Raw genomic sequence first — 57,671 nt, 5'->3', positions numbered from 1 at the left:
TGAATTTAAAGAAGACATTAATGCTGTTATTATTACAGGTCCTAATACTGGTGGTAAGACCGTTACCTTAAAAACAGTTGGTTTAATCACGTTAATGGCACAATCTGGTTTGTTAATTCCGACATTAGATGGCGCCATTATAACGATATTTAAGAAAGTATTTTGTGACATTGGTGACGAACAATCTATTGAACAATCGTTATCGACTTTTTCATCACATATGAAAAATATCGTCAACATTATTGATCAAGCGGATAAAGACTCATTAATTTTATTTGATGAATTAGGAGCAGGAACTGATCCGAGTGAAGGTGCAGCATTAGCAATGAGTATTTTAGATTATACGATTGAAAGAGATGCTTTAATCATGGCAACAACACATTATCCTGAACTTAAAGCATATAGCTATAATCGAGAGAAAGTGATGAATGCAAGTGTTGAATTTGACGTTGAAACATTAAGACCAACTTATAAATTATTAATGGGTATACCAGGACGCTCAAACGCATTTGAAATCTCTAAAAAATTAGGGCTAAAAAATGAACTCATCAATCATGCAAAATCACTGATTGGTCAAGATGAAAAAGAAATCAATGTCATGATAGAATCACTTGAGAAAAATGCTAAATCTGTTGAAAATGATCGTATTGAAGTTGAAAAATTAAAACAAGAATCTATAGACTTGCATCAATCATTAACGCAAGAATTACAACGCTTTGAAAACTTCAAAACACAATTGATGGATGAAGCGAGAAATAAAGCCAATCAAGAAGTTAAACAGAAGACTGAAGAAGCGGAAACAATCCTTCAAGAACTAAGAGAAATGAGAGATAATTCAGCTGCAAATGTAAAAGAGCATGAATTGATTGAGCGAAAGAAACGACTTGATAATCAATATACATCGCAATCTCTGAAACAAAATGTTAAGAAAGAACGTCACGATAAGATTGAAAAAGGTGATGACGTTAAAGTATTATCATACGGTCAAAAAGGTGAAGTTATCGATGTGATCAGCGACGAAGAAGTTGTTGTACAGATGGGTATACTAAAAATGAAAATAGAAGTAAAAGATTTAGAAAAACTAGATAAAAAGAAACAACAACCAAGTAAAGTTGTTCCTAGAACGAATCGATCTACAATAAAAATGGATTTAGATTTACGAGGTTATCGATATGAAGATGCTATGTTAGAATTAGACCAATATATCGATCAAGCAGTACTTTCTAATTACGGTACAGTGAACATTATTCATGGTAAAGGTACAGGTGCATTACAAAAAGGTGTAGCTGACCATCTTAAAAAACATCGTTCTGTAGAATCATATCGTACAGGTATGCCTTCAGAAGGTGGATTTGGTGTTACTGTTGTAACATTGAAATAAGGAGGAAACATATTGGATAATTTTGATATGTATAAACTAGCTAAAGTATTACTCGTTATTTCTGCTTTAACATTTATAGCAGGTATTGCATACTTAATATTTTTATAAGGAGGAATTTTCTTGATAAATACAAATGTCGAAAACCACGTTCTTTATATACAATTAAATCATGGTCCGGTAAATGCTTTAAATGAGGCAGTATTAAATAGCATTATTGAAGCAATTGAAACAGAAGGATTCAATGAAGATGTGAAAGTCATCGTTATAAAAGGTAATGAAAAATGTTTCTCTGCAGGTGCAGATATTAAATCATTCCCAGAACTAACTAAACATGAAAGATTAGATTTAGCTTCTACAAGTGCTAAATTATTTAGATTGATTAAGACATGTCATAAGCCAGTTATCAGTTCAATTCATGGTGTTTGTTTAGGCGGTGGATTTGAACTTGCTTTAGCATGTGATATGAGATTAATCACGAAAGATACAAAAGTAGGATTACCTGAAATTAACTTAGGTATATTCCCAGGCTTTGGTGGTGTCAGACGATTATCTGCTATGGTAGGTCAACATAAAGCATTACAAGCTGCGTTAACTGGTGAGAATATCAATTTAGAAGAAGTGAAACATTTATTTAATGTAATAGTTGAAGATAAAGAAGCATTAGAACAAGCTACTGAAAAATTAGCTACTACAATCGCTTCTAAATCTTTAGACTCTATTAAAGTCATCAAGCAAATGTCTAATTTAGATTTATCATTAGAAAGTGATCAAATTGAAGAAAGACATTTCGTTGATATTATTGAAAGCGACAATGCAAAAGAAGGTATTGATGCATTTATAAACAAAAGAAAACCTGAATTTAAGTGATTGCTAATATAGTTCATATCAAGTACAATACACTTTGAGCAAACAACATGCATTGCAAAATAAAGCGTGCTATACTCTCATTATCATAAGTTAACAAGGAGGATTTTTCCAATGGCATTATTAAAAGCAACAGATGCAAATTTCGATGAACAAATCAAAGAAGGCGTTAGTTTAGTGGACTTCTGGGCACCATGGTGTGGACCTTGTAAAATGATCGCGCCAGTATTAGAAGATTTAGCTAAAGACGTTGAAGGTAAAGCTAACATCGTTAAATTAGACGTAGATGAAAACCAAGCAACAGCAGCTAAATACGAAGTTATGAGTATCCCAACTTTAATCGTATTTAAAGATGGAGAAGCTGTAGATAAAGTAGTAGGTTTCCAACCTAAAGAACAACTAGAACAAGTATTATCTAAACATTATTAATCGTTATAACCTATGATTAATCCAAACTGTCTACAAAGCATATGACTTTGTAGGCAGTTTTTGTGTGATGATAGATATTTATATAGAACGTATGTTTTGGTCAATGCAAATTTTATTGATATAATGAATTTAAAAAGGTAGGTGATAAAGGTGGAAGACTACCAAAAGAAAATTAAGCAAAAACTTGAAGTTTTACCAACAGAACCTGGATGTTACATCATGAAAGATAGACAACAAACGGTTATATATGTTGGTAAAGCTAAACGATTAAGAAACAGAGTTCGCAGCTATTTCACAGGTGCACATGATGAAAAGACAACTCGACTCGTGGGTGAGATTAGAGATTTTGAATTTATCGTAACTTCAAGTGAAATAGAATCTTTATTACTTGAACTTAACTTAATTAAAAAACATCAACCACGTTATAATATATTATTAAAAGATGACAAAAGTTATCCATTTATAAAAATTACAAAAGAAAAACACCCTAGACTTATTGTGACGAGAACTGTAAAAAAAGATTCGGGTAAATACTTCGGACCATATCCTAATGCTTATGCCGCACATGAAACGAAGAAATTACTAGATAGAATTTATCCATTGAGAAAATGTGTCACAATGCCAAATAAAGTATGCCTTTATTATCATATTGGCCAATGTTTAGGACCTTGCGTTTATCCAGTCGAACAAAGCGAGTATCAAACGATGATTAAAGAAATTACTGATTTTTTAAATGGTGATGACAAAACAATCGTCAATGACTTAAACGAGAAGATGAATCAAGCGAGTGAAGCTTTGAAGTTTGAAGAAGCGAAAGAATACCGTGACTTAATACAACATATTGAAATGTTAAATTATAAACAGAATATGATGTCAGCAGACATGACAATGAGGGATATATTTGGTTATTCTGTTGATAAAGGGTGGATGTGTATTCAAGTATTCTTTATTAGACAAGGTAAATTAATTGAAAGACAAGCATCTATGATACCTATTATTCAAACTGCTGAAGAAGAATTCTATACATTTATTGGACAATTCTATTCTTTAAATCAACATTTAACGCCTAAGGAAATTCATATTCCGAAAAATTTAGACATTAAAACAGTTGAGTCAGTCGTTGATTCAAAAGTGGTTCAGCCTAAAAGAGGTCAGAAAAAAGAAATGGTGGATCTTGCGATAAAAAATGCGAGCATTTCACTTAAAAATAAATTTGAATTAATTGCGAAAGATGAATCTAGAACGATCAAAGCTATCGAGAACTTAGGAGAGGCAATGGGTATTCAAACACCGATTAGAATCGAAGCATTTGATAATTCTAATATTCAAGGTGTAGATCCAGTGTCTGTTATGATAGCTTTTGTAGATGGTAAGCCAAGTAAAAAGGACTATCGTAAATATAAAATTAAATCCGTAAAAGGTCCAGATGATTACAAGTCGATGCAAGAAGCGGTACGAAGAAGATATACAAGAGTATTAAAAGAAGGATTGCCAATTCCTGATTTAATTATTGTCGATGGTGGTAAAGGACATATGTCTTCAGTGAGAGATGTATTAGAAAATGAACTAGGACTTGATATACCAATTGCAGGTCTAAGTAAAAATGACAAACACCAAACTTCAGAATTATTGTACGGATCACAAGCAGAAATTATACCACTAAAGAAAAATTCTCAAGAATTTTATTTACTTCAACGCATTCAAGATGAAGTGCACCGATTTGCAATTAGTTTCCATAGATCAACACGACAAAAAACATCACTTAAGTCAGCTTTAGATGAAATAGAAGGTATTGGACCAAAACGTAAACAAACATTATTAAAACATTTTGGCTCTATTAAAAAAATGAGAGAATCGAATTTAGAGGATTTTGTTAAAATTGGTGTTCCGAAAAAGGTTGCTCAAAACTTAGTAGATAAGCTTAGTAAATAAATGGTAAAATTACAACAAAAAATCTATATATTTGGGTATGAGAATAATTCTCATGCCCAAATTCATACTTAATGATGTTACAATATACATGTAAATGCTCATCGAATTTTTTTTGGGATGTATGTAATCGTTTTCAGATTATTATATTCTTAATATAACGATAGAGCCATAGATTAAAGTTAGGGGGGACTTCTTTTGGCGTCAAGCGAAAAACAGTTTATTTTACGTCGTATTCATTCATTATTAGGTGTAATTCCTATAGGAATATTCTTAATTCAGCATTTGGTTATTAACCATTTTGCAACGATAAGTCCAGAAGCTTTTAATAAAGCATCAGATTTTATGTGGAATTTACCATTTAAAATTGTATTAGAAGTTGTAGTTATTTATATTCCTATACTATTCCACGCTATTTATGGATTATACATAGCGTTTACAGCTAAAGAAAACGTAGGAAGGCATTCACTATTTAGAAACTGGATGTTCTTATTACAACGTTTAACTGGTATCATATCATTTATTTTCATAGCTGTTCATGTTTACCAAACGCGTATTCAAGCTGCATTAGGACATCACGTTGACTTTGATATGGTTTCAGATATTTTATCTAATCCAATTTCTGTAACGCTATATGTTATTGGTGTATTAAGTGTTATATTCCATTTCTCAAATGGTTTATGGTCATTCTTCATTACTTGGGGAATTACACAATCACCAAAATCACAACGTTTTATGACTTATGTAACTTTATTTGTATTTATCGTAATTAGTATTATTGGCTTAAGAGCTATTTTTGCATTCGTATAGGATTTATACTTTTTAGGGGAGTGACAATTTTTATGGCAAACAACAAAATCATTGTTGTCGGTGGTGGTTTAGCAGGACTAATGGCAACTATTAAAGCTGCTGAACAAGGTGCGCATGTTGATTTATTCTCATTAGTACCTGTTAAACGTTCACACTCTGTTTGTGCTCAAGGTGGTATTAACGGAGCTGTCAATACTAAAGGTGAAGGCGACTCTGTTGACATTCACTTTGATGACACAGTGTATGGTGGAGATTTCCTCGCTAACCAAACACCTGTAAAAAATATGACTGCAGCAGCACCAAGTATCATACATTTATTAGACAGAATGGGTGTAATGTTTAACCGTACACCAGAAGGACTTTTAGATTTCCGTCGATTTGGTGGTACTTTGCATCATAGAACTGCATATGCAGGTGCAACAACTGGACAACAATTACTATATGCATTAGACGAACAAGTTAGAAGTTATGAAGTTAAAGGTTTAGTTACAAAATATGAAGGTTGGGAATTTTTAGGTATTGTTAAAGATGAGGAAGATGCTGCACGTGGTATCATCGCTCAAAACTTAACAGACTCTAAAATCGAATCATTTGGATCAGATGCTGTAATTATGGCAACTGGTGGACCAGGTATCATATTTGGTAAATCTACTAACTCAATGATTAATACAGGTTCAGCAGCTTCTGTTGTTTATCAACAAGGTGCTAAATATGCAAATGGTGAGTTTATTCAAATTCATCCAACTGCAATTCCTGGTGATGATAAATTAAGATTAATGAGTGAATCAGCTCGTGGTGAAGGTGGACGTATTTGGACGTATAAAGACGGTAAACCTTGGTATTTCTTAGAAGAAAAATATCCTGATTACGGTAACTTAGTACCTCGTGATATTGCGACTCGTGAAATATTCGATGTTTGTGTGAACCAAAAACTTGGTATTAACGGTGAAAACATGGTATACCTTGATTTATCACACAAGGATGCACATGAGTTAGATGTTAAGCTTGGTGGTATAATAGAAATATATGAAAAATTCACTGGTGATGACCCTCGTAAAGTCCCAATGAAAATTTTCCCAGCAGTTCATTATTCAATGGGCGGTATCTGGGTAGACTTTGATCAAATGACAAATATTAAAGGTTTATTCGCTGCTGGTGAATGTGACTACTCACAACATGGTGGTAATAGATTAGGTGCAAACTCTTTATTATCTGCTATTTATGGTGGTATGGTTGCAGGACCAAATGCAGTTAAATATGCTAATAATATTGAAAAATCATATACAGAATTAGATGAAGAAATTTTCCAAAAACGTATAAATGAAGAACAAGAAAAATTCGATCATTTATTACAACTTAAAGGTACAGAAAATGCTTATAAGTTACACAAAGAATTAGGAGAAATTATGACAGCCAATGTTACAGTTGTTCGTCATAATGATAAACTTCTAGAAACAGATAAGAAAATTGTTGAGTTGATGGAAAGATATCAAAATATTGATATGGAAGATACATCTACTTGGAGTAACCAAGCTGTATTCTTTACGCGTCAATTATGGAATATGTTAGTGTTAGCAAGAGTTATTACGATTGGTGCATATAATCGTAACGAATCACGTGGTGCACATTACAAACCAGAATTCCCAGACCGTAATGATGAAGAGTGGTTAAAAACAACGATTGCTCAATTTAGAGGACCTAAAGAAGCACCAGAATTTTCATATGAAGAAGTGGATATTAGTCACATTAAACCTCGTAAACGTGATTACTCTAAGAAATCTGAAGGAGGTAAATAATTATGGCAGACACTCAAACAGTTGAAAACAATGCACAAGGTCAAAACCAAGAAAACAAAACGATTTCAATCATTATCAAACGTCAAGAAAATGATAAATCTCAACCTTATGAAGAAAAATTTGAGATTCCTTATAGACCAAATATGAACGTTATTGCAGCTTTAATGGAAATTCAAAGAAATCCGATTAAGTCAAATGGTGAAAAGACGACACCAGTAACTTGGGATATGAACTGTCTTGAAGAAGTTTGTGGTGCATGTTCTATGGTTATTAACGGTAAAGCGCGTCAATCATGTTCAGCTATTATTGATCAATTGGAACAACCAATTAAACTTGAACCAATGAAGACATTCCCAGTTATTCGTGATTTACAAGTTGACCGTTCTCGTATGTTCGATAACTTGAAAAAAGTTAAAGCATGGGTACCAATTGACGGTACGTATGACTTAGGACCAGGACCACGTATGCCTGAGAAGAAACGTCAAACAGCATATGAACTTTCTAAATGTATGACATGTGGTGTATGTTTAGAAGTTTGTCCGAACGTAAACGTGAATAATAATTTCATGGGTGCTCAAGTAATTTCTCAAGTTCGTTTATTCAACTTGCATCCAACTGGAAGCATGACTAAAGATGAACGTATTAAAGCACTTATGTCTGATGGTGGTATACAAGAGTGTGGTAGTTCTCAAAACTGTGTAAATGCTTGTCCAAAAGGTATTCCTTTAACAACATCAATCGCAGCAATGAACAGAGAAGCTACTTTCCAAATGTTTAAATCATTCTTCGGTTCAGATCACGAAGTAAACTAATAAAGATATGAGAGGCTGGGACATAATATTATGTCTTGGCCTCTTATTTTTTTATTTATATAACATAAAGACCAATTCATTAACTGCAAATAAGCGTATGTGTTATTATTATTAATATAAGTTTGATGAGAAAAGAGGTACAAACAACTATGGAAGAAATTACAAAACAGATTGAATATTCGTTAAGACATATAGTAGAAAGAACGAAATTAAAATCAAGAGGGCAGTTAAAGATTTATGATATAACACCGCCTCAATTTATTGCTTTACAATGGCTCAATGAGCATGATCAAATTACAATTGGTGAGTTATCTAAACGTTTATTTTTAGCATATTCTACAACAACAGATATAGTAGATAAACTTGAGAAAAAAGAACTCGTTCAAAGAATTCAATCTGAGAAAGATAAAAGAGTATTCCACGTCAAGTTATTAGAAAAAGGCACGGCACTTATTGACGAAGTTGTTCAAGCGAGACAAATTTATACTGAAGATCTTCTATCTATTATGGAAGATGAAGATAAAATAAAGTTTAATGAAGCGTTAGAAATTATGTTGAAAAGAATGCGAAGTGAAGATGAATGAATAAACCAATTGGCGTAATCGACTCAGGAATTGGTGGTTTAACAGTTGCTAAAGAAATCATGCGACAATTGCCAAATGAGACGATATTTTATTTAGGTGATATAGGAAGGTGTCCTTATGGCCCGAGAACAAGAGAAGAAGTTAAATCATTTACCATTCAATTAGCTAACTTTTTAGTTGAAAAAGATATTAAAATGCTAGTCATCGCATGTAACACAGCTACTGCGGTTGCTTTGAAACCTTTACAAGAAATGTTATCAATACCCGTGATTGGAGTTATTGATCCAGGTTCAAGAACAGCAATTATGACAACTAAAAATAATCGTGTACTTGTTCTTGGTACTGAAGGGACAATTAAATCTGAAGCATATAGACGAAGTATCAAATCTATTAATCCTCAAGTAGAAGTTAAAGGCGTCGCTTGTCCAGGATTCGTTCCTTTAGTTGAACAAATGAGATATAAAGATCCGACGATTACGAGTATTGTTATCCATCAAACGCTTAAACAGTGGCGATATGATGACTCAGATACAGTAATTTTAGGATGTACACATTATCCACTACTATATGATGCGATTCATCAGTATTTTGATGATGGCAAGACAATTATATCTTCAGGTTTAGAAACAGCAAGAGAAGTAAGTGCATTATTGACTTTTAGTAATGAGCATTCATATTATACACCAAATCCGAAACATCAATTTTTTGCAAATGGTGATGTTGAACATATTACGAGAACGATAAAAGAGTGGCTACATATAGAAGATGCTCATGTTGAACGAATAACATTGTAAGGAGAGATAAATATGAAAGATATTATTATTGCATCAAATAACCAAGGAAAGATAAACGACTTTAAAACAATTTTTCCAAAAGCAAATGTTATAGGTATTTCTGAAATTGCACCTGATTTTGATGTAGAAGAAACAGGTACAACATTTGAAGAGAATGCAATTTTGAAAGCAGAAGCGGCCTCAAAACAATTAAATAAAATCGTTATTGCTGATGATAGCGGATTATCTGTAAAAGCTTTAAATGGTGAACCTGGTATTTATTCAGCAAGATATGCAGGCGCACAAAAAAATGATCAAGATAATATAGAAAAATTATTAACAAACTTAAAGGGTATAGAAGATAGGGCAGCAGAATTTGTTTGTGCCATTGCTGTAAGTGAGCCTGGTAAAGAAACTGTTACATATGTAGGTAAAGCACCTGGTGAAATTATAGACGAACCACGAGGGGAAAATGGATTTGGCTATGACCCAATTTTCTTTGTACCATCACAAGACAGAACGATGGCAGAATTAACTGCTGCAGAAAAAAGTGCAATCAGTCACCGTGGTAATGCAATTAAATTAATGAATGAAGACATAGGGGAGCGATTCCAATGAAATGGGTAATTGTTAGCGATAATCATGGCGAACAAGGCATACTTCATGAAATATATGAAAAAAATAAAGACGCAGATTTATTTTTACATTTAGGTGATTCTGAATTTGACTATAACGATACAGAACTAAGTTTGTATCAAAGAGTTAAAGGAAATTGTGATTTCGATCCACAATTTCCAATAGAAGAACAAGGTGAAATAGAAGGTATTGGTTATTTCTATACACATGGTCATAGATATGATATTAAAGCATCTAGAGAAGTATTAAGTGCCCATGCTAAAAATAACCATGCTAAATTTGCATTTTATGGACATAGTCATATAGCTTTATGTGAGTCAATAGATGGCGTTTATTGTATCAATCCAGGAAGCATCTCTCAAACAAGAGGACAGTGGGAAGAAACATATGCCATCATCGAATTCGACGAAGCATTAAATAATGCAACTTTAACATATTTAAATAGAAATAATGAAGAAATAGAAAAATTATCATTAGCACTTTAAATATATATTTTGCAAAACAAAAATGGCAAATAGATTTTATTTATTGAGATATTCTTACGAATATCTCAATTTTATTAAAAATTTAGAATAAACTTTCAATTAAACAAAAATTGTTTTATAATTATGAATGTCGTTAATTTTATGTAAAAACTAATAAGTTATTATACGTAGGAGGGGTAGAAATGGGCAGAACACACGTTACATCAGTTATCAATGATGATGAGTTTTGTATAAATAAAAACGAATATAACGACTTACATAAGAACGAAAACATATATGTATTAACAGCAAATGGACTAGTACATGCGAGTGTTATAGAAATATTTGAAGATAAATCTTTGTGTAAAGCCGAAAAAGCCAATACAGTTAAAGTTAATGACATTGTTATCACCGAATAAAAGTAAAATAAAATAACTAAACGTGTAATAATACTTCGAAAGCGATTTAATAAACCTTTTTCTTTTTAAAAAGTATTGATAAATCAGTATCTATTCGATATAATTATTCTTGTGTTGAAAATGTCCTGGTAGCTCAGCTGGATAGAGCAACGGCCTTCTAAGCCGTCGGTCGGGGGTTCGAATCCCTCCCAGGACGTAAATTACCAATATCCCGTTGTATCTCGTTACTTGTAACGTAGATATGACGGGATTTTTTTGTATATTTAAAATGCTTGTTAAATAGCGTAACTGCGCCAACACTGCACCAAGATGTATAAATTATTTGTGATACTCTTAAGTATCTTAATAAAAGTAAATAAAGATGCAGGTGTCAAATATGTGTCAAAAGTATAATAATCTACAACTTGGATCATCAAGTATTTATGTTGTAGATTATTTCTATAATTTACATAAAGTGGTAAATGAGGTAAATTTATAATATATTATATATGAGAGAGTACTAAAAGAATAAAAGTCCTTATGAATAAGTTTTTTAACAATTACTTTAGAAATATTGAAACGCTATAGGTTTATAATGATATATTCTTTAATAAGAAAGGAAAATCAACGATGAAATTGTGGACTTATATTGGTAAAAATGTATTGGTAACTTTAAAGGATGGTCAAGAATTTATTGGTAAAGTTACAAATTACGATGATGAAGTAGATAACGAATCTGGAGAAGATTCTATACACTTGTCTGTCGGTAAGTCATTATATGATTTTGATGAAAGTGAAATAAAATCTATAAAAATCTTAGATTAGGTACCTGGACAACTAAACATGAAGTTAATGAAGTGAACCAAAAGATTATAATAAATAATAAATAGTATAAAAGTCCAAAAACAAAGCACCTAGCCATTTTCGGCTAAGGTGCTTTGTTATTTCTATATGAGTAACCATTTTATAATCAACAATTGGTAAGTTATTTTAGAGTATTTAATATTTCATCTTTATTTGACCATTTAAGAATTTGAATTCCTTCATAATCAGCTACTTGTTGTGCTTTTTTCGAAATGGTATTTTCTAAATCATTAGCGATAATTAACATTTGAGAATTTAAATTATTTCTATTTGGTCTATTATTCTTAACATCACGATAAGCAAATAGATCACTTGTTATTCTGTTATAATCCAGGTTATTAGAAAAATTCACAAGTTTTTCTGATTTTAATTTTGTTCCTGGTATTATAAAATCAATTGAATATTTTATACCAGTTTCACCAGGGATTGCCACTTTTGCTGAGCCCGTAATTTCCTCATTATAAAAAAAGTCAAAAACTTCTTCATAAAATAAGTTAGATACATTGGATTTAGTTGTTAAAGTCAAATCGTAAATTTTTAATATACCTTGAATTAAATTATGTTTTGATTGTGGAAAGCTGTCACTGTCAACATTTGTTATGATTTCATCATCTTTTAAACTTAAATTAAATTGGTTCAGAATTGAATGAATTAATCTTTTTCGTGTTTTTGTTAAATCAATATCTAACATGTCTAATTCATTAAATGTTTGGCCATCATCTGATAGTCTAATATGATTATCAGGTAATAAATCTGCATATATTCTTATATAGTCATTTAAATGGTTTTTAAATGGAGTAGTTATTTCAGTGGAAGTCTCCAACTTTTTATATTTATAATTTTGTTGTAACCATTCAAAATATGTTTGCATTTTTTGTTCGATGATTTCCATGAAATATCACTCCTTTTATAATAGTTTTGGTGTTATTATAACATCTTTTCTTTTAATATTTGTATAATCAATAAAGAATTCGAGAGAATCTAAAAGTTCATCAATTAGTTCTATATCATCTATTTCATGTAAAGGTATTGCAATGCCACCATTCATATATTCATCAGTAAAAATGTGTATGTGTGGAGTTGGAATTCTTTCATTATTTGGAGGATTTGCATGATCAGATCCATTAACATCAAATCTTACCATACTACATTTATGAGATATACTATTTAGTATAATTGTTAAATTTTCAGAGTTTCTATGTCCTTTCTTATTAATAATTAATTTGAATTTTTCAGACCTATCTATGATATGCGTTAAATTATGTTTTGTTTGTTCGCCTATGCCTGGTAAGTTGACAATATTTTTTTCGAAAACTTTTATTTTCTTTAATAATTTTTCGTAATTTTCTTTATCCATAAAAATCCTCCTTTATATATGTAAAACCTTTATTGATTTAAATTTTATTGTGTATATTTTTGAATATAATTTAGGAAACTGAAAGTGAATAAATATATAGAATGATAGGTGAAGAAATGATAGATGAAATTATCACTAGTTGAATAACAAGTAGTAAAAGGTAGTTTGTAAATTTGATTTTGCACATTTATATTTTGAATTTTCATTAATGTCTATGATTTGAATATATTATATATAAAGATTTGTTTTTATTCAATGTTGAGCTGATTGAAAGTTGTATTCACTTACGACATAATATTGATGTTATAAATAAAGAATTTAAATCTTTAAATAATCCACTAAAAAACAATTGATATTAATTGATATATTTGGTATATTCTGTAAATGGAATGGAGGGTTGCTTATGACATATATAAATTTTTGGAAGCAAACATTCGATTACATGAATAAATCAAGTTTTCGTGATTTGTTAGTATGCATGTTTGTTAACATTATCATTTTAGTGCTTATTATGGCGCTTGGTGTGATTGTGCCAATTACTTGGGAAAATAGTATTGTTAATTTATATTATATTGTTCTTGTCTTAATGATTTTTCCTATGATTGCACTGATTGTTAGAGTAATTAAAAATTATAAATAAATAGTATGAATTGTGAACGAAATGATGAATCTCATCATTTCGTTCTTTTTGTTTATATGAACAAAATAGAAAGTGAAATCAAACATTATAGAACAAAAACGCTAGACTACAATGATATAAAAGTATACAATAAATGTAAGTTTTCAAATTTAAAAAGGGGTGTTTAATTTGAATTTTAGTAATAAAACATTTGTATGGAGGAAAAAACTGTTTGTCGTTTCAATTGTTTCTGTTATGTTGTTCAGCTTATTAACGCTGACAAATCATCATGTAGAAGCAAAAGACAAAGGGGACGTATTAAAGAGCAATAAGATGAAAGTGAAGGTTGATAAGTCATTTCCAAGGGCTATTGAATATACTTTGAAAAATGGTAAGAAGATGGATGGCCAAGTTAAAGAAATTAAGACGATTAAAGTGAATGGTAAATCGGTTCAACCGAAAGTTAAGTATAAAAAACTTAATGCACATGCAGCTCAATATCAATTAATTGCTTCTAATAAAGATAAAAAAATAGATGCTGAATTTACAATTGAGATGAAGGTTAAAGATAACCAATTGCATTTTGATATGAAGGATTATAAAAATAAGTTAGATGGTAAAAGTGATGATACTATAATAAAAGATTTTGAAATACCTAATCATTCATTAGTTTCTGTGAATTCTAAACAGAAAAATGCTAACTTACAAACAACACGTATGTCTACAAATACGATGAAAAGTGGCGATAAAAACTTTAAAGTTAACAAAGATATTGAAGATGATTTTAATTATCCAATGATGTATGGTTTTGTATCAAATGATAAGACGAGTGCAGGTGTTTGGAGTAATTCACAACATTCTGAAGGAACAGGAGAGCTTGATTATACGAGAATAAATGCGACTTCGGAAAAAGTAGATAAAGATAAATATGTCGGTTTATCTAGTTCTAAATGGATATTGCAGCCTGGTCAAAGTTATGAAAATGCTAAAGAACAACAATTAATGCCGAAAACAAAAGTTGTTATAACGGATGATGAAAATGGTGATGGAAAAACAGACTGGCAAGATGGTGCTATTGCATATAGAGCTATCATGAATCATCCGACAGGTTCAGAGTCTGTACCTGATTTAGTTGCACACCGTATCGCAATGAATTTCGGTTCACAAGCACAAAATCCATTTTTAAAATCACTTGATGGTGTTAAAAAAGTTAATTTAAATACAGATGGGTTAGGTCAGTCCATTATATTAAAAGGATATGGTAGTGAAGGTCACGATTCTGGTCATCTTGATTATGATAATATTGGTCAACGTATTGGTGGCGCAGAAGATATGAAGAAATTACTTAAGAACGGTAAGAAATATGGTGCAAAGTTTGGCGTACATATTAATGCGAGTGAAACATATCCAGAGTCTAAAGCATTTAATCCCGACCGTTTAAGAAAAAATGAAGACGGTACGTATAATTATGGTTGGAATTGGTTAGATCAAGGTATTAACATTGATGCAAAATATGACATGTTGCATGGTAGGAAAGACCGATTAAAAGCTTTTAAAGATAAAGTAGGTAAAGATTTAGACTTTATTTATGTAGATGTATGGGGCAATGGTCAATCAGGTGATAACCAAGCTTGGATGTCTCATCAATTAGCAAAAGAAATACAAGATTTAGGTTGGAGAGTAGCTGTTGAATGGGGTCACGGTATGGAATATGATTCAACATTCCAACATTGGGCTGCAGATTTAACTTATGGTGGTTATGAAAACAAAGGGATTAATTCAAAAGTCGCAAGATTTATTCGAAACCACGAGAAAGACTCTTGGGTAGGTAATTACCAAACTTATTCAGGCGCAGCTGATTATCCATTACTAGGTGGATATGATATGAAAGACTTTGAAGGTTGGCAAGGTAGAAACAACTTTGATGAATACATTAATAATATTTTTAAAACAAATTTATCTACTAAATACTTACAGCACTTTGAAGTTACGAAGTGGGTAGATGGCAAGCCAGTCAAAATGACAGCAAATGACCAAACTGTTGAATGGACACCTGAAATGGAAATCCAATTAAAAAATGGTAAAGATAAAGTAGTTATTAAACGTAAATCTAATGATTATGAAAATGATAAAGAAAATTATAGATCTAGAACGATAACGTTAAATGGTCAGAAGATATTAGATGGCAATAAATATTTAATTCCGTGGAACTGGGATGAAAATGGTAAGCAATTAAACAGTAAGAAACAAAAGCTCTATCATTATAATGAAGATGGTGGAGAATCAACTTGGGAATTACCAAAAGGTTGGAACAGTAAGCATTTAAAATTATACCAACTAACAGAGCATGGTCGTCAATATGTTGATAATGTGCGCGTTAAAGATGGAAAAGTTACCTTAACCAATGTTAAAGCAAATACACCATATGTATTGTATAAATCAAAACAACATAAAGAGAAAGTGAAATACGGAGAAGATATGCATATTAAAGATCCAGGATTTAATGCAGAAAATCTTAAAGATTGGAAAATTAAAGGATCTAAAAAAGACGTTTCTATTACGAAATCAAACAGTAGCGACAATATGTTAACGATTAATAATCCGAAGAAAAATGTTGAATTGAAACAAAAATTAACAGATTTGAAACCTGGTAAACAATATGCAGTTTATGTTGGTGTGGATAAACGAAGTGATCAAAAAGCACGAATTAGTGTAGATGCAGATGGTACAACACATCAAAATTATACAACTAAATCTATCGCTAAAAATTATGTTAAAGCTAACGCTCATAATACAACTAAAGAATCTGCAACGAAAGGTAACGACAGTTATTTTCAAAATATGTATGTGCACTTTAAAGCACCTAAAAATGGTAAAGCAACTTTAACGCTTTCTAGAGATAAAGGTGAAGGTGTCACATATTTTGATGACATTCGAATTTTTGAAAATGATCAACAATTATATTCACAAGATAAAGTGTTTAAACAAAATTTTGAAAAAGTACCTCAAGGCATATTCCCGTTTGTCGTATCTGATATTGAAGGCGTAGAAGATAACAGAACACACTTATCCGAAAAACATGCACCATATACACAACGTGGGTGGAACAATAAACGTATAAGTGATGTCATCGATGGTACATGGTCATTAAAAATTAATGGTCAAGTAGAAAAGAATAAACTTGCTTATCAAACGATACCTCAAAACTTTAGATTTGAACCAAATAAGACATATGAAGTTTCATTTGATTATGAAGCAGGATCTGATGACACATATGCTTTTGCTACAGGTAACGACAGTATTGATAATCAAAAATATAAAGAAACACCATTGAAAGGTACTGTAGATAATAAAAAACATCGTCAATTCAAAACGACAATTAAAGGTCATAAAAATGGTCAAACATGGATTGGCATAGCATCAACAGATAAAAAGGCAGACAATAAAGGTGTTAAAAATGAAGGACAAGTGAACTTTGAAGGGACTAAAGATTTCGTATTAGATAATTTAGTCATTAAAGAAGTGAAAGATAAATAAAGTTCATAAGGAGTCTGGGACAGAAATGTTCTAGACTCCTTTTCATATTTTTAGAAATAGAGGTCTGAATATTGCAAGACACACCAAACAAGCAACATAGAAGCTCCGTATGTTGCAAGACACCACAAACAAGCAACATAGGACTCCCGTATGTTGCAAGACACACCAAACAAGCAACATAGAAGCTCCGTATGTTGCAAGATTGACCAAACAAGCTACATAGAAGCTCTGTATGTTGCAAGATTGACCAAACAAGCAACATAGAACCTCCCGCTAATATTGATTTTTCCAAATGAAAAAGACTGGCAAAATTATTGTGCCAGTCTTTTTACAGCTATTACATTTCAATAGGTTCTCGTTCTATTGTATAGTTCCATTGATGCATGTCTGGAAGCTTACCTTGCTGAATAAATGTATAAGTTGTATATAAATGTTGTGTAATTGGTCCGATTTTATTGTTATGAATGGTTAAAACATTGTCTTTATATTTAATTTCACAGACAGGGGTGATAGCATTCAAAGTACTCGTACTAAAGACTTCTGTTAATAATCCATCTTTATATGATTGAAGGACTTCGTCAATACTAATTTGTCTTTCTTCTATTTGATAGCCTAATTCTTTTGCTAATTCAATAATTGATTGTCGTGTTACACCTGGTACTGTAATACCGTCTAATGCTGGCGTAATCAGTGTATGATTGATAACAAAGAAAATATTCATATTATTTAATTCTTCTATATAGGTTCTCTCTCTACCATCTAGCCAAATTACATGGTCGTATCCGAATTGAGCTGCTTTAGATTTTGCAGCGTATGAAGCGGCGTAGTTACCACCAAATTGTGTAAAACCAGCACCACCTGTAACAGATTTAACATATTCATCTTCTACATGTGCTTTTATAAGTTCTGGTGTTTGGCAATTCAGCTTTTTAGGTAGTGGAGATAGGAATGTAATGAGTTCATATGTATCAGATTTACTAACACCTAATTTATTCTCTGATGCAAACATAACTGTTCTAATGTTAACAGGTTGATGTTCATGTAAATCGAATAGTTGACGTTCTTGATTAATAAGGTGTTCGATACCTAAAAGTAGTTCGCTTTTATTTATAGCTGGCATTTCGATTCGATTCAGTGATTGATTGAACTTTTCAAAGTGTTCGAAAGGTTTAAAGATATGAATATCGTCATTGATATGATAGGCGACCATATCTTCAAAAACGGTTTGACCATAATGAAGACTTTGTGCACTTGGAGAAATTGTGATAGGTGCATAATCTTTTATGATAGGAGAAGACCATCCTTTTGATGATTGATACGACATAGTTAACATTTTGTTACCAAAGGTGGATCCACATTCGTCCTTTGTTTGACTACTTGATGATTGATATTCCATATAAATTGCCTCCTATATTTAAGTAAGTAATGTGAAATAGTATATCAGCTATATTGACCTAATTCAATATTTATTTTGAAAATTCTGAAAATAATTTTATGTGTATCTTGTTGGTTATGATGATATACTTTGATTGTGAAAATAATAGGCTAGGAGGTGACGATGATGTTTGTTACGTTAGCATTTTTAATTTTATTTATAATCAGTTATTTAGTGGATTTTAGACAATATAAAAATGTCTTCTTATTAGGATTGTTTATCATCAGTTTAATGAGTACGATATTGATTGAAATCATTGTGCCAACATTAGATTTAAATCTAAATATTAATTACATTATCATAGCGAATATCATTTACTGTTTAATTGTAATTGTGGTTATGCTCTTAGCTTTATTAAATACTAAAAAGCGAATAGCAAATGAAGGTAAAATTGTAACAAACATGATTGTCATTGGTTACGGATCTTTCATCTTAATTAACTTTTTAATCGTTGTTTTTAAACCGTATCTATTAGTAGAATTATGGAACGGGTTGATATTAATTGCTATTTCAAGTTTGTTTTACTACTTAAATTTAATATTTATATTGCATAATTTATACGCTTGGATTGTGAGTGGTATCTCTAAAAGAAAGAAACAAGATTTTATTATCGTACTGGGTGCAGGTATTATAGGTGAGAAAGTAACACCACTTTTAAAAGCGAGATTAGATAAAGCGATTAAATTAAAACGAAAAAGTTTAGATACTAAAATGATTGTAAGTGGTGGTCAAGGTTCGGATGAAGCAATCAGTGAAGCTGAAGCGATGAGACGATATTTAGTGGAACAAGGCATACGTAATGAAGAAATTATAATGGAAGACAAATCAACTAATACAGAAGAAAATTTAGTGTTCTCTATGAAGATAATGAACACTTATAAACAACATGCAATTGCTACGATTGTTTCTAATCATTTTCATATTTTAAGAGCAGCATTTTTATCTAAGAAAGTTAAAATGAACGCAACTGTTACGGGCGGATCATCGAAATCATATTTCTATCCAAATGCATATATTAGAGAATATTTAGCAATCATTTATATGTTTAAAAAGACACATGCACTGACGATGATTATCTTATTGGCAGCAGTTGCTTGCTACACATTATGGGGAATATAAACGAAAAGAAGGTCCCGTAGAGCACTAACTCTACGGGACCTTTAGTATATTATTTATCTGGTGTCCATATCACAATATCTTCACCGGATTGGTTTTGTTGCTCGATATCTTGGAAACCATGATTTAAGAAGAAATCTTTAGATTGATTACGTGCGATACATTTGATTGGTAAATCGAAGCTCTTAGCGTAATCTAATAACTGTTTGCCGTATCCTCTATCTTGATAGTCTCTTAATACTTCTAGCTTCCATAAAATGAGGTAATCATTAAATGCTGGGAAGTAAGTTTTTTCTACTTCATCTTGCTTAAATAAACACATTCTTGCTACTAACTTGTCGCCAACATAAATACCGTAAAATGGTGAATCTGAACTAGCATCGATCATTTTTCCTTTTAATTCTTCAACCATATATAAACCTTCGTTTCCGAAGTTACGAAATTGTTCGAATGCTTCTTCAGTTTTGTAATTAATTTGTAAATGTTCTACTTTAGCCATGATAATCCCCCTTGTTCTTTCCTTAATTATACTTCATTTGAATAAAATTTTAAATTATAAGCCGTTAGATTGTTTTATTTAACTACAATCTTTATACTATTGATAGTAATTAATTTCGAAGGAGAAAGACTCGTATGGACTGTAAGAAGACTGTAATTGATCAACAAAATAGTTTTATAGAGAGATATACAAATCATAATACTGAAATTATAAACTTTTATGGATATAAACCAGGGGACCAATCTGAATTCGAAAGACGCTCGAATTTATCAGATAATGGTAGAGAAGAAGCACTTTCAAAAGTCATATACAATTATATGTCTCAATTGGATTTAACGGATAAACAACTTGAAAACATTGAAAATTTAAAACGTGGTCACAAAGTCATTATTGGTGGTCAACAAGCTGGACTCTTTACCGGTCCTTTATATACATTCCATAAAATCATTTCAATTATCGTTTTAGCTAACGAACAAAGTGAAAAATTAAATACGCCAATTATTCCTGTATTTTGGATAGCAGGTGAAGATCATGATTTTGATGAAGTGAATCATACATATGCGTATGATCGTATTTCAAGACAGTTAAATAAGGTGAAATATAGTACGTTAGAACCACCAGAAAAGAGTGTTTCTCATTATCATTTTGATAAAGCACTGGTTAAAGATGCTTTAAATGACATGTTCAGTTCTATCGGAGAAACTGTTCATTCTAAAGATATTCAATCATTGATTCATAAAGCAATCGAGTCTTCTGAATCATGGAGTGAAATTTTTAAAGTTATCACACATGAAGTGTTTAAAGAATATGGTTTGTTATTAATTGATGCGAATGATCCAGAACTAAGATCATTAGAAGTGCCATTCTTCAAGGAAATCATTGAAAAACATGAAGAAGTAGATTCAGCATTTAGAAATACACAAGACCAATTTGCTGAAGTTATTAAAAAGCGCATGATTTTAACGGATGGTAATGTTCACTTATTCTATGAGCATGACGACAAAAGGCAGCTCATTATGTACGAAGATGAAAAATTCTATTTAAATAAAGATACAGATGTAACCTTTACTAAAGATGAATTACTCAGTCTTGTAGAAGAACACCCTGAACGATTTTCTAATAATGTTGTAACTAGACCTTTAATGGAAGAATATTTATTTAATACTTTAAGTTTCATTGGTGGGCCAAGTGAAATTATTTATTGGGGTGAATTAAAAGGTGTATTCAATTTATTTAATATTGAAATGCCTATTGTTACACCACGTATGCGTATTAGTTATTTAACGCAAGAAGCGAAAAAATGTATCGATAACTATAATTTAGATATAGATACTGTACTAATAGAAGGTATTCAAAACGATAAAGAGAAATTTATTAGAGCAAAAGCTTCTGATGAGGTCTTAAGAGAAATTGAAGAAATGAAAGAAAGCCAATCTCAATTTCATCAAAAACTGATTAAAGAAATTGGAGATGATTATCAAAACAGAAAATTAGTCGAAAAAAATAATCAAATCCATCAGCACCAATATCAATATTTAATAGATAGATATTTATTAAATGTTGAAAGAGAAAATGAAATCAGTATGAGACATTTCGAAATAGTGGAGCATACATTACATCCTCACCACGGATTACAAGAAAGAGTGTGGAATCCTATCCAAGTAATGAATCAATTTGGGATTACTATGTTCAGTCCCTCCACCTATCCACCACTTCGTTACACTTTTAAACATATAACGCTTGAACTATAGTCATAACAAGGATTAACACCCAATTTACGAAATCGTAAATTGGGTGTTTTTTTTACTATTTACACAAATTTTAAGAAATCTTGTATAAATAGTGGAGGATTGTGGGGGAATGTGGTAAATTATAAATAAGGTGAGGTGAGATAAAATGTTCATGGGTGAATACCAACATCAATTGGATACTAAAGGGCGTATGATTGTGCCTTCTAAATTCAGATATGATTTGAACGAACGTTTTATTATCACTAGAGGCCTAGATAAATGTTTGTTTGGCTACACACTTGAAGAGTGGGCGCGCATCGAAGAAAAACTCAAAACCTTACCTATTACAAAAAAAGATGCCCGTAAATTCATGAGAATGTTCTTCTCAGGTGCGATTGAAGTAGAACTAGACAAACAAGGACGTATTAACATCCCTCAAAATTTAAGAAGTTACGCTAATTTAAGTAAAGAATGTACTGTTATTGGTGTTTCTAACCGAATTGAAATATGGGATCGTTCTACGTGGAATGATTTTTATGATGAATCTGAAGACAATTTTGAGGACATTGCGGAAGATCTCATTGACTTTGATTTTTAGGAGTGAATTAAATGTTTCATCACGTATCCGTACTATTGAAAGAAACAGTAGATAAATTAGACATAAAACCAGATGGTACTTACGTTGATTGTACATTAGGTGGAGCTGGTCATAGTTTGTACCTAGTTGAACAATTGAATGACCAAGGCCGACTTATAGCAATCGATCAAGATGAAACAGCAATTGAACATGCTAAAGGTATCTTAAAGGACCATATGCATAAAGTGATTTTTGTACAAAACAACTTTAGAAATTTAGAACATATATTAGAAGAACTACATATTAGTAAAGTAGATGGTGTACTTTATGACCTTGGTGTATCTAGTCCACAACTCGACACGCCAGAACGAGGATTTAGTTACCATTATGATGCTAAATTAGACATGAGAATGGATCAATCACAATCTTTATCAGCTTATGAAGTGGTAAATGAATGGTCATATGAACAACTTGTCAAAATCTTTTTTAGATATGGTGAAGAGAAATTTTCAAAACAAATAGCTAGAAAGATTGAAGCAAGAAGAGAACAAGCACCTATAGAAACGACTTTCGAACTAGTGGATTTAATTAAAGAAGGTATTCCAGCAGCTAAACGTAGAAAGGGTGGACACCCTGCTAAACGTGTCTTCCAAGCGATTAGAATAGCAGTTAATGATGAATTAGGTGCATTTGAAACATCTATTGAAGCGGCAATACAACACGTTAAAGTTGGCGGAAGAATTTCAGTTATTACATTCCATTCTTTAGAAGATCGTTTGTGTAAACAAGTCTTTCAAGAATATGAAAAAGGCCCAGATGTACCAAGGGGATTGCCGGTTATACCGGAAGCGTACAAGCCGAAACTAAAAAGAGTAAACAAAAAACCAATTATTTCTGATGAACAAGAACTTGAGCATAACAATAGAGCGAGAAGTGCAAAGTTAAGAGTTGTGGAAATTTTGAAGTAAACAGAGGAGTGGCAATTGAATGGCAGTAGAAAGAGTATATCCGAATTATAGACCTGATGAGTGGCAAGAGCCACAACTCGAACCACAGAAGAAAAAAGTAAAAAAGACCAAGGTAGTAGGAATATCGAGGATCGAAAAAGTCGTATACATATCATTAATAACTATGATTGCGTTGATAAGTATTTATATGCTATCTTTAAAAATGGATGCGTATAATAACAAGACACAAATCGCAGAATTAGACAGTAAAATTGAACAACAACAAACAACAAACAGTGATTTGAAGACGGAATCAATGAAACAATCGTCATACGAACGCATCTACGAAAAAGCTGAAGACTACGGTCTAAAGTTGAATAATGACAATGTAAAGGTAGTGCGTAGTGATGCCCAAAATTAAAATAAAGAAAAATAAAATAGGAGCAGTCCTCTTAGTAAGTTTTTTCGGACTGCTCTTTTTTATATTGGCCGTAAGATATTCGTATTTAATGATCAGTGGTCACTCAGCTGGTGAAGATTTAGCGTACAGGGCAAGTGAGAAATATTTAAGACAAACAGTCGCTGAACCTGAACGTGGAAAAATTTATGATCGTAATGGTAAAGTGCTTGCCGAAGATACAGATAGTTATAAATTAGTGGCAATATTAGATAAAAAAATGAGCGAAGGTAGCGATAAACCTCGACACGTAAAAGACAAGAAGAAAACAGCTAAAGCATTAGCTAAAATTCTTGATATGGATGAAGATGATATTTTAGATAAACTTAAAACTAAAAATGCCTTTCAAGTTGAGTTTGGTCAAAAAGGTAAAGATTTAACTTATAAACAAAAAACACAAATTGAAAAGCTTAAATTACCAGGATTGACGTTTGAAACGGAGAAAAAAAGATTTTATCCTAATGGTAATTTCGCGTCTCATCTAATAGGTTTAGCAGATAAAGACCCAGATACGAATAAATTAAAAGGTGTATCAGGTGCTGAAAAAGTATTTGATAGCTATTTAAAAGGAAAAACGGGTAAAAACTCTTATAAGCAAGATATATGGGGTATGCTCGTACCGAACAGTGAAGATAGTATTAAAGCGCAAAATGGTGATGATGTACATCTTACACTAGACTCTAATATTCAAGTCTTTGTTGAAAATGCACTCGACGAAATGGTAGATCGCTATGAACCTAAAGATTTATTTGCGGTTGTCATGGATGCGAAAACTGGTGAAATTCTAGGTTACAGTCAGAGACCTACGTTTAATCCTGATACGAAAAAAGACTTCGGGAAAAAATGGGCGAATGATTTATATCAAAATACTTACGAACCAGGTTCAACATTCAAAACATATGGTCTAGCTGCAGCAATTGAAGAAGGTAAATTCGAACCAAACAAGAAATTTAAATCAGGTCATAGAGAAATAGATGGATTTAAAATTTATGATTGGAACGATGATGGTTGGGGAAATATCCCTATGACAACTGGATTTACATATTCAGCGAATACATTAATGATGAAACTTCAAGACTTAGTCGGTGCTGATAAAGCAAAGGCATATTATGAGAAATTTGGTTTCGGTAAAAAGACAGGTGGCTTATTTGATAGTGAAGCGCCAGGGAATATTGCATTTGATAACGAACTTCAAAGAAAGACATCTTCATTTGGTCAGTCTACTACAGTAACGCCAATCCAAATGTTACAAGCTGAAACTGCTATTATAAATCAAGGTAATATGCTTGAACCTTATTATGTAAAATCGATTCAAAACAAAGAAAGTAACGAAACGATTAAAAAAGGCGAGAAAAAAGTAGTTGGTAATCCAATATCTAAAGATACAGCCAAGAAGACAATGACAGAATTAGATAAAGTAGTAAATAGTAAAGAAAGTCATGCTACAAACTATAAGATAGATGGTTACCGAGTTGCAGGTAAAACAGGTACAGCTCAAGTGCCAGATACTAAAAACGGTGGTTATGTTGATGGTGCAAATCCTTATTTCGTAAGCTTTATGGGCTATGCGCCTGCTAAAGATCCTGAAGTGGTTGTTTATGCTGGTATGTCACTTGCACAAAAACGTGACCTAGAGGCGTATGAGTATGGTGTATCAAGAGGTTTCAATCCAATTATGGAAAATACATTGAAATATTTAGATGTAGAAGAAACTGAAGGTAAAGCTAAGACAAATGAATCAGATGTACCAGATGTTGTTAATATGAGTACACAAAAAGCAACAGATGCAATAAAAGGTAAAAAACTTGAGCCAATTGTAATTGGTAAAGGTGATAAAATTAAAAAACAAATACCGCTTAAAGGTAAAAATGTCCAAGATAAAGAAAGAATTTTACTCGTTACTGACGGTGAAATGACGATGCCTGATACTGAAAATTGGACTAAACGAGACTTATTAAAATTACAAGAAGCGACAGGTATTGAAGTAGAATCAGAAGGTTCTGGTTATGTTTCTGAGCAATCTGTCAGTCAGAACCAAACAATTAAATCTGGTACTAAAGTTAAGTTTACACTTTCTAACAATCATCCGAATGGTGATGATTCAATAGGACAAGTTCCAGATGATGAAGAAACATCTAAAGATGAAAGCAAAAATAAAGATGATCAAAAAGATAGTAAAGAAGAAAAAACATCTAGTGAATCATAAATCACGGGATGATAGATAATATACAAAAGAAAAGGTGAACAATTATGAATTTTACGCTACCTGTCATTGCGTTTTTATTGACTTTGATACTTGTACCCGTTTTAATTCCAACACTTAAAAAATTAAAATTTGGGCAAAGTATTCGAGAAGAAGGACCTAAGAGTCATATGAAGAAAACAGGAACACCAACTATGGGTGGATTAACGTTCTTATTATCAACAATCGTTGTAACAATCATTGCGTTATTCTATGTTGAGCAAGTAGGTCCGCTCATCCTGTTATTATTTGTAACACTAGGTTTTGGACTTATTGGTTTTATAGACGATTATATTATTGTCGTTAAGAAAAATAACCAAGGTTTAACAAGTAAACAAAAATTCTTAGCTCAAATTGCGATAGCCGTTATATTCTATATCGTAAGTGTTATATTACCAAACTATGAATTTGAAACAGCTATCAACATTCCGTTTACAGATTGGTCATTACCATTGTCTGTTTTCTACATTATATTCATAGTATTTTGGCAAGTTGGATTCAGTAATGCTGTTAACTTAACAGATGGATTAGATGGTCTATCAACTGGTTTATCCATCATTGCATTTGGTTTTTACGCGGCACTATCATTTATTCTTGATAAACCAGAAATTGGGTTATTCTGTTTAGTGATGCTTGCAAGTTTATTTGGATTTTTAATTTACAACAAGTACCCAGCAAAAGTGTTCATGGGAGATACTGGAAGCTTAGCGCTTGGTGGTATTTTCGCAACGATTTCAATCATGCTTAACCAAGAAATAACATTATTATTAATCGGTTTAGTATTTGTAATTGAAACATTATCAGTTATGTTACAAGTAACGTCATTCAAGCTTACAGGAAAAAGAATATTTAAAATGAGCCCATTGCATCACCATTTCGAATTAGTTGGTTGGAGTGAATGGAAAATAGTATTAGTATTCTGGGCTACAGGTATCGTTACTGGTGCAATTGGTTTATGGATAGGGGTAATGTAATATGAAAGCATATGATGCATTAAAAGAGAAACCTGTTCTTATTTTAGGTTTAGCAAAAAGTGGATATGAAAGTGCAAAGTTATGCCATAAATTAGGTGCTGAGGTAACAGTTAATGATGGTAAAGATTTATCATCTGATCCGCATGCACTTGAATTAGAGCAACAAGGGATACGTGTGATTAGTGGTGAACATCCATTGTCATTACTCGATAATAAGCCTTTAATCGTAAAAAACCCTGGTATACCTTACAATATTCCATTATTGCAAGAAGCAATGAATCAAGGATTGGATATCATAACAGAAGTTGAATTAAGTTATTACATTTCAGAAGCACCTATTATCGGTATTACCGGTACAAATGGTAAAACTACCGTAACTTCTTTAATAGGTGATATGTTTGGTAATAGTAAAGTGAATGGTCAAGTTTCCGGTAATATTGGTGTAGTTGCATCAAAAGTTGCACAAGAGGTTACGAACGACGATTATCTTATTACTGAACTGTCTTCATTCCAACTTTTAGGAACAATCCATTATCGTCCGCATATCGCGATTGTTACAAATATTTATTCTGCACATTTGGATTATCACGGTAGTTTAGAAGAATACCAGAATGCTAAGAAAAATATTTTTAAGAATCAAACCGAAGACGATTATTTAATTTTTAACTATGAACAAAGACATTTAATTGATACAGATGATATTAAATCTAAAATATTATATTTCTCAACTAATCAAAAAGTAAATGGCATTTATATTGAAGATGATTATGTCGTATATAATGGTATAAGAATTATCAATACGCAAGATATTGTATTACCCGGTAAACATAATTTAGAAAATGTACTTGTAGCTGTATTAGCTTCATTATTATCTGGTGTTGACGTGAAGTCAGTTGTACATACTTTAACAACATTCTCAGGTATTAAACATAGACTTCAATATGTTGGGAATAATAGAGGTAATAAGTATTACAATGACTCTAAAGCGACGAATACTTTAGCGACACGATTTGCTTTAAGTTCATTTAATTCTCCAATCATTTGGTTATGTGGTGGATTAGATAGAGGGAATGACTTTGATGATTTAATACCATATATGGATAATGTCCGTTTGATGGTTACATTTGGCGAAACAAAAGATAAATTAAAAACATTAGGTGCGAGTCAAGGTAAAGAGGTCTTGCAAGCAAATGACGTTAAAGATGCCGTCAATTTGATTCAAGATTATATACAATCTAATGATGTTGTCTTATTATCACCAGCGTGTGCGAGCTGGGATCAATATGATACATTTGAAGCGCGTGGCGACGAATTTATTGAAAGTTTCCAAAAACATTTACCAACATTTTAGAAATTGTGAAAAAAAGGAGTGACAACCGTGAATAAAAGTTCTGATAACAATGATGATATATTGCAATTTGATACGACTACGGAAGATGAACGATTAGAAATTTTAAAGAAAAAAAGAAAACGTAGACGGCAAATTCAATTAGGTGTATTCATAGGTGTTATACTCCTTGTTATCTTGATTTTACTGTACATGTTTACAGACATCAGTAAAGTTGATCAAGTGGACATTAAAGGTGAAGAAATCGTATCTAAAAACGATATCGAAAAAGCTTTAGACATTAAAAAAGATTCTCGAATATACAATATTCCAGTAGGAGATATGAAATCGAAAATCGAAGAAATTGAAGGCGTTAAAAGTGTTGAAATTAAACGTCATTTCCCAAATGATTTAACGGTAAATGTAAAAGAATATGAAACAATTGGCTTAGTTAAAGAGAAAAAACGTTACGTACCGTTATTAGAAAATGGAAAAACAATTAAAAACTTATCAACAGATTTACCAATTGATGTTCCGATTTTGAATGACTTTAGTTCTAAAAAATTAAATAAATTGATTCCTGAATTGAAAAAGGTGAAACCTAAAGTTAAAGCGATGATATCGGAAATTAATTATAAGCCAGGTGAGAACAATCAGAATAGAATCCAACTATTTATGACAGATAATGTAGAAGTTGTTGGAGATATTCAAACTTTTGCGAATAAAATCAACTATTATCCGAGTATTTCTGATAAATTAGAGAGAGACAATTCTGGAGCACTCAAAACACCTGGATTTTTAGATTTACAAGTCGGTGTAACATTCTTACCATATGAAACAGAAGAACAGCAAAAAGAACGTTCAGAAAAAGAAACAAAACAAGATGAAAACAATAAAACTGAACAGAAAAAATTAGACCAAGCATTACAAGATTTATCTAAAGAATTGGATAAATCTGGAGAAGAACCAAAATCAACTGAGAAATCAGAAGAATAAGTAAAAAAATCAATAAATAAACCTATAATTAGTTCACATTAAATCAAGTATCATGTAAACTAATAATAGTTTAAATTTGATTATCATGTGTTAGAGGAGGTGCCTATCGATGGAGGAACATTATTATATTAGTTTAGATATAGGTTCATCGAGTGTAAAAGTAATAGTAGGAGAAAAATTTCATAATGGCATTAACGTGATAGGTACAGGGCAAACTTATACGAATGGTATAAGAAATGGTTGTATAGATGATTTTGATATCGCTAAACAAGCTATTAAAGATACAATCAAAAAAGCAGCAATTGCTTCTGGAATAGATATTAAAGAAGTATTCTTAAAAATGCCTATCGTGAATACAGAGATTTACGACGAAAAATTTGAAATACCTTTTGATGGTACAGAAACTGAAATAAATGGCAGTCATATAGAATCAGTATTAGAGGGCATTAGAGAATTGAATGATGTACCTGAAACTGAAGTCATTGGTGTATTCCCAATGAAATTTATTGTAGATGACTTACATGAGGTTTCTGATCCTAAAGAGATGGTTGCAACGCAATCATTAAAAGTAGAAGCAGGCGTTATCGCAACATCAAAATCATTATTAATCAACATCATTAAATGTGTTGAATCTTGTGGAGTAGATGTATTAGAAGTATTTTCTGATGCTTATAACTATCAATCTATATTATCTCCAACAGAAGTTGAACTTGGTGCTTGCGTCATTGATATTGGTGAAGATTTAACGCAAGTAGGCTTTTATGAAAGAGGCAATTTAGTTGATGCTGATACGATTGAAATGGCAGGTAGAAGCATAACAACAGATATTGCGAAATCATTAAATACTACATATGACAATGCCGAGAAGATTAAACAACAATATGGACATGCATTCTACGACTCTGCATCAGATCAAGATGTCTTTAGTGTTGAACAAATTAACGAAGATGGTCACGCACAATTCACTCAAAAAGAATTAAGTGAAATTATTGAATCAAGAGTAGAAGAAATTTTCTTTGAAATATTTGATTTATTACAAGATATGGGTATTACAAATGTTAACGGTGGATTCATCGTAACAGGTGGTACTTCAAACCTACTTGGTATTAAAGAGTTATTACAAGATATGGTTAATGAAAAAGTACGTGTACATACACCGTCTCAAATGGGTATACGTAAACCTGAGTTTACTTCTAGTATATCTACTATATCTAGTGGAATTAACTTTGATGAGCTACTAGATTATGTTACAATGAATAATTATGACGCTGATAATGTCGAAGAAGAAACATACGAAGAAGAAACTCAAGAAACTAAAGCTAAACCATATGAACAATGGTTTAAAAAGAAATCAAACAAAAACAATGACGCAAAAGCTTCAAATTCTGATCATGACAGAGTCTCCGAAACAGAATATGATTCGGAAAGTCAAGAAGAGAAGCCAAGTGTATTAAAAAAATTAATGAAATCGTTATTTGATTGATGGGTCATAAAGATTAGGAGGATAATAAATGTTAGAATTTGAGCAAGGGTTTAATCATTTAGCTACTTTAAAAGTAATTGGTGTTGGTGGTGGCGGTAATAACGCTGTTAACCGTATGATAGATCATGGAATGAACAATGTAGAATTTATTTCTATTAATACAGATGGTCAAGCTTTAAACTTATCTAAAGCTTCATCTAAAATTCAAATTGGTGAAAAATTAACACGTGGATTAGGTGCAGGTGCAAACCCAGAAATCGGTAAAAAAGCTGCTGAAGAATCACGTGAACAAATAGAAGATGCTATTCAAGGCGCTGACATGGTATTTGTTACTGCTGGTATGGGTGGCGGAACTGGTACAGGTGCTGCACCAGTTGTTGCTAAAATCGCAAAAGAGATGGGTGCATTAACTGTTGGTGTTGTTACACGTCCATTTAGCTTTGAAGGACGTAAACGTCAAACTCAAGCTGCTGCCGGTGTAGAATCTATGAAAGCTGCAGTAGATACATTAATCGTTATTCCTAATGATCGTCTTTTAGATATCGTTGATAAATCAACACCTATGATGGAAGCATTCAAAGAAGCAGATAACGTATTACGTCAAGGTGTACAAGGTATCTCTGACTTAATCGCTGTTTCTGGTGAAGTTAACTTAGACTTTGCTGACGTTAAGACTATTATGTCTAACCAAGGTTCAGCATTAATGGGTATCGGTGTATCTTCTGGTGAAAATAGAGCAATCGAAGCTGCTAAAAAAGCCATTTCTTCACCATTATTAGAAACTTCAATCGTAGGCGCACAAGGTGTCTTAATGAACATTACAGGTGGAGAGTCACTTTCACTATTTGAAGCTCAAGAAGCAGCAGATATTGTTCAAGATGCAGCAGACGAAGATGTTAATATGATCTTTGGTACAGTTATAAACCCAGAATTACAAGACGAATTAGTCGTTACAGTAATTGCTACTGGATTTAATGACAAACCTTCTAATGCTCGTAAACCACAAGGTGGGGGAGCATTTGGTGGAACTACAGAAGAACCTGCTTCTAAAAGAGAAGAAGGAGAATCACTAGGTAGAAAAGCTTCATTTGAAAATAAATCAGCAAATGAATCAACTGATGATAGTGATATTCCAAGTTTCATTCGAAATAGAGAAGATAGACGTTCTAGACGCTCTAGACGATAAATGAACTTAAAAAGTCATCAGGCTAAGTCCTGATGACTTTTTTTGTTAGGAGAGATGAAATGAAAGAGATTTTTAATCAACATAATCATTATTTATCATATGAAGTCGATGATAGAAATGATTTAACAATAGGTATTACAACTCGTCAAGGTGGTTATAGTCCATATCCGGAGAATGCATTTAATATGGCGCGATATATCAATGACGATCCAGATAATATTTCAAAGCATCAGCAAATATTAGCCAATGAAATTAATTTTAGTTGTGACAATTGGGTATTTCCAATTCAAACACATGAGAATAAAGTTCGAGAAGTATCTTCAAAGGATAAAGGTACCAATATCAATGCATTAACTGAAGAACTTCATGGAATAGATGGACTTTATACTTATGAGTCTGACCTATTATTAACGATGTGCTTTGCAGATTGTGTACCAATCTATTTATATGATACGCAAAATGGTTATATTGGTCTTTGTCATGCCGGATGGAGAGGTACGCATTCCCAAATTATTAAAGAGATGATTGAACAATATAACGGAGACGTTTCAAATTTGAGAGTTGTTATAGGACCATCCACATCTGACAGTTACGAAATTAACGAAGACATTTATCAAAAGTTCAAAACATTACCAATAGACTCTGAAGCGTACATTGTACAAAGAGGACAAGATAGATACGCCATAGATTTAAAACAAGCAAATGAACTACTTGCCATACATTATGGTGTTAATCCTGAACATATCGTTAAGACGAATCATTGTACGGCTAGTGAAACGGATTTATTCTTCTCATATAGAGTAGAAAAAGGGCAAACTGGTAGAATGCTTGCATTTATAGGTAGAAAGTAGGTATAGATTTGAAATCAGTAAAAGAAAATTTAGTAGAAATCAATTCACAAATTTGTAACAGTAGTGAAGAATCAGAATTTAATACGGCGCCTCAAGTGATTGTTGTGACAAAATATGTTACAATAGACCGAGCTAAAGAAGCTTATGAAGCAGGCTTGAAAAACTTTGGAGAAAATCGTATTGAAGGATTTTTGGAAAAGAAAAAGCATCTTCCAGATGATGCTATCATGCATTTTATTGGATCATTACAAACAAGAAAAGTAAAAGACATCATTAATAAAATTGATTATTTACATGCATTAGATAGATTAAAATTAGCTAAAGAAATTGAAAAACGTGCTGAACATGTTGTAAAATGCTTTGTTCAAGTGAATGTTTCGGGAGAAGAATCAAAACATGGCATGTCGCCTGATGAAGTTATCCCATTTATTCGAGAGCTTAAGGATTTTAAACATATTGAAATAGTTGGTTTAATGACTATGGCACCATTAACTGAAGACAAAATAAAATTAAGACAATATTTTAACCAACTAAGATTATTGAAAGAGAAAGTACAATCCTTAAACTTATCATATGCACCTTGCACTGAATTATCTATGGGCATGAGCAATGATTTCAATGAAGCAATATTAGAAGGTGCTTCTTATGTAAGAATTGGTACAAAATTAGTTGGCGAATAGGAGTGTAAATTATGGCAATTAAAGATGTATTTAAAGGCTTTTTCGTAGTCGATGAAGAAGAAGAAGTATACGAAGAGCCACAAAGAGAACAAACAAAATCACCACAACAAGAATCATCTATACAAGAACAAAAACCAAAACAACAATCTTTAAAAAGTGTACCAACACAAAAATCAAATACAACTAGATACCAATCACAACGTTCTCGTGATTTCAAAAAACCTGAAAGGAAAGAGGCCATGACTGAGAAACGTACAAATTCATCTCAAACGAATGTCGTTAGTATGAGTGGGAATATGGATTTTGCGCAAAGTTCAAAAATGTGCTTATTTGAACCAAGAGTATTTTCAGATACGCAGGATATCGCCGATGAACTTAAAAATAGACGTACAACATTAGTAAACTTACAACGCATTGACAAAGTATCAGCTAAAAGAATTATAGACTTCTTGAGTGGTACTGTTTATGCGATTGGTGGAGATATAAGACGTGTAGGAACAGACATCTTCTTATGTACACCTGATAATGTGGAAGTAGCTGGATCAATTACTGAGCAACTAGAACAAGTTGAACCTTATCAAGAATAGAGGAATTTAAGATATGGATAGTGGATTATTAAGTACGATATTAGGCTTTGTATTATTCGTCGTTAAAATTTATCAATATGGTATGATCGTTTATTTCCTTACATCATGGTTACCAGGCGTTAGGGAAGGCGCATTTGGACAATTTTTAGGGAAAATATATGAACCATTTTTAGAACCATTTAGAAAAATCATCCCACCATTAGGTATGTTAGACATATCTTCATTAGTGGCGTTTATAACGTTAAGTTTATTCTATGTTGGTTTAGTTAATATATTTAATATGATTGTACCTGTAATGCCAATATTATAATTAAACGATAAATGACAGTAGGGTGAGACGCAATGTCACATCCTATTTTTTATTGAATTAGAGGTGTCAAAATGGATATATATCAACACTTTAGAAAAGAAGAAAAAGAGATTATTGATTTATTTTTAAATAGGTGTGAAGTTGCTGAACGAAATTATCAACCAGTTCTTACAGAATTTCTAGACCCTAGAGAACAATTTATATTACAAACAATAGTGGGTGGGTTCGATGATTTAAATGTACATTACTTTGGTGGGAATGAAGAATCAGAAAGAAAACGTGCAATCGTCGCACCTGATTATTTTGAACCGACTGAAGCGGATTATGAGATGGTTCTTATTGAGCTTACTTATCCTTCAAAATTTGTTAAATTGACGCATCGTAATGTATTAGGTACGATCATGTCGCTTGGGATTGATAGAAATCAACTAGGGGATATTATTGTTAATGACCGTATACAGTTTGTTTTGACAAAGAGATTTGAATCGTATATTATGATGGAATTAACAAAGATTAAAGGTGCTGGAATCAAATTGAGTTCTATTCCATTCCAAAATATGATACAATCAAGTGAGAATTGGCAGACACATGACGCAACTGTAAGTGCATTGAGATTGGATGTAATCATTAAACACCTTACAAATACGAGTAGAACAATTAGTAAGAAATTGATTGAAAGTAAACGTGTTAAAGTCAATCATAGAGAAATCGAACAAGTAGACTTTATAGTCGAAGAAAATGATTTGATCTCTATTAAAGGATATGGACGTGCGAAGATCATTCAAAATAATGGAACTTCAAAAAAAGGCAAGATAAGAATAGCTTATCGAACATTGTTTAAATAGTGCTGAGGAGGAAAACTTATGGCATTTACCCCAGAGGAAATCAAACAAAAAGAATTTAGTAGAGTTCATAAAGGATTAGATGAAACTGAAGTACGTGGATATCTACAAACTTTAAGTGATGAAATTGAAAAATTAAAATCAGATAAAGCGCATTTACAAAGTATTATAGATGATAAAGAAGAGAATATTAGTCGATTCAAAGCAGTCGAAAATACAATCTCTGACGTATTATTACAAGCGCAAAAAACAAGTGAAGAAACGAAACATACTGCTGTATTAAAAGCAGATGCTATTATTAAAGAAGCAGAGGGACGTTCTGATCAAATCGTTAATGATGCACTTCAAAAAGCGCGTCATATCAGTTTCCAAACTGAAGATATGAAACGTCAATCAAAAGTCTTCCGTTCACGTTTCCGTATGTTAGTTGAAGCGCAATTAGATTTATTGAAAAATGAAGATTGGGATTATTTATTGAATTATGATGTCGATCAACAAAAAGTTACTGAAGAAAATATTGACATTTTGAACAAAGAAGAAGAAAATAATCAAGAACAGATAAATAATCAAGCAGTTAAAAGTGAAGAGGACAAGTCTGAAGAATAAACGAATTGAGAAGCGAGTTAGGGATAGTGAGAGCCTAATAAATTCATTTCTTTAGGTATCACCTGTTTGCGAATATGATATATGTTTAATGAGTGAACTCTAAGTTGAGTTAATAAGGGTGGTACCGCGATGTATGTCGTCCCTATTATTTCAGCTTAGGGTTTTTTTTATATTATTTTTATTAAGAAGGAGATTAAGACTTATGGATTACAAAGATACGTTACTTATGCCTAAAACAAGTTTTCCAATGAGAGGTGGTTTACCAAATAAAGAACCACAAATTCAAGAAGAGTGGAAAGAGAAAGATTTATACAATAAAATTTTAGAAAAAAATAAAGGTAATACACCATTTATTCTTCATGATGGTCCTCCATATGCTAATGGTAATTTACACATGGGTCACGCTTTAAATAAAATTTTAAAAGATATCATCGTTAGACAAAAAGCAATGTCTGGATATTATGCACCTTACGTGCCAGGTTGGGATACACATGGTTTACCAATCGAGCAAGCTTTAACAAACAAAGGTGTTAAAAGAAAAGAAATGTCAGTTGCTGAATTCAGAGAAAAATGTAAAGAATTTGCATTAGAACAAATTGAATTACAAAAAGCTGATTTCAGACGTTTAGGTGTAAACGGTGATTGGGATAATCCATATATTACGTTAAAACCTGAGTTTGAAGCGGCACAAATTAGAGTATTCGGTGAAATGGCTGCTAAAGGTTTAATCTATAAAGGTAAAAAACCAGTTTACTGGTCTCCTTCAAGTGAATCGTCATTAGCTGAAGCTGAAATTGAATACCAAGATAAAAAATCACCTTCAATCTATGTAGCATTTAATGTAGTAGATGGTAAAGGTGTTGTAGATGAAGATGCAGCATTTATTATTTGGACAACAACTCCATGGACAATTCCATCAAACTTAGCAATTGCTGTAAATCCTAAATTGAACTACGTACAAGTAAATGTAGAAGGCAAAAAATACGTTGTTGCCCAAGCACTTCTTGATTCAGTTTGTGAAGCATTAGACTGGAATAAAGAAACAATTACAATTGATAAAGAATTCAGTGGAGCTGAATTAGAATATGCAACAGCACAACATCCATTTATCGATCGTACTTCATTATTAATTTTAGGTGACCACGTTACAACTGATGCAGGTACAGGTTGTGTTCATACAGCACCAGGTCACGGTGAAGATGACTATATCGTTGGTCAAAAATATGATCTAGGTGTACTTAGTCCAATTAATGATAAAGGTGTATTCACTGAAGAAGCAGGAGAATTTGAAGGTCTATTCTATGATAAAGCTAATAAAAATATCACAGAAAAATTAGACGAAGTTGGCGCATTATTAAAACTTACATTCTTCAAACACTCATATCCACATGACTGGAGAACTAAAAAACCAGTTATTTTCAGAGCTACTGAACAATGGTTCGCATCAATCAGTAAAGTAAGACAAGATATTTTAGATGCAATTGATGATACGAAGTTTAAAATCGATTGGGGTAAAACACGTCTTTACAATATGATCAGAGATAGAGGAGAATGGGTTATCTCTCGTCAAAGAGTATGGGGTGTACCTCTACCAGTCTTCTACGCTGAAAATGGCGATATTATCATGACTGAAGAAACAATTAATCATGTTGCCAATCTATTCGAACAACACGGTTCAAATATTTGGTTTGAAAGAGAAGCGAAAGACTTATTACCAGAAGGCTTTACGCATGAAGGTAGCCCAAATGGTGAATTCACTAAAGAAACAGATATTATGGACGTATGGTTCGATTCAGGTTCAACTCATAGAGGTGTGTTAGAAACACGTCCAGAATTATCATACCCAGCTGATATTTATTTAGAAGGTAGTGACCAATACAGAGGTTGGTTTAACTCTTCAATCACTACATCAGTAGCAACTAAAGGTATCTCACCATACAAAATGTTACTTTCTCACGGTTTCGTAATGGACGGAGAAGGTAAGAAAATGAGTAAATCATTAGGTAACGTTATCGTTCCTGATAAAATTGTGAAACAAATGGGGGCAGATATCGCAAGATTATGGGTAAGTAGTGTAGACTACTTAGCAGACGTACGTATCTCAAACGATATCTTAAAACAAACTTCAGATGTATATCGTAAAATTAGAAATACATTCCGTTTCTTATTAGGTAATGTGAATGATTTCAATCCAGCAACAGATAGTGTGAAATACGAAGATATGCTTGAAATCGATCAATATATGCACAATAGATTAAATCAATTTATTGGCCGTACATTATCTCACTATGAAGCATTCGACTATCTAGATATTTATCAAGATATTCAAAACTTCATTAACGTAGAATTAAGTAACTTCTACTTAGACTACGGTAAAGATATCCTATATATCGAACAAGTAGATTCATTAAAACGTCGTAGTATGCAAACAGTGCTTTATGAAACATTAGTTAAATTAACTAAAATCTTAGCACCAATCATTCCACATACAGCTGATGAAATTTGGGGACATATTCCACATGTTGAAGAAGAAAGTGTTCATTTAACAAATATGCCAGACCCACATGAAGTTGATACAGAATTAGTGGAAAAATGGTCTAAACTGATGAAATTAAGAGACGATGTTAACAGAGCATTAGAAGTTGCACGTAATGAAAAAGTAATCGGTAAATCATTAGAAGCACACATCACATTATCAAACTCAGAAGACTTTGATACAGTTGAATTCTTAAGTCAATTCCAAGACTTACAACAACTATTCATTGTATCTAAAGTAGATGTCGTTGATGAATTAACAGACGGCGAAGAATATGAATATGTGAAAGTTAAAGTGAAACACGCTGACGGAGAAAAATGTCAACGCTGTTGGAACTATTCAGACGAACTAGGCTCAGTAGGCGAATTAGATAACCTATGCCCACGCTGTCAAACAGTTGTTAAAACTTTAGTATAAAATAATCAATCATAAACGAACTCACGAGATAGAAATCTCGTGAGTTTTTTTATGTAAAAAAGTATGTCTAACAATTTTTATATGAGGCATAATTAAATATGATAAATGTAAAAAAATATATTGAATGGTAAAAATTTACATTGTATAATATCCTTAATTAATCTGAGGTATAAATTTCTTCAATAAAGATAAAGTATAGGCGATAAAAATATAAACCGAAATATAAGAAAGTTATATGAAGGTTAAAATTTAAAATACTATATTTGTATTCAAAAAGGGGAGAAGTTTATGTTAATGAAAATACTTTTATCAACATTGTTATGTACAACACTAACTACACCTTTAATAGGTAAAGTTAATGCAGAAGAAGTGAAACAAGATAAACCTGTTAAATATGTGTTTCATAATGGAGGAAATTCTGGAGTAATTATTAATTTAGATGGTTCAATGACAATACCTGACCCTAACGGAGACCATTGGGATGTTGTAGGTATGCCAGTCGACCTTTATGTGAAGAAAAATGGTGTAGATACTGATGAACTCACACCAAAGTATAAACACATATGGGATCAATGGGCGTACTATGATTTTTATGCATCAAAAGGTCGAACTGCTGATTTATTCGTTGGAGAACATCCTAGACCATTAGATGGGGAAATATTTGTACCTAAATATGATAATACTTCAGATAACACAAAAGTTGATGATAAAATAGATAATCAAAATAATGTAAATGATAAGAATAATGACAAAAAAGATGAACCTAAAAATGATCAAACAGTACCTAATAAAAACACTACTGACAATCAGTCTATGACAGAACAACCAAAACAAGATGTTCCTGCTAAAGTAGAACAACCGGCTAAAGTTGATAAAAATTTTGATACTCATAGTAATGTAGTTGATAAGAAAGATACTGCTGATCAAAATAAGGTCGTTTCAAATAATAAAGCTGTAGCTGATAATCAAAAGTCTGAGCCTCAATCTTCAGATACTTCTAAAAAGGTTGATGGTCAAAAAGAAGATAATAATAAAGATGTAAAGGCTACTGACAATAAAGCTAAGACTGCAGATAATAAATCAGATAAACAACAAAAAGAATTACCTAAGACGGGTGAAAGTGATAGTACGTGGTTACGTAATGGTTTAGTTATTTTATCTGCTTTTATTGTTCTTGGTATTTATAGATTGTCGCGTAAGTATGAAGTGTAATTTAATGAATGAAAGAGATTAAGCAATTGTGGTTGCTTGATCTCTTTTTGTTTTGTTTATTAGTTTCTTATTTATGCGAGAAAATATATGTGATGTGGTGTTTGAATTAGATGTGTAATTTAAAAGATCATATTAACAATTAGGTCGTGTTATGTGGTAAAATAATCAAGATTGGAGTGGAAAGTAGATGCGTAAAGGTTACAATGTACCAATTTGGAGTACTTTTATTATTATATTAATCGCGCTTGATCAACTTACTAAATTTTTAATTGTTAAATCTTTAGAAGTGGGTGAGTCTATAAAGGTTATCAGTAATTTTTTATATATTACATCTCATAGAAACCAAGGTGCTGCTTGGGGGATTTTACAAGGGAAAATGTGGTTATTTTATATCGTAACAATTGTCGTGCTCGTTATTTTATTTATGTTCTTTAAGAACGAAGGATATGGACGACCTGATGTTCAACTTGGACTAAGTTTATTAATTGCAGGGTCAATTGGTAACTTTATAGATCGTTTGTTTAGAGGAGAAGTTGTTGATTTTGTTGATACATATATTTTCAGCTATAATTTCCCGATATTTAATGTAGCAGATGCTGCTTTAACGATAGGTGTCATTGTATTGATAATTGTGATTTTATTTGAGGGCAAGGAGGAAAAAGCTTGAATACATTTGAATTTAAGATAGAGACAGAAAATGAAATTGGTGTAAGAATTGATAAATTATTACCTGATTTGAATCCAGATTGGTCAAGAAATCAAATTCAAGATTGGATTAAATTAGGTTTAGTTGAAGTAAATGGTAAAGTCATTAAAGCAAATTATAAGACGAAGCTTAATGATGTGATTGTTGTGACAGAGAAAGTAATCGAAGAAGTCGATATTGTCGCAGAAGATTTAGGTATTGAGGTTTATTATGAAGACAAAGATGTTGCGGTCGTTTATAAACCTAAAGGTATGGTTGTGCATCCAGCACCTGGCCATTATACAGGTACATTAGTAAACGGATTAATGTATGTGATTAAAGATTTATCTGGTATTAACGGTGAAATTAGACCCGGTATTGTGCATCGTATCGATAAAGATACATCAGGTTTATTGATGATTGCTAAGAACGATATTGCACATAGAGGATTAGTTGAACAGTTAGTTGATAAAACTGTGACAAGAGAATATACAGCACTTGTACATGGTAATATACCTCACGAATTTGGAACAATTGAAGCACCAATCGGTAGAAATCCTAAAGAACGTCAAGAAATGGCGATTGTGGATGATGGTAAAGAAGCTGTGACGCACTTTAATGTAATTGAAAAGTTCGAAAAATATACATTGGTTAAATGTCAATTAGAAACGGGTCGTACGCACCAAATCAGAGTGCATATGAAACATATTGGTTTTCCTTTAGTAGGCGATCCTAAATATGGACCGAAGAAGACATTGAACATTGGTGGACAAGCTTTACATGCTGGATTATTAGGATTTGAACATCCAGTTACTGGTGTATATATTGAAAAAGAAGCACCACTACCAGAATATTTTGAAACATTATTAGAGAAATTAAGAAATCACGAAGATAAAAAATAAGTACAACGTGTAATAATACTTATTTAATTTTATTTAAACTTTGACATCATATGAAAAAAACGATATTATTGTTTTAACAATTAAAGCGTCTTTAACAGACAGTCCAGAGAGGCTGAGAAGACATAATATGAGCGTGTAGACCATCTTTGTATGGTACTAGTGTATACTCATGTCTTCTAAAGACGTGAGTATTTTTTTGTGGAAGGAGATTGAATATGGCTGAGAGGTTAATCATGGATGCTGCTGCTGTAAACAGAGCATTAACAAGAATGTCACATGAAATACTTGAAAAGAACAAAGGTACTAAAGATATTGTCTTGTTAGGCGTAAAGACAAGAGGTGTATTTCTTGCGAACAGAATTGAGCAGAAAATCCAAGACATCGAACAAGTTCAAGTACCAACTGGAGAAATTGATGTGACACATTATCGTGACGACGTTCAGAATCAGCAAGGTACGATTAAAGTGAAATCATTTAATATCGATGTAGATATTAACGATAAGCATGTCATTATTGTAGATGATGTCCTTTATACAGGTAGAACTGTTAGAGCTTCATTAGATGCTATATTAGATCACGCAAGACCACGAAAAATAAGTTTAGCAACTTTAGTCGATAGAGGTCATAGAGAGCTTCCGATTAGAGCAGATTATGTAGGTAAGAACGTTCCAACATCATCTAATGAATCAGTTGTCGTTGAACTAGAAGAGTTCGACCAACAAACAGCAGTAAAATTAAATTAAATAAATCCTTTTAAATCAGTACGAGAGACTGGCAAAGGAGCTTATATGGTTACAGGAGATAACTATACCTTTATAGGTATCACTGTATACATAGATCCCTTTGCATATCTTGTGAAGGGATCTTTTTTTGAATAGGAGAATGGAAATGTCACATAATGAAGAAATGTTTAAACGAACAGTAGAACCCATACTAGATGTTAATGATAAACCTAAAGCATCACAATGGTTCTTCTTAAGCTCACAGCATTTATTTGCAATGTTCGGAGCAACGGTACTTGTACCATTTCTAACAGGTTTACCTGTTTCAGCAGCACTCATTGCATCAGGCTTAGGAACGCTACTTTATATACTGATAACGAAAGGAAAGATACCAGCTTATCTCGGTTCGAGCTTTGCATTCATAACACCGATTATTGTCGGACTCAAGACACATGACCTTGGTGAAATGCTTGTCGCATTATTTATGAGTGGTGTCCTTTACGTCATTATCGGTTTGATCATAAAGATTACAGGCACGAATTGGTTGCTTAATCTGTTACCACCAGTTGTAGTAGGACCGGTTATCATGGTTATCGGACTTGGATTAGCACCGGTAGCCGTTAACATGGCGATGTACACAGATTCAAATGCAATGAAAGGCTATAGTGGCATTTACATTACAGTCGCACTCATCACATTAATTACAACAATTATCGTTTCAGTATTTTTCAAAGGATTCTTATCAATCATTCCAGTACTTATCGGAATTATTGTTGGATATATATCTTCATTATTATTTGGAATTGTGGACTTAGCGCCGATTTCAAAAGCAAAATGGATTCAAATGCCTGATATTTACTTACCGTTTCATGATTACACACCATCGCTACAATGGGGACTTATCTTAATCATGCTGCCAATCGTTTTTGTAACGGTTAGTGAGCATATCGGTCATCAAATCGTCATCAATAAAATTGTCGGTAAGAACTTCTTCAAAGATCCAGGTTTACACCGCTCATTAATCGGTGACGGGGTATCAACGATGATGGCTTCAATTATTGGTGGGCCACCAAGTACGACATACGGTGAAAACATTGGCGTACTTGCCATTACAAGAATTTATAGTATATGGGTAATCGGTGGTGCAGCAGTACTTGCACTAATCTTAGGATTTGTTGGTAAATTCACAGCGATGATTTCAACAATACCAACACCAGTTATGGGTGGTGTTTCCATACTATTATTCGGAATCATTGCTTCAAGTGGTTTGAGAATGTTGGTGGAGAACAATATCGACTTCGGTGACAACCGTAACTTGATCATTGCTTCTGTCATTCTCGTATTGGGAATCGGTAAAGCACATTTAGACTTCACAGGTATTGGCATACATTTAAACATTGAAGGTATGGCTTTAGCAGCAACAGTAGGTATCTTGCTCAATCTTATATTGCCAAAGAAAATAAAATAATTCTCAGGAGGCGTGTCATATGAAAAATTTATTAACAATGACTGATTTAACTAAAGACGACATCATGAAAATTATAACGAAAGCACAAGACATTAAAGAAAATGGTGCAGAAACTTTTGGTAAAGGCATGACGGTCGCAAACTTATTCTTTGAAAATTCAACACGAACAAAATGTAGTTTTGAAATGGCTGAAAGAAAATTAGGTTTGGAAGTCATTCCTTTTGAAATAAGTACTTCATCTGTTCAAAAAGGTGAATCTTTATATGATACTTGCAAAACTTTAGAATCGATTGGTGTAGACGCATTAGTCATTAGACATAGTGAAAATGCATATTATGACACATTACAAGGGCTTAATATTCCAGTATTAAATGGTGGAGATGGAAGTGGCCACCACCCGACACAAAGTCTTCTAGATATTATGACAATATATGAGGAATACGGTTACTTCAAAGGATTAAAAATTTTAATCTCAGGTGATATAAAAAATTCAAGAGTAGCAAGAAGTAATGCAGATGCTTTAACGAAACTTGGTGCGGAAGTGATGTTCTCAGCACCTGAACAATGGAAATGTAACTTTTCAGATGTACCATATGTAGAAATTGATGATGTGATAGAAGAAGTAGACGTTTGTATGTTGCTAAGAGTACAAAATGAAAGACATGATTCAGGTACGACGTTTAGTAAAGAAGACTATCACAATGCATACGGACTGACGATAGATAGATATAACAAACTTCATGACAATGCAATCGTCATGCATCCAGCACCAGTCAACCGAGGTGTTGAAATAGATACTTCACTTGTAGAAAGTTCGAAATCAAGAATTTTTAAACAAATGGAGAACGGCGTGTTTATTAGAATGGCATGTATACATGATGTACTTAATCACAAGGAGGAAAAAGTAAAATGTCACTTATAATCAAAAATGGAAAAATCTTATTAGAAGGTCAATTAGTTAACAAGGAAATTGAAATTGAAGATGGCAAAATTAAAAAAATAGATGATTATATTGAAGTAGAGAATCAAGAAGTTATTGATGCGAAAGGACATTTTATTTCAGCAGGATTTGTTGATGTACATGTACATTTAAGAGAACCTGGTGGCGAACATAAAGAAACAATTGAAACAGGTACAAAAGCAGCAGCAAGAGGCGGATTTACAACAGTATGTCCAATGCCTAATACAAAGCCTGTCCCAGATTCAGTTGAACATTTAGATCGTCTTCACAAAATCATTGATGAGCATGCAGTGGTAAGAGTGTTACCTTATGCATCCATTACAGTAAGACAAGCTGGTAAAGAACATGTTGATTTCAAAGCATTAAAAGATAGAGGCATGTTCCAATTTACTGATGATGGTGTAGGTGTACAAACAGCTTCAATGATGTATGAAGCGATGCAAGAAGCGGCTAAAATCGATAAAGCAATCGTAGCACACTGCGAAGATAATTCATTAATTTATGGTGGTGCAATGCATGAAGGTAAACGAAGTGAAGAACTTGGCATTCCAGGTATTCCTTCAATTTGTGAAGCGGTACAAATTGCTAGAGACGTGTTGTTAGCTGAAGCAGCAAATTGTCATTACCATGTGTGTCACGTGTCTACTAAAGAAAGTGTACGTGTCATAAGAGATGCTAAAAAAGCAGGTATTAAAGTAACTGCAGAAGTTACACCTCATCACTTATTACTTACAGAAGATGACGTACCAGGTGACGATGCGATTTACAAAATGAATCCACCTTTAAGAGCGAAAGAAGATAGAGATGCTTTAATCGAAGGATTATTAGATGGAACAATTGACTGTATCGCAACAGATCATGCACCACATTCTAAAGAAGAAAAAGAAGTGTCAATGGTTGATGCACCTTTCGGAATTGTAGGCAGTGAAACAGCATTCCAATTATTATACACACACTTTGTGAAAACAGGTAAATTCACATTAGAACAACTTGTTGCATTTTTAACAACGAAACCAAGTGAAACATTTAACTTACCTTATGGTCGATTAGAAGAAGGAAGCTACGCTGACTTAACTATCATAGACTTGGAAACAGAAAGACCGATACGAGCAGAAGAATTTGCTTCTAAGAGTACAAATACACCATTTATAGGAGAAGTCGTTTCAGGATATCCAATTTTAACAATTTGTGATGGAGAAATCGTCTTCAAGGAGGAAGTATAAGATGAAAAATAAAAGATACTTAGTATTAGAAGATGGTACAACATATAAAGGTTATGCATTAGGTTCAGATGATTTAACAGTTGGAGAAATTGTTTTTAATACAGCAATGACAGGTTATCAAGAAACAATTTCCGATCCATCATATACTGGACAAATTATTACATTTACTTACCCACTCATTGGTAACTACGGGATAAACAGAGATGACTTTGAATCATTAACACCTACTTTAAATGGTGTTGTTGTGAGAGAAGCGTGTGATTACCCAAGTAACTTTAGATCAAGTAAGTCTTTAGATGAAACGTTAAAATTCTATCATATACCAGGTATTTCAGGTGTTGATACAAGAAGTTTAACACGTAAAATTAGAAAATTCGGTGTCCTTAAAGCTGGATTTACTGATAATGCTGATGAAATAGAAAGTCTTGTTCAGCGCTTAAATACTGAATCGTTAAGAACGGACGAAGTTGAACAAGTTTCATCAGTTAGACCATATATTTCAACAGGTGATGGCTATAAAGTTGTATTAATTGATTACGGTAAAAAAGAAAATATCGTGAGAGAACTTAATAGAAGAGGCTGTGATGTAACAGTCGTACCATATCAAACATCATATGAAGAAATACTGAATATCTCCCCAGATGGCATAATGGTTTCAAATGGACCAGGGAATCCTGAAAGTGTACAAGAAACCATTCAAACAATTAAACAATTAGTCGGCAAAATACCATTCTTCGGCATTTGTTTAGGACATCAATTGTTTGCATTATCTCAAGGTGCAACGTCTTATAAGATGAAATTTGGTCATAGAGGTGCCAATCATCCAGTACAAAATCTACAAACTGGAAAAGTAGATTTAACAAGTCAAAACCATGGTTATGCAATTGATGAAGCGTCTATTGCACAAACTGATTTAGAAGTGACGCATATCGCATTAAATGATAAATCAATTGAAGGATTAAGACATAAAAAATATCCAGCATTTTCAGTACAATATCATCCAGAAGCATCACCTGGACCGCACGACTCAAACTATTTATTCGATGAATTTATTGAAATGATTAAATTACATAAAGCGAAGGAGCGTACAATCAATGCCTAAACAAACTGATATAAAATCCATCTTAGTAATTGGTTCTGGCCCAATCATTATAGGTCAAGCTGCAGAATTTGATTATGCAGGCACTCAAGCATGCTTAGCACTAAAAGAAGAAGGTTACCGCGTAATACTTGTAAACTCTAATCCAGCAACAATTATGACGGACACTGAAATAGCAGATACAGTATATATTGAACCTTTAACTTTAGACTTTGTGAGTCGCATTATTCGTAAAGAACAACCAGACGCATTGTTACCAACTTTAGGTGGACAAACTGGTTTGAACATGGCAATTGAATTACACGAAAATGGTGTATTAGAAGAAAATAACGTACGTTTATTAGGTACACAACTATCTTCAATCGAACAAGCTGAAGATAGAGATTTATTCCGTACACTTATGAATGAATTAAATGAACCAGTACCTGAAAGTGATATCGTGAATGATATTGAAGGTGCTTTAAATTTTGCGAACGAAATTGGCTACCCGCTAATCGTGCGACCTGCGTTTACAATGGGTGGTACTGGTGGCGGAATTTGTCACGATGAAAAAGAACTAATAGAAGTTGTTCAAAATGGCTTGAAATACAGCCCGGTTACACAATGTTTATTAGAAAAATCTATCGCTGGATATAAAGAAATAGAATACGAAGTGATGAGAGATAAAAATGATAATGCCATCGTAGTATGTAACATGGAGAACATAGATCCAGTTGGTATTCATACAGGTGACTCGATTGTTGTTGCACCAAGTCAAACATTATCAGATGTTGAATATCAAATGTTAAGAGATGTATCTCTAAAAATTATTCGTGCATTAAAAATTGAAGGCGGATGTAACGTACAATTAGCACTTGATCCAAAATCACTAGATTACTACATAATAGAAGTTAATCCACGTGTATCAAGATCGTCAGCATTAGCTTCCAAAGCAACGGGTTATCCAATTGCGAAGTTAGCTGCCAAAATAGCAATCGGTATGACTTTAGATGAAATGTTAAACCCTGTAACTGGCACATCTTATGCAGCATTTGAACCAGCACTAGACTATGTTGTTTCTAAAATACCGAGATTTCCTTTTGATAAATTCGAAAAAGGCGAACGTCATCTAGGAACACAAATGAAAGCAACTGGGGAAGTCATGGCAATTGGTAGAACGTATGAAGAATCATTATTAAAAGCGATTCGTTCGTTAGAATATGGTGTTCATCATTTAGGTTTACCAAATGGCGATGAATTTGAATTAGATTTCATTGAAGAGAGAATTAAAGCACAAGATGATGAAAGATTATTCTTTATTGGTGAAGCTATTAGACGTGGTACATCACTTGAGAGAATACATGAATTAACACAAATTGATTACTTCTTCTTGAATAAATTCAAACACATCATCGATATTGAGCACGATTTAAAAGAGAAAAAAGGCGATTTAGGCGCATTATTATGGGCGAAACAATACGGCTTTAGTGATAAAGTCATTGCGCATAGATGGGAACAATCAGAACGAGACATATATGATTTAAGACAAGAACATGGTATTAACCCAGTTTACAAAACAGTAGATACATGTGCTGCAGAATTCGAATCAGAAACTCCATATTTCTATGGTACTTATGAAGAAGAAAATGAATCTATAGTCACTGAAAAAGAAAAAATCATCGTACTCGGATCAGGTCCAATCAGAATTGGACAAGGTGTGGAATTTGATTATGCTACTGTACATGCTGTATGGGCTATTCAAGAAGCGGGTTATGAAGCAATTATTATTAACAACAACCCTGAAACAGTTTCAACAGACTTCTCAATATCTGACAAGTTATACTTTGAGCCACTGACTGAAGAAGATGTGATGAGTATCATTAATCACGAACAACCTAAAGGCGTAGTCGTTCAATTTGGTGGACAAACAGCAATCAATTTAGCAGATAAAATTTCACAAAAAGGCATTCAAATATTAGGTACGACGCTTGAAGATCTTAACAGAGCTGAAGACAGAAAAGAATTTGAAGCTTTATTACAAAAAATTGATGTACCACAACCATTAGGAAAAACAGCCACTTCAGTTCAAGAAGCGATAGATAACGCAAATGAAATTGGTTATCCGGTTGTTGTAAGACCTTCATATGTACTAGGTGGAAGAGCGATGGAAATTGTATATGCTGAACCTGAATTGAGAAATTATATGGAACAAGCAGTTAAAGCAAGCCCAGAGCATCCAGTACTGATTGACCGTTATTTAACAGGTAAAGAAATTGAAGTAGACGCAATTTCAGATGGCGAAACTGTTGTTATCCCAGGTATTATGGAACACATTGAAAGAGCGGGTGTTCATTCAGGTGATTCAATTGCGGTTTATCCACCTCAAACATTATCGGATGAAGAAATTAATTTACTTGTTGATTACACAACGAAATTGGCAAAAGGCTTAAACATAGTAGGACTTATCAATATTCAGTTTGTGCTTTCTAAAGGAGAAGTATTTGTACTTGAAGTTAACCCAAGAGCAAGTCGTACTGTACCATTCTTAAGTAAAATTACTGAAATTCCAATGGCGAAGATTGCTACTAAAGCAATTGCAGGCATCACTTTGAAAGAACAAGGATATGAAAGTGGTTTAGCGCCATATAAAGAAGGTGTATATGTTAAAGCACCAGTATTCAGCTTTAATAAACTTAAAAATGTTGATATCACATTAGGACCTGAAATGAAATCGACAGGTGAAGTAATGGGTAAAGATAGTACTTTAGAAAAAGCATTGTATAAAGGATTAACAGCAAGTGGTTTAAAAGTACAAGATCAAGGTACAGCATTATTCACTGTAAGTGATAAAGATAAAGCTGAAGCATTAACAAACGCTAAGAGATTTCATGAGATTGGTTATAGAATTTTTGCAACAGAAGGTACGGCACAATACTTTAACGAACATGACATCCCAGTGTATACGGTTGGTAAAATAGGCGGCGAACATGATCTTCTATCAGTAATACAAAAAGGTGAAGTACAACTTGTGGTCAACACAATGACAAAAGGTAAAGTATATGAAAGAGATGGATTCCAAATTAGACGTGAATCTGTAGAAAATGGTATACCATGTTTAACATCACTTGATACGGCAAATGCTTTAGCAGATGTAGTGGAAAGTATGACATTTAGAACTGAACAAATGTAGTGGGGGGATTATAATGTCCGAGATAATGACAGTTGTATCAAATAATCAAATAGCAGACGCAATTTTTGAATTAAAAGTACGTGGGAATCTTACGAAAAATATGAAAAAACCTGGACAGTTTGTTCATATTAAAGCTGGTACAGGAACTGAACATATGTTGAGAAGACCAATTTCAATTTGTGAAGTGAACCGTGAAGAAGACACATTTACAATGCTTTTTAGAAGAGAAGGACACGGTACAGAATTGATTTCACAACTAAAACAAGGTGATCGAATAGATGTAATTGCACCTTTAGGGAACGGATTCCCAGTTGATGAAGCGCAAAATACTGCCTTATTAGTTGGAGGTGGTATTGGCGTGCCACCTATGTACGAATTGTCTAAACAACTCAATGCTAGAGGTATAAAGACAATTCACGTATTAGGTTTTCAAAGTGCTAAAGATGCATTTTATATAGATGAATTTAGTGCGCTAGGTGATACGTATGTTGCAACTGCAGATGGAACGCTTGGTACTAAAGGATTTGTTACAACTGTTATTGAAAATTTAGACACACCCTTCGATATTTTTTACAGCTGTGGACCAAAAGCAATGTTGAAAGCTTTAACACTTCAATTAAGTGATGTGAAAGGTTATATTTCACTCGAAGAACGTATGGGTTGTGGCATCGGTGCTTGCTATGCATGTGTATGCCATACGGATAATGAAGCGGGTTATGTCAAAGTTTGTACAGATGGTCCCGTATTTGAAAAAGGAGCTGTCATCATATGAGTCGATTAAATGTATCGTTACCAGGATTAAATTTGAAAAATCCAATCATGCCAGCAAGTGGATGCTTTGCTTTCGGAAAAGAATTCAGTCAGTTTTATGATTTATCAGAACTTGGCGCAATCATGATTAAAGCAGCAACTCAATTTGCAAGATACGGTAATGAAGCACCACGTGTCGCTGAAACGGCAAGCGGTATGATTAATGCGATTGGTCTTCAAAATCCAGGTGTTCACCATATTATGGAACATGAATTGAAATACCTTGAACAATATGATGTACCCATTATTGCTAATGTTGCAGGTTCGACTGAAGAAGAATATGTTTACGTCGCAAAACATATTTCACAAGCATCAAATGTTCATGCACTAGAATTGAATATTTCTTGTCCAAATGTTAAAGAAGGTGGGATTCAATTCGGTACTGTACCTGAAGTGGCTAAAGAACTGACGAGAAAAGTAAAAGCTGTTTCAGAAGTGCCAGTGTATGTAAAGTTATCACCTAATGTGACGAACATTGTAGAAATGGCGAAAGCTATTGCAGAATACGCAGACGGTATTACGATGATTAACACTTTAGTAGGATTAAGAATTGATGCGAAGACTGGAAAACCAATCATAAGCAATGTTATAGGTGGACTGAGCGGACCAGCAATCAAGCCAGTTGCATTAAGAATGGTATATGAAGTCAGTCAACATGTTGATATTCCAATTATCGCAATGGGTGGCGTGAGAACGGCTCAAGATGTCATTGATTTCATTTCAGTTGGTGCTGATGCAGTAGCAGTTGGAACAGCAAACTTTGAAAATCCAACAGTTTGTAAAGATATTATTGATGAATTACCTACATTACTCGATAAATTAGGCGTTGAACATATTACAGAACTTAAAGGTAGAACTTATAACCAACAAGGAGTTGTCAAATAACATGAAGAATACACCAATAATTGCATTAGACTTTGCAACTCTAGAGGAAGTTGATCAATTTTTAGATTTATTTAATGAACCCCTATTTGTAAAAGTAGGTATGGAACTTTATTTGCAAAATGGTCCTGAAACGATCAACCGAATTAAAGAAAGAGGTCATGATATCTTTTTAGATTTAAAGTTACATGACATTCCAAACACGGTTAAAGGCGCATTAAAAGGATTAGGTAAACTCAATATCGACTTAATCAATGTGCATGCAGCAGGTGGTAAAAACATGATGGCTGCTGGACTTGAAGGCTTACGTGAGACAAATCCTAATGCTAAGTTAATAGCTGTAACTCAGTTAACTTCTACTACAGAACAACAAATGAAAGATGAACAAAATATTCAATCATCGATCAATGAATCAGTCGTGCACTATGCAAAAATGGCACATGAAGCAGGACTTGATGGTGTCGTTTGTTCACCATTAGAATCTACTTTAATTCAAGACCATATCGGTGAAACATTCTTGAAAGTGACACCAGGTATACGCTTAGAATCTGATAAGACACATGATCAACAACGTGTGACAACGCCAGAAGATGCTAAAAAATTAGGCTCAACACATATAGTAGTGGGTCGTTCAATTACGCAACATGAAGATCCAGTAGCAAGATATCACGAAATATTACAAAGATGGGAAGGATAATTCATATGACTCAAAATATCGCACAATCATTATTAGAAATTAAAGCTGTAACACTTTCACCTGACGATCCATATACATGGAGTTCAGGCATTAAATCACCGATTTATTGTGATAATAGAGTGACATTAGCATATCCTGAAATTAGAGAAAATATTTATCAAGGTTTAATTGAATTGATCAAAGAACACGCTCAAGACGCTGAAATTATTTCTGGTACGGCAACAGCAGGTATTCCGCATGCAGCATTTGTTGCGGATCAACTAAAATTACCGATGAGCTATGTGAGATCTAAAAGCAAAGGTCATGGTAAAGGGAATCAAATCGAAGGTGCTTTAAGCAAAGGGAAAAAAGTAGTTGTAATTGAAGATTTAATTTCAACAGGTGGTTCATCAATTAATGCTGTTGAAGCTTTAATTGATGATGGCGCGGAAGTATTAGGGGTATTTGCAATCTTTACATATGGTATTAACAAAGCAGAAGAAGCTTTCAAAGCAATCGATGTTCCGTTCTATACTTTGTCTAATTATGATGAACTGATTTCAGTAGCTGAAAAAGAAGGTTATATCGAAAATAAAGATATAAAAACTTTAAAAGCTTGGAAAGATACTTTATAATAAAGTCAAGATAAGGGGGGTCTTTATGGAAAGCCAACATAAATTATCTGCTGCAGAAGAACAAGAGCAGATAAAAAAATGGGGACATATTAATGATTTTCTTAAAAAAGATTCTAATGCGAAACCTGACTTTAATCATTATGAAGTAAGAGACGAAAATATGTACGAACGTACAGGTTATTCGAATAACACAAACGTGAATAGACAGAGAAGATATGATTTAGGCGACAAAAACATATTTAAAAGTATCAAAAAAGAATTAGAAGCAAAAGGATTCTTTGATGATTAATAAGACATTAAGAAAAAACTACTAAAAAAATTGGTAACAATTTTTTAGTAGTTTTTATTTTTTAAGCATGAATATTCAGAAAATTGTATGAATTAAGAATGACGTTTGTTAAAATGTAAACGTATACACTTTTAAAGGGGGCGAAATGTATGAATAAACGTGATAATAAGTTTACGAATCAACTTTGGAAAGAAAGTGGACGTACGAAAGAAATGTTAAAGTTCTTTTCAACGGATGCATTAAAAAATCAAAATAAACCAGATCCTGAATTGAAAGCTTACAATACCGCACAACTTATCGGATTAATATTAGGTCCATTACTATTTTTAGTTGTGTTATTATTTTTCAAAGCAGATGGACTGAGTCAAAATGGTGTCTACGTTATGGCTGCTACTTTATGGATTGCCGTATGGTGGATTACTGAAGCTATACCAATTCCAGCAACAAGTTTAATGCCTTTATTCCTTTTCCCGTTAGGCGGAATTATGGATAGCGCGACAGTTTCAAGTGCATACGGAGATGATATTGTATTCCTATTCTTAGGTGGTTTCATTATTGCAGTTGCAATGGAAAGATGGAATTTACATACAAGAATTGCACTCGTCATTATTAAAAGTATTGGTACGAGTACAGGTAGAATTTTATTAGGATTTATGATTGCAACGGGTGCTTTATCGATGTTTGTTTCAAACACAGCAGCCGTAATGATCATGATTCCAATCGGTATGGCAATTATTAAAGAAGCAAATGAATTAACAGCAGAAGGTGATGGGCACCACAATTTATCACAATTTGAAAAATCACTCGTACTTGGTATCGGTTATGCAGGTACAATCGGAGGATTGGGAACTTTAATAGGGACACCTCCATTAATTATTTTGAAAGGTCAATACGAAAAGATTTTTGGAGAAGAAATTGGATTCGGTCAATGGATGGTTATGGGTGTGCCAACGGTCATTATCTTACTCGCAATAACTTGGGCATATTTAAATTTCGTAATATTTAAACATGATATGAAAGAATTACCAGGTGGAAAAGCAATCATTACGAGAGAATTAGATGCTTTAGGTAAGACGACTTATGAAGAAAAAGTTGTATTCACATTATTCTGTTTAGCTGCATTTTTATGGGTATCTAGAGAATTCTTATTAGCACAATTACCTTTTACAGAATTAGTTAAAGATGGCACAATTTCAATGTTCGTAGCAGTTATTCTGTTCTTAATTCCAGCAAGACGTAAATTTGCAAGAATTCTTGATTGGTCAATTGCTAAAGATTTACCGTGGGGCATTTTATTGCTATTTGGTGGTGGTTTAGCAGTAGCTTCTGCCATTACAGAAAGTGGATTAGATAAATGGATGGGTAAACAAATTTCAGGATTAGATGGCGTCAATATCATCTTAATTATAGGAATTGTTACGCTGTTCGTATTATTCTTAACTGAAATTACATCTAATACTGCAACAGCTACAATGATCTTACCAATTTTAGCTACAATAGCAGTTGGTATTCATGTACATCCACTAGCATTAATGATTCCAGCAGCAATGGCTGCAAACTGTGCATTTATGTTACCAGTCGGAACACCACCAAATGCGATTGTGTTTGGTACAGACAAAGTAACCATTCGAGAAATGGCGACAGCCGGATTTTGGTTAAACTTAATCAGCTGTGTGATTATCGTCGGATTTGTATGGTTCATGGTTCCATGGTTATTTGGCATAGATTTAGTAGCAACTAAATAATTGAAATAAAATTAAAAAAGCAATGCTTGGATGTTGATCCAAGCATTGCTTTATGTTGTATTTTAATCCATAAATAGTTTAATAAATATATATCCGACAATGATAATGGCTAACATAATGACGATCGGTAACAATAATGAAAGTGACATAAAATCTCTCCTTTGTCTTTAACGCTTAATAAGATTATACTAAATTATATACGATTTAAAAAATGATTAAAATCTGTTGATGGAGTGTTTATTCAATGATACCAAAAATTACGACATTTTTAATGTTTAACGGTGAAGCTGAAGAAGCGATTAATTTTTATACGTCTATTTTTAAAGATAGTGAAATTTTAACAATGGTTAAGTATGGTGAAGAAGGACCTGGAGAACCTGGGACTGTTCAACATTCTATATTTAAAATAAATGGACAAATATTTATGGGAATCGATCAAACGAATGGTGTTGAAATTGAGATGAATCCTGCAATGTCATTATATGTAACGTGTGAATCTGCAATGGAAATGGAACATCTATATTCTAAACTTAAATCGGGTGGCGCGATTCTCATGCCGAAAACAGAATTACCACCAACATTTAGAGAGTTTGCATGGGTTCAAGATAAATTTGGCGTGAACTTCCAACTTGCTTTACCTGAACAACAGTCATAAATGCAATATATAAAAGAAAAACTTTCATAACTGATAAGCCTTTGAAAATGATTTCTGGCTAGTCAAGTTATGAAAGTTTTTGTTATTTTTTAAGTAATTTTTTAATATCGTCATAATCAGTCGTGACATAAAGTGTTGTTTGACTGTCGTAAGTGACAAAACCTGGCTTAGCACCACTCGGTTTGTGGACATTCTTTATTGCAGTGTAGTCAACTGGGATCTGACCTGATTGACTTGCTTTAGAATAATACCCAGCAATCATTGCAGCTTCTTCGATTGTTTTTTGCGTTGGTTCATCTTCTTGTATGACAACATGTGAACCTGGAATATCTTTCGTATGGAACCATAATTGATTTTTTCTTGCGACACGATGCGTTAAGTAATCGTTTTGTTTATTATTTTTACCTAATAAAATCGTTTGACCATCTGTAGAAATAAATGTCGTTAACGTAATTTTGTTAGAATTTTTCTTTTTCTTATTTTTACGTTTCTTCACAAAACCTTGATCTTCTAATTCTTCTCTAATGTCATCAATATCATCAACAGAAATATGGGCAAGTTGTTGTTCTAATGATTCAAAATATAAGATATTAGATTGTGTCAATTTGATTTGTTTATCCAATTCTATTTCACGTGTCTTAAGCCTGTTATATTGTTTGTAATAATATTGTGCATTCATTGAAGGTGATTTTGTTGGATTTAAAGGTATTGTAACAGGTTCATTGTTATAATAATTAATAGTTTCTAACGATTTGTCACCTTGTTTAATTTGATACATATTCGCCGTTATTAATTCTCCAAATAATTGTTGCTCATCTTTGTTACGAGCCGCTTCTCGCTCATTAATTAATTTCTCTAGTTTATGGCGATTTTTTTGAAGATGTTGGTCGACAATTTTAACTAAATCTAATGCACGCTGTTTAACGCGCTCTCTTTCACCACGTGATTCATAAAATCTATCTAAACATTCGTGTAAAGTATCAAAAGACATATAGTCATTTCCATAAGAATGTAACGGCATAAAGTAGAAAATTTCTTTCCCAGTCGAATCATCACTGTAAATAACAGGATTAGGTGATTGCTGAACTTCATCCATTACTTCATTAAAAGCTTCCACTAATGTTTCTTGGTTCATAAATGGTCGTCTAGATGTAATCTCTTTTGTTATAAGCGGACTAAAACCTTCAAATTGTTGAAGGAGCTGTCGGTCAATTTTACCCGAATTAAAATCAATATATTTATTAATATCATCCACTTCGAAAGGATTTAATTTCTTAACAGTAGGTGGATATTCATATTTGAAACCTGGCATAATTGTACGAGCAGTATTAGTATTAGGCGTATGATGTTTAAAGCCGTCGATAATTTTACGGTCGCCATCAATTAAAATGATATTACTATGTCTACCCATAATTTCTAATACGATTGTTCGTTTTCTTAAATCACCAATTTCATCTCTAGAATGAACATCGATCTCTACTAGTCTG

General features: G+C 32.8%; 54 protein-coding genes and 1 tRNA gene (2 of these 55 cut by a window edge). 50 read left to right on the top strand and 5 right to left on the bottom strand.

What is annotated here, in order from left to right; all coding sequences use genetic code 11:
- The 14 genes from LQ617_RS03610 to LQ617_RS03545 form a co-directional block, all read left to right on the top strand.
- A protein-coding gene (locus tag LQ617_RS03610; RefSeq protein WP_239739574.1) for an endonuclease MutS2 crosses the window boundary here: on the top strand, positions 1-1,381 show its 3' portion. 968 nt of this gene lie to the left of the window's left edge; only the last 1,381 of its 2,349 coding nucleotides appear in the window; its start codon lies off the left edge, out of view; its stop codon occupies positions 1,379-1,381.
- 120 nt (positions 1,382-1,501) lie between these two features.
- Positions 1,502-2,248 (top strand): enoyl-CoA hydratase-related protein, encoded by a 747-nt coding sequence (locus LQ617_RS03605; protein ID WP_037587496.1) that lies wholly within the window; start codon positions 1,502-1,504, stop codon positions 2,246-2,248.
- A 111-nt stretch (positions 2,249-2,359) separates the two neighbouring features.
- Entirely contained in the window at positions 2,360-2,674 is a 315-nt protein-coding gene (gene trxA, locus LQ617_RS03600; protein WP_025904628.1) for a thioredoxin, read from the top strand.
- Between the two features lie 150 nt (positions 2,675-2,824).
- Positions 2,825-4,606 (top strand): excinuclease ABC subunit UvrC, encoded by a 1,782-nt coding sequence (gene uvrC / locus LQ617_RS03595; RefSeq protein ID WP_204188689.1) that lies wholly within the window; start codon positions 2,825-2,827, stop codon positions 4,604-4,606.
- 195 nt (positions 4,607-4,801) lie between these two features.
- Positions 4,802-5,413 carry a succinate dehydrogenase cytochrome b558 subunit gene (locus tag LQ617_RS03590; RefSeq protein ID WP_025904626.1) on the top strand — a complete coding sequence of 204 codons (612 nt, stop codon included), beginning with the start codon at positions 4,802-4,804 and terminating at the stop codon, positions 5,411-5,413.
- Positions 5,414-5,445: 32 nt separating this feature from the next.
- The gene (gene sdhA, locus LQ617_RS03585; protein WP_037587500.1) at positions 5,446-7,209 is read left to right on the top strand and encodes a succinate dehydrogenase flavoprotein subunit; all 1,764 of its coding nucleotides are present in this window, start codon (positions 5,446-5,448) and stop codon (positions 7,207-7,209) included.
- Positions 7,210-7,211: 2 nt separating this feature from the next.
- On the top strand, positions 7,212-8,021 hold the full coding sequence (gene sdhB, locus LQ617_RS03580; protein WP_239739572.1) for a succinate dehydrogenase iron-sulfur subunit: 810 nt from the start codon (positions 7,212-7,214) through the stop codon (positions 8,019-8,021).
- Between the two features lie 149 nt (positions 8,022-8,170).
- Complete coding sequence (locus LQ617_RS03575) at positions 8,171-8,605, top strand: MarR family winged helix-turn-helix transcriptional regulator (protein ID WP_126476930.1); 435 nt, start codon at positions 8,171-8,173, stop codon at positions 8,603-8,605.
- The gene (gene racE, locus LQ617_RS03570; protein WP_025904622.1) at positions 8,602-9,399 is read left to right on the top strand and encodes a glutamate racemase; all 798 of its coding nucleotides are present in this window, start codon (positions 8,602-8,604) and stop codon (positions 9,397-9,399) included. The genes LQ617_RS03575 and racE overlap by 4 nt, the downstream gene beginning before the upstream one ends.
- A 12-nt stretch (positions 9,400-9,411) precedes the next feature.
- Positions 9,412-9,996 (top strand): XTP/dITP diphosphatase, encoded by a 585-nt coding sequence (locus LQ617_RS03565; protein ID WP_107576978.1) that lies wholly within the window; start codon positions 9,412-9,414, stop codon positions 9,994-9,996.
- Positions 9,993-10,499 carry a metallophosphoesterase family protein gene (locus LQ617_RS03560; protein WP_037587506.1) on the top strand — a complete coding sequence of 169 codons (507 nt, stop codon included), beginning with the start codon at positions 9,993-9,995 and terminating at the stop codon, positions 10,497-10,499. Before LQ617_RS03565 ends, LQ617_RS03560 begins: the two co-directional genes overlap by 4 nt.
- A gap of 182 nt (positions 10,500-10,681) precedes the next feature.
- Complete coding sequence (locus LQ617_RS03555) at positions 10,682-10,897, top strand: hypothetical protein (protein ID WP_037587508.1); 216 nt, start codon at positions 10,682-10,684, stop codon at positions 10,895-10,897.
- Positions 10,898-11,019: 122 nt separating this feature from the next.
- Positions 11,020-11,093, top strand: a tRNA-Arg gene (locus tag LQ617_RS03550).
- A 413-nt stretch (positions 11,094-11,506) separates the two neighbouring features.
- Positions 11,507-11,701, top strand: coding sequence for an LSM domain protein (locus tag LQ617_RS03545; RefSeq protein WP_159315150.1), 195 nt, complete (start codon positions 11,507-11,509; stop codon positions 11,699-11,701).
- A 160-nt stretch (positions 11,702-11,861) separates the two neighbouring features.
- Here the strand turns inward: LQ617_RS03545 and LQ617_RS03540 are convergent, their stop codons facing one another.
- Both LQ617_RS03540 and LQ617_RS16125 read right to left on the bottom strand, forming a co-directional pair.
- Entirely contained in the window at positions 11,862-12,632 is a 771-nt protein-coding gene (locus LQ617_RS03540) for a DUF1828 domain-containing protein (RefSeq protein ID WP_084754799.1), read from the bottom strand.
- A 15-nt stretch (positions 12,633-12,647) separates the two neighbouring features.
- On the bottom strand, positions 12,648-13,097 hold the full coding sequence (locus tag LQ617_RS16125; protein ID WP_481816964.1) for a DUF6978 family protein: 450 nt from the start codon (positions 13,095-13,097) through the stop codon (positions 12,648-12,650).
- Between the two features lie 403 nt (positions 13,098-13,500).
- On the opposite strand from LQ617_RS16125, the gene LQ617_RS03530 reads away from it, so the two are divergent.
- Positions 13,501-13,737: a hypothetical protein gene (locus LQ617_RS03530; RefSeq protein WP_239739570.1), complete on the top strand. Its 237-nt coding sequence runs from the start codon at positions 13,501-13,503 to the stop codon at positions 13,735-13,737.
- 168 nt (positions 13,738-13,905) lie between these two features.
- Positions 13,906-17,253 (top strand): endo-alpha-N-acetylgalactosaminidase family protein, encoded by a 3,348-nt coding sequence (locus LQ617_RS03525; RefSeq protein WP_275590238.1) that lies wholly within the window; start codon positions 13,906-13,908, stop codon positions 17,251-17,253.
- Between the two features lie 337 nt (positions 17,254-17,590).
- Here the strand turns inward: LQ617_RS03525 and LQ617_RS03520 are convergent, their stop codons facing one another.
- Positions 17,591-18,649 carry an aminotransferase class IV gene (locus LQ617_RS03520; RefSeq protein WP_239739568.1) on the bottom strand — a complete coding sequence of 353 codons (1,059 nt, stop codon included), beginning with the start codon at positions 18,647-18,649 and terminating at the stop codon, positions 17,591-17,593.
- Positions 18,650-18,811: 162 nt separating this feature from the next.
- Between LQ617_RS03520 and LQ617_RS03515 the strand changes: the two genes are divergently transcribed.
- On the top strand, positions 18,812-19,807 hold the full coding sequence (locus tag LQ617_RS03515; protein ID WP_239739567.1) for a YdcF family protein: 996 nt from the start codon (positions 18,812-18,814) through the stop codon (positions 19,805-19,807).
- A 49-nt stretch (positions 19,808-19,856) separates the two neighbouring features.
- Here LQ617_RS03515 and LQ617_RS03510 read toward each other — a convergent pair whose 3' ends face one another.
- A complete protein-coding gene (locus tag LQ617_RS03510) occupies positions 19,857-20,303 on the bottom strand; it encodes an N-acetyltransferase (protein WP_037587520.1) in 447 nt (148 codons plus the stop codon).
- A 134-nt stretch (positions 20,304-20,437) separates the two neighbouring features.
- Between LQ617_RS03510 and bshC the strand changes: the two genes are divergently transcribed.
- The 33 genes from bshC (at position 20,438) to LQ617_RS03345 (ending at position 56,184) form a co-directional block, all read left to right on the top strand.
- Complete coding sequence (gene bshC, locus LQ617_RS03505) at positions 20,438-22,054, top strand: bacillithiol biosynthesis cysteine-adding enzyme BshC (protein ID WP_159315148.1); 1,617 nt, start codon at positions 20,438-20,440, stop codon at positions 22,052-22,054.
- A gap of 145 nt (positions 22,055-22,199) precedes the next feature.
- Entirely contained in the window at positions 22,200-22,631 is a 432-nt protein-coding gene (gene mraZ / locus LQ617_RS03500; protein WP_025904608.1) for a division/cell wall cluster transcriptional repressor MraZ, read from the top strand.
- Positions 22,632-22,642: 11 nt separating this feature from the next.
- Positions 22,643-23,578, top strand: a complete 936-nt coding sequence (rsmH, locus tag LQ617_RS03495; protein ID WP_239739566.1) for a 16S rRNA (cytosine(1402)-N(4))-methyltransferase RsmH — start codon at positions 22,643-22,645, stop codon at positions 23,576-23,578.
- A gap of 19 nt (positions 23,579-23,597) precedes the next feature.
- Positions 23,598-23,978, top strand: a complete 381-nt coding sequence (gene ftsL / locus LQ617_RS03490; RefSeq protein WP_037587528.1) for a cell division protein FtsL — start codon at positions 23,598-23,600, stop codon at positions 23,976-23,978.
- On the top strand, positions 23,965-26,220 hold the full coding sequence (locus tag LQ617_RS03485) for a penicillin-binding protein (protein ID WP_126476920.1): 2,256 nt from the start codon (positions 23,965-23,967) through the stop codon (positions 26,218-26,220). Before ftsL ends, LQ617_RS03485 begins: the two co-directional genes overlap by 14 nt.
- A 44-nt stretch (positions 26,221-26,264) precedes the next feature.
- Positions 26,265-27,230 carry a phospho-N-acetylmuramoyl-pentapeptide-transferase gene (gene mraY / locus LQ617_RS03480; protein WP_037587533.1) on the top strand — a complete coding sequence of 322 codons (966 nt, stop codon included), beginning with the start codon at positions 26,265-26,267 and terminating at the stop codon, positions 27,228-27,230.
- Between the two features lies 1 nt (position 27,231).
- A complete protein-coding gene (gene murD, locus LQ617_RS03475) occupies positions 27,232-28,581 on the top strand; it encodes a UDP-N-acetylmuramoyl-L-alanine--D-glutamate ligase (protein ID WP_204255161.1) in 1,350 nt (449 codons plus the stop codon).
- A gap of 27 nt (positions 28,582-28,608) precedes the next feature.
- Positions 28,609-29,553 carry a cell division protein FtsQ/DivIB gene (locus tag LQ617_RS03470; protein WP_204255162.1) on the top strand — a complete coding sequence of 315 codons (945 nt, stop codon included), beginning with the start codon at positions 28,609-28,611 and terminating at the stop codon, positions 29,551-29,553.
- A gap of 109 nt (positions 29,554-29,662) precedes the next feature.
- Positions 29,663-31,036 carry a cell division protein FtsA gene (gene ftsA, locus LQ617_RS03465; protein ID WP_126476918.1) on the top strand — a complete coding sequence of 458 codons (1,374 nt, stop codon included), beginning with the start codon at positions 29,663-29,665 and terminating at the stop codon, positions 31,034-31,036.
- A 28-nt stretch (positions 31,037-31,064) separates the two neighbouring features.
- On the top strand, positions 31,065-32,222 hold the full coding sequence (ftsZ, locus tag LQ617_RS03460) for a cell division protein FtsZ (protein WP_037587538.1): 1,158 nt from the start codon (positions 31,065-31,067) through the stop codon (positions 32,220-32,222).
- A 59-nt stretch (positions 32,223-32,281) separates the two neighbouring features.
- Positions 32,282-33,073 (top strand): peptidoglycan editing factor PgeF, encoded by a 792-nt coding sequence (gene pgeF / locus LQ617_RS03455; RefSeq protein WP_239739565.1) that lies wholly within the window; start codon positions 32,282-32,284, stop codon positions 33,071-33,073.
- A gap of 8 nt (positions 33,074-33,081) precedes the next feature.
- Complete coding sequence (locus LQ617_RS03450; RefSeq protein ID WP_239739564.1) at positions 33,082-33,753, top strand: YggS family pyridoxal phosphate-dependent enzyme; 672 nt, start codon at positions 33,082-33,084, stop codon at positions 33,751-33,753.
- An 11-nt stretch (positions 33,754-33,764) separates the two neighbouring features.
- Positions 33,765-34,340 (top strand): cell division protein SepF, encoded by a 576-nt coding sequence (locus tag LQ617_RS03445; RefSeq protein WP_107596659.1) that lies wholly within the window; start codon positions 33,765-33,767, stop codon positions 34,338-34,340.
- A 13-nt stretch (positions 34,341-34,353) separates the two neighbouring features.
- Entirely contained in the window at positions 34,354-34,650 is a 297-nt protein-coding gene (locus tag LQ617_RS03440) for a YggT family protein (protein WP_037587547.1), read from the top strand.
- 71 nt (positions 34,651-34,721) lie between these two features.
- Positions 34,722-35,495 (top strand): YlmH family RNA-binding protein, encoded by a 774-nt coding sequence (locus LQ617_RS03435; RefSeq protein ID WP_037587549.1) that lies wholly within the window; start codon positions 34,722-34,724, stop codon positions 35,493-35,495.
- 18 nt (positions 35,496-35,513) lie between these two features.
- Entirely contained in the window at positions 35,514-36,098 is a 585-nt protein-coding gene (locus tag LQ617_RS03430; protein WP_025904594.1) for a DivIVA domain-containing protein, read from the top strand.
- 202 nt (positions 36,099-36,300) lie between these two features.
- Positions 36,301-39,051, top strand: a complete 2,751-nt coding sequence (gene ileS, locus LQ617_RS03425; RefSeq protein ID WP_107577722.1) for an isoleucine--tRNA ligase — start codon at positions 36,301-36,303, stop codon at positions 39,049-39,051.
- 288 nt (positions 39,052-39,339) lie between these two features.
- Entirely contained in the window at positions 39,340-40,263 is a 924-nt protein-coding gene (locus LQ617_RS03420) for a hypothetical protein (protein WP_239739563.1), read from the top strand.
- Between the two features lie 187 nt (positions 40,264-40,450).
- Complete coding sequence (gene lspA / locus LQ617_RS03415; RefSeq protein WP_037587555.1) at positions 40,451-40,930, top strand: signal peptidase II; 480 nt, start codon at positions 40,451-40,453, stop codon at positions 40,928-40,930.
- A complete protein-coding gene (locus LQ617_RS03410) occupies positions 40,927-41,850 on the top strand; it encodes an RluA family pseudouridine synthase (RefSeq protein ID WP_239739562.1) in 924 nt (307 codons plus the stop codon). The genes lspA and LQ617_RS03410 overlap by 4 nt, the downstream gene beginning before the upstream one ends.
- A 215-nt stretch (positions 41,851-42,065) precedes the next feature.
- On the top strand, positions 42,066-42,593 hold the full coding sequence (gene pyrR, locus LQ617_RS03405; protein WP_025904587.1) for a bifunctional pyr operon transcriptional regulator/uracil phosphoribosyltransferase PyrR: 528 nt from the start codon (positions 42,066-42,068) through the stop codon (positions 42,591-42,593).
- Positions 42,594-42,738: 145 nt separating this feature from the next.
- Positions 42,739-44,040 carry a solute carrier family 23 protein gene (locus LQ617_RS03400; RefSeq protein ID WP_206167156.1) on the top strand — a complete coding sequence of 434 codons (1,302 nt, stop codon included), beginning with the start codon at positions 42,739-42,741 and terminating at the stop codon, positions 44,038-44,040.
- 19 nt (positions 44,041-44,059) lie between these two features.
- Positions 44,060-44,962 carry an aspartate carbamoyltransferase catalytic subunit gene (locus tag LQ617_RS03395; protein ID WP_204168251.1) on the top strand — a complete coding sequence of 301 codons (903 nt, stop codon included), beginning with the start codon at positions 44,060-44,062 and terminating at the stop codon, positions 44,960-44,962.
- Positions 44,950-46,224 (top strand): dihydroorotase, encoded by a 1,275-nt coding sequence (locus LQ617_RS03390; RefSeq protein WP_206167155.1) that lies wholly within the window; start codon positions 44,950-44,952, stop codon positions 46,222-46,224. The genes LQ617_RS03395 and LQ617_RS03390 overlap by 13 nt, the downstream gene beginning before the upstream one ends.
- Position 46,225: 1 nt before the next feature.
- On the top strand, positions 46,226-47,326 hold the full coding sequence (locus LQ617_RS03385; protein WP_025904583.1) for a carbamoyl phosphate synthase small subunit: 1,101 nt from the start codon (positions 46,226-46,228) through the stop codon (positions 47,324-47,326).
- Positions 47,319-50,492, top strand: coding sequence for a carbamoyl-phosphate synthase large subunit (carB, locus tag LQ617_RS03380; RefSeq protein ID WP_239739561.1), 3,174 nt, complete (start codon positions 47,319-47,321; stop codon positions 50,490-50,492). The genes LQ617_RS03385 and carB overlap by 8 nt, the downstream gene beginning before the upstream one ends.
- Positions 50,493-50,505: 13 nt before the next feature.
- Positions 50,506-51,264 carry a dihydroorotate dehydrogenase electron transfer subunit gene (locus tag LQ617_RS03375; RefSeq protein ID WP_239739559.1) on the top strand — a complete coding sequence of 253 codons (759 nt, stop codon included), beginning with the start codon at positions 50,506-50,508 and terminating at the stop codon, positions 51,262-51,264.
- A complete protein-coding gene (locus tag LQ617_RS03370; protein ID WP_159315135.1) occupies positions 51,261-52,187 on the top strand; it encodes a dihydroorotate dehydrogenase in 927 nt (308 codons plus the stop codon). The genes LQ617_RS03375 and LQ617_RS03370 overlap by 4 nt, the downstream gene beginning before the upstream one ends.
- A 1-nt stretch (position 52,188) precedes the next feature.
- Entirely contained in the window at positions 52,189-52,881 is a 693-nt protein-coding gene (gene pyrF / locus LQ617_RS03365; protein WP_126476906.1) for an orotidine-5'-phosphate decarboxylase, read from the top strand.
- Positions 52,882-52,886: 5 nt separating this feature from the next.
- Positions 52,887-53,495, top strand: coding sequence for an orotate phosphoribosyltransferase (pyrE, locus tag LQ617_RS03360; protein WP_239739558.1), 609 nt, complete (start codon positions 52,887-52,889; stop codon positions 53,493-53,495).
- Positions 53,496-53,520: 25 nt separating this feature from the next.
- Positions 53,521-53,784: a hypothetical protein gene (locus tag LQ617_RS03355; protein WP_025904577.1), complete on the top strand. Its 264-nt coding sequence runs from the start codon at positions 53,521-53,523 to the stop codon at positions 53,782-53,784.
- A 212-nt stretch (positions 53,785-53,996) separates the two neighbouring features.
- Complete coding sequence (locus LQ617_RS03350) at positions 53,997-55,529, top strand: SLC13 family permease (RefSeq protein ID WP_239739781.1); 1,533 nt, start codon at positions 53,997-53,999, stop codon at positions 55,527-55,529.
- Between the two features lie 244 nt (positions 55,530-55,773).
- Positions 55,774-56,184: a VOC family protein gene (locus LQ617_RS03345; RefSeq protein ID WP_048542477.1), complete on the top strand. Its 411-nt coding sequence runs from the start codon at positions 55,774-55,776 to the stop codon at positions 56,182-56,184.
- An 82-nt stretch (positions 56,185-56,266) separates the two neighbouring features.
- Here the strand turns inward: LQ617_RS03345 and LQ617_RS03340 are convergent, their stop codons facing one another.
- Positions 56,267-57,671 carry the 3' portion of an Rqc2 family fibronectin-binding protein gene (locus LQ617_RS03340; protein WP_239739551.1) on the bottom strand. 287 nt of this gene lie beyond the right edge of the window, so 1,405 of the gene's 1,692 nt are visible here — the last part of the coding sequence; its start codon lies off the right edge, out of view; the stop codon is at positions 56,267-56,269.

Origin of the sequence: Mammaliicoccus sp. P-M59 (assembly GCF_022386135.1) — a bacterium.
GTDB lineage: Bacteria > Bacillota > Bacilli > Staphylococcales > Staphylococcaceae > Mammaliicoccus > Mammaliicoccus sciuri_A.
Note: the sequence above shows the minus strand (reverse complement) of the source record. Positions and strands in the feature narration are given on the sequence as shown.

Bases quoted from the DNA above. Each gene is read 5' to 3' on its own strand.
- LQ617_RS03555 (WP_037587508.1), top strand. From the start codon at position 10,682: ATGGGCAGAACACACGTTACATCAGTTATCAATGATGATGAGTTTTGT.
- murD (WP_204255161.1), top strand. From the start codon at position 27,232: ATGAAAGCATATGATGCATTAAAAGAGAAACCTGTTCTTATTTTAGGT.
- ileS (WP_107577722.1), top strand. From the start codon at position 36,301: ATGGATTACAAAGATACGTTACTTATGCCTAAAACAAGTTTTCCAATG.
- rsmH (WP_239739566.1), top strand. From the start codon at position 22,643: ATGTTTCATCACGTATCCGTACTATTGAAAGAAACAGTAGATAAATTA.
- pyrF (WP_126476906.1), top strand. From the start codon at position 52,189: ATGAAGAATACACCAATAATTGCATTAGACTTTGCAACTCTAGAGGAA.
- bshC (WP_159315148.1), top strand. From the start codon at position 20,438: ATGGACTGTAAGAAGACTGTAATTGATCAACAAAATAGTTTTATAGAG.
- carB (WP_239739561.1), top strand. From the start codon at position 47,319: ATGCCTAAACAAACTGATATAAAATCCATCTTAGTAATTGGTTCTGGC.
- LQ617_RS03515 (WP_239739567.1), top strand. From the start codon at position 18,812: ATGATGTTTGTTACGTTAGCATTTTTAATTTTATTTATAATCAGTTAT.
- mraZ (WP_025904608.1), top strand. From the start codon at position 22,200: ATGTTCATGGGTGAATACCAACATCAATTGGATACTAAAGGGCGTATG.
- LQ617_RS03395 (WP_204168251.1), top strand. From the start codon at position 44,060: ATGAAAAATTTATTAACAATGACTGATTTAACTAAAGACGACATCATG.
- pgeF (WP_239739565.1), top strand. From the start codon at position 32,282: ATGAAAGAGATTTTTAATCAACATAATCATTATTTATCATATGAAGTC.
- LQ617_RS03435 (WP_037587549.1), top strand. From the start codon at position 34,722: ATGGATATATATCAACACTTTAGAAAAGAAGAAAAAGAGATTATTGAT.
- LQ617_RS03385 (WP_025904583.1), top strand. From the start codon at position 46,226: ATGAAAAATAAAAGATACTTAGTATTAGAAGATGGTACAACATATAAA.
- ftsZ (WP_037587538.1), top strand. From the start codon at position 31,065: ATGTTAGAATTTGAGCAAGGGTTTAATCATTTAGCTACTTTAAAAGTA.
- sdhA (WP_037587500.1), top strand. From the start codon at position 5,446: ATGGCAAACAACAAAATCATTGTTGTCGGTGGTGGTTTAGCAGGACTA.
- ftsA (WP_126476918.1), top strand. From the start codon at position 29,663: ATGGAGGAACATTATTATATTAGTTTAGATATAGGTTCATCGAGTGTA.
- trxA (WP_025904628.1), top strand. From the start codon at position 2,360: ATGGCATTATTAAAAGCAACAGATGCAAATTTCGATGAACAAATCAAA.
- lspA (WP_037587555.1), top strand. From the start codon at position 40,451: ATGCGTAAAGGTTACAATGTACCAATTTGGAGTACTTTTATTATTATA.
- racE (WP_025904622.1), top strand. From the start codon at position 8,602: ATGAATAAACCAATTGGCGTAATCGACTCAGGAATTGGTGGTTTAACA.
- LQ617_RS03370 (WP_159315135.1), top strand. From the start codon at position 51,261: ATGAGTCGATTAAATGTATCGTTACCAGGATTAAATTTGAAAAATCCA.
- LQ617_RS03510 (WP_037587520.1), bottom strand. From the start codon at position 20,303: ATGGCTAAAGTAGAACATTTACAAATTAATTACAAAACTGAAGAAGCA.
- LQ617_RS03430 (WP_025904594.1), top strand. From the start codon at position 35,514: ATGGCATTTACCCCAGAGGAAATCAAACAAAAAGAATTTAGTAGAGTT.
- LQ617_RS03520 (WP_239739568.1), bottom strand. From the start codon at position 18,649: ATGGAATATCAATCATCAAGTAGTCAAACAAAGGACGAATGTGGATCC.
- sdhB (WP_239739572.1), top strand. From the start codon at position 7,212: ATGGCAGACACTCAAACAGTTGAAAACAATGCACAAGGTCAAAACCAA.
- LQ617_RS03400 (WP_206167156.1), top strand. From the start codon at position 42,739: ATGTCACATAATGAAGAAATGTTTAAACGAACAGTAGAACCCATACTA.
- LQ617_RS03355 (WP_025904577.1), top strand. From the start codon at position 53,521: ATGGAAAGCCAACATAAATTATCTGCTGCAGAAGAACAAGAGCAGATA.
- LQ617_RS03350 (WP_239739781.1), top strand. From the start codon at position 53,997: ATGTTAAAGTTCTTTTCAACGGATGCATTAAAAAATCAAAATAAACCA.
- LQ617_RS03530 (WP_239739570.1), top strand. From the start codon at position 13,501: ATGACATATATAAATTTTTGGAAGCAAACATTCGATTACATGAATAAA.
- LQ617_RS03545 (WP_159315150.1), top strand. From the start codon at position 11,507: ATGAAATTGTGGACTTATATTGGTAAAAATGTATTGGTAACTTTAAAG.
- LQ617_RS03375 (WP_239739559.1), top strand. From the start codon at position 50,506: ATGTCCGAGATAATGACAGTTGTATCAAATAATCAAATAGCAGACGCA.
- LQ617_RS03560 (WP_037587506.1), top strand. From the start codon at position 9,993: ATGAAATGGGTAATTGTTAGCGATAATCATGGCGAACAAGGCATACTT.
- LQ617_RS03445 (WP_107596659.1), top strand. From the start codon at position 33,765: ATGGCAATTAAAGATGTATTTAAAGGCTTTTTCGTAGTCGATGAAGAA.
- pyrE (WP_239739558.1), top strand. From the start codon at position 52,887: ATGACTCAAAATATCGCACAATCATTATTAGAAATTAAAGCTGTAACA.
- LQ617_RS03440 (WP_037587547.1), top strand. From the start codon at position 34,354: ATGGATAGTGGATTATTAAGTACGATATTAGGCTTTGTATTATTCGTC.
- LQ617_RS03565 (WP_107576978.1), top strand. From the start codon at position 9,412: ATGAAAGATATTATTATTGCATCAAATAACCAAGGAAAGATAAACGAC.
- pyrR (WP_025904587.1), top strand. From the start codon at position 42,066: ATGGCTGAGAGGTTAATCATGGATGCTGCTGCTGTAAACAGAGCATTA.
- LQ617_RS03540 (WP_084754799.1), bottom strand. From the start codon at position 12,632: ATGGAAATCATCGAACAAAAAATGCAAACATATTTTGAATGGTTACAA.
- LQ617_RS03485 (WP_126476920.1), top strand. From the start codon at position 23,965: ATGCCCAAAATTAAAATAAAGAAAAATAAAATAGGAGCAGTCCTCTTA.
- LQ617_RS03390 (WP_206167155.1), top strand. From the start codon at position 44,950: ATGTCACTTATAATCAAAAATGGAAAAATCTTATTAGAAGGTCAATTA.
- mraY (WP_037587533.1), top strand. From the start codon at position 26,265: ATGAATTTTACGCTACCTGTCATTGCGTTTTTATTGACTTTGATACTT.
- LQ617_RS03345 (WP_048542477.1), top strand. From the start codon at position 55,774: ATGATACCAAAAATTACGACATTTTTAATGTTTAACGGTGAAGCTGAA.
- ftsL (WP_037587528.1), top strand. From the start codon at position 23,598: ATGGCAGTAGAAAGAGTATATCCGAATTATAGACCTGATGAGTGGCAA.
- LQ617_RS03420 (WP_239739563.1), top strand. From the start codon at position 39,340: ATGTTAATGAAAATACTTTTATCAACATTGTTATGTACAACACTAACT.
- LQ617_RS16125 (WP_481816964.1), bottom strand. From the start codon at position 13,097: ATGGATAAAGAAAATTACGAAAAATTATTAAAGAAAATAAAAGTTTTC.
- LQ617_RS03575 (WP_126476930.1), top strand. From the start codon at position 8,171: ATGGAAGAAATTACAAAACAGATTGAATATTCGTTAAGACATATAGTA.